This is a genomic window from Dietzia sp. UCD-THP (genome assembly GCF_000349585.1).
Classification (GTDB): Bacteria; Actinomycetota; Actinomycetes; order Mycobacteriales; family Mycobacteriaceae; genus Dietzia; species Dietzia natronolimnaea_A.
Genome location: NZ_AOSR01000032.1, coordinates 1 through 57,671 on the forward strand (window position 1 = coordinate 1; position 57,671 = coordinate 57,671).

A 57,671-nucleotide genomic window follows, 5' to 3' on the forward strand; every position below is an offset into this window, starting at 1 on the left:
CAGATGCGAAGAGCCACACTTTCCCCCTCGACGGGAGCTTCGAGTAGCGCGGCTTAGTTCATCTTCACCTTCTTGCGGTCCGGCTTGCCACCTCGGGGCAACTCGATCCGGCCTTGGCCCTTCAGGCGATCGAGGACGGCCTTGAGGGAATCTGTGACAGTTACGTCAAACTCATGGCCCGGCCCGCCTTTAAAGCCCTCGTAGTCACCGCCAAGCAGGCCGAGGATCCGAAGAGAGTCGCTGTCGTCGAGCTTGTCACCCATTCTCGCGAGCTGCCACAGTACGACCTCCGGATCAGAGGCATGAGGCGCGACTTTTTCGATCTGATGCAACTGAATTTGAAACTTGGACTTGTGGGCGAATGAAGCCGCTTCGCGCAGCACTTCACTTTCCCCGTCTGCCGCGTAGTCTCCGATATTTGCGACAACCTTCTCCTTGATGGCTCTCGGGACTGTTGGTTCGCGAAGCACTGTCAGGACGTTTCCTTTAATAAGTTCGGGGGTCAGAAAGTCCTTGGCAGCCCATGAGATCGCGAAAGCCGTTGATACCGAAGACCAGCCGGCGGTCAAGAAGTGTTCGAACGTCTCGGCGGAGTCCGGCACAAGTCCGGCGCTTAAGAGGTAGGCGAGGAGGTCGTCTTCGGACGGTTGGATCGCGGTCAGCTCTATCGGGGCTAGTCGCGATTTCGGATCAAGTTGTTGAGCGAGCCGTACTCGGTCCTTGGATTCGATCAACTGGTGGGCGTTGAGAATTCGTAACCGCAGCGCGATAATATGATCGGACTCTGCGTCCTCCAGGCCTTCTATTCGGACCGATGCCTCCGGTTCGACTAAGAGGACCTTGGCGAGGTTTGCTTCCACCCCAAATTCCGTCACATACTCGTGCAGATTTGCAGCGCAAGGTGCGATCAGTCGAGCCGCGGCAATCGCTGGCCAAGAGTCCGTGGCGACCGCAGTTATGTCGGGGAGCGCTGCCGCCGGGGAGGTCAATTCCAGTACCGCGGACAACTGGTCGCCGGTCCACGTCTCGTACTGCTCCTGGATCGTTGCGCTTAGGACATCGGCGCTGAGAACTATGTGATCAGTTGGTCCGTCCCCATTCACTGCCCCAAGGTAACCGTCGATATCCTCGAGGCATCGCCGCCAGATGTCCTCATCCTCGCTGATCCGGTCCAGCGTGACGGCTTCTTCGCTGCCGAGCCCGAGTGCGGCGCGGAGGTTCGCAGCCGTCAGTTCGTACATTCCTGCCTCTACTACTCGTCGGCGCACCGGGGCGGACAGAGGCTGAAGGGTGGGAACGATCATGCCTATGCGGCGGATGAACCCCATTGCGACATCGGTATTCTTCTCGCCGAGGTCAGCGGTGAAGGTCGTCAGCTTCCGGTAGCGGTCGGCGATCAACGCGCGCGCCTCATTGCCGAGCTCGTATTCGCTGGCATCGGCAGTGCTCAGCAGCGCAGCATCGACGAGCCCACTCAAGGTATTGTCGTCATCGATGGCGCCTTCACGCGCCAGATGGTCAAGTATGCCGCTCCAGGGGTGCGCTGCTAGCAGTCCGACCAAGTCTTGCTTTCGCGAGTTGGAGTCGTTGAGGTAGGCGTCTAGGAACGCCCTGCTGTCATCGCCGGGTTCTTCCGCCAGGAACCTCACGACCTCCGCAGCCTTTTGGGGCTCACTCTCAAGAAGGCTGTCGACTACTTCGATGTTCAGTGCACTTCGCGACCGGGTGAAGTCGTCCGGCGCCTGCTCAAGTATGTTTTGCACCGCGTTCTTAGTCTCGAAAGGGAGATGGATATCCATTTCATTCGGCCAGACGCAGTTCCGGAAGAAGTTTGCCACGTCGACGCCGAGGAAGTCACCGTAGAAGACTGTCGAGTACTCGGCGTAGTACCTGGTCAGGTGTCCGGTGAGCACCAAGTCACGAGCGAGCTGAGACGGCATAAGGGTGTTCACCCAGTGGATGAATGACGGTTCAACGTTTTCTCCGAATGTCCGCCCTGCCAGTGTGGAAAAATCCGCGCCTCGAAGCACGGCGATTTTGTGATCGAAATCCTCTCGTTTGGCGTCTAGTTCATTGTCGCACTGACCCCACCGCAGGGGATTCATCACCTCGGGGAATAAATCGGACAATTGGCCACTATTGATTACAGGTTTGGATTGTTGGCCCCCCAGAGTTGAGGTCAACTCTAATTGCATAGCGCCAGACTCCGCAACGGCCCTCCAGAGATCCGAGGTGTGGACGGTGTCTGCGGCAAAAGGTTGCCTACCAACTCTAATTTTTCTAATGGTCTGCCCCATAGTGGTCGCTAAAAAACTGAGTCGGGCGCCGAGAATCTGAGAAACCTCATCCTGCGCGCTTTGAAAATGGTGCCCTCGAAGGAGTTCGTACTTGCCCTTTCGAAAACTCTCGATGAGCTGATCTACTAGGTCCCGACGCTTGCGTTCGAGTTCGTCCAGTGCGCTGCCCCGGTGAGGCAGATTCTCAAAATCGGCCAGATGGAAATTCTTATAAACGACGAGAGCGAACAGGTTGTCTGCGGTCAGGCCCGGAGCACGGTCCTCGTCCTTAATCCACAACAGTCTCTGGGCAAAGACCACGAACTCATTTCGAATATTGAGTAACAGGCGCATGTCGGTTGCGTGGCGGGCGACAATATTGAGCAGCCCGCGGCTGATCTCCGTCCCCTGAGACAATTTTATCTTTTCCATCTCCGCGCTTAGCAAGTCGCGCGCGTTGCTGTGGGAGAGAAACGGCACTACGGGTATGACAACCTCAAAAAACTTCGTCCGATTCGCGCGCTCGACAGCCACCTCAGCGGCATCACGATGCTTCTTCTCGACCAGCTGTCTAGCCTCTGTGGGCTCATCCTCCACCGTCTGTTCCGGCGTCGACGACTTCGCTTGCTTTCGGCCCTTGTCCTGTGGTTCCTCGCCCAACTTGTCAAATAGACTGTCTTTGATCGCGTAAATGAAACGGAGTGGCTGTTTCCGGTGCTGCCATTGGGCAGACGCATTTATCAACGTATTGAGCTCGCGCAACGAGTCGAAAATCTGAGGGTCATCAAACCGGTCCAGGTCTTCGAAGGCAACTATGTCGGGTTCCGTGGCGTCGAAGAACGCAACAATTTCATCTAGATATTCGTCGAAGTAGGATTCCGGCTGCTTGTCAAAAGAGATTGATGTGCCCCCGGTTGAGAATTGTGAGACGAGCCGGTTTCCAATCGTCCAGCGAACTGCCCACGCGGCACCCACCACTAGAACGCAGAACGCAACGGCCGATAGGGCGGCATGACCACTTCCGAAAGATTCTGGATCCGGTCGGACTCCGAAGAGCCAGAGTAAGCCAAAGACCATGCCTCCGACTAGCGCGGCATCCCGCAAAGTTCGCCACCAGTTCGGATCTTGTTTTCGGGCGAATCGCGAGTGTCGGATCTCGCCGGGCTTGGCCCGATAGACCAGTTGCTTCACCAACTCCTTCTGGATTCTGTTGGTCAGGGCTTCGCTGTCGTCTGGGCCTAGCGTGTTGATACTGATTCGCAGCGTCTGCTTTTTTTCCTTGATCTGGCCACGGAGGAACTCGTCAAGGATGCTCGATTTTCCTGATCCGTAACGACCGGTCAGGGCGATGTTTCGGTTTCTCGGCTCTGCGACAGCGCGTTCGAGGTGGTAGACGTACGGGGCGTGCTGCTCTTTGATGTACTGGGGAGCGAGTGTCCTTAGCGTTACTGCGGCCCCTCCTGCTGGTCCGTTAGAGTGTGCAGGAGTGGGGTACGAGGAATCCGTGGCGGAGCCTGCACCTCTTCTGCTAGGTCGGTTGTTTAGCATGGTTCAAGTGTCCCTTATGGGTCGGACACTCCACATCAGGATGGCTTGGGAAATGCGCGAACGGTTAACGCTCTTGCGGCCCCGCACTGGGAGGCCATAGCATGTTTGAGCTGGATTGCAGGGCGAATCTAGAGCTTCGATGCGCTGGCTACTTCAAGGGCCATATAGCGCGTTCACCGGCGGGCGCCGTCGCCCTGTTGTGAACATCGGCGATCGAGTACTCCATCGGGACGATCGCAGTGGCGACGGGCAGCATCGCAGGTGCATGAAGGTCGAGTCAGGCAGAGTCGGTATCTAACTATTTGGATCCCCTCTCGCCTGACGCGGCCAGCTGCCCAACCACCTCAGTCAACAGCGCGATCGCGCCGGGTTTGGAGAGCGGGTCGTTGCCGTTCCCGCACTTGGGGGACTGGATGCAGGAGGGGCAGCCGGTCTCGCACTCGCACGAGCGGATGGCGTCCAGGGTCGCCCGGAGCCACGAGGTCGCGCGCCGGTATCCGCGTTCGGCGAAGCCCGCGCCGCCCGCGTAGCCGTCGTAGACGAACACCGTGGGCAGTCCCGTGTCCGGGTGCAGGGCCGTCGAGACGCCGCCGATGTCCCAGCGGTCGCAGGTCGCGACCAGAGGGAGCAGGCCGATGGCCGCGTGCTCGGCGGCGTGCAGCGCGCCCGGCCAGTCCGCTTCCTCCAGCCCGGCGACCCGCAGCAGCTGCGGGGTCAGGGTGTACACCACCGCCCGGGTGGCCAGGACGGTCTCGGGCAGGTCCAGCGGCGTCACGTCCAGGATCTCCCCGCCACGCAGGCGCCGCTGGTATCCGGTCACGCGTGCGGTCACCTCCACCTCGGCGTAGGACAGCGTCACCGGCCCGGCGGAGACCGATTCCAGCGTCTCGATCAGGTCGATCGACACCTGCTCCCGGGCCGAGGTGGTCCACTCGGGTTCCTCCGGCCGGCACAGCGCGAGCCCGTCGTCCAGGTTCAGCTCGTCCACCACGAAGGACTCTCCTTGGTGCAGGTACAGCGCCCCCGGGTGGACCTGGGACCGGGCCCGGACCGAGTCGATGGTCCCGAGCATCCGGCCGTCCACGGCGTCGACGATCACCACCTCGGCCCCGCCGGTCCCGCGGATGTCGACCTCCGTGTGCGGGGTGTGGTCGTCCGCTGCGGGGTACCACCCCACGGGTCGGCGCCGGACCAGCCCCCGCGCGGCCAGTTCCTCCAGGACCTCCGTGGCGCCCCAGGCGCGGGCCTCGTCGTGCGTCATTGGCCTCTCGCTCACCGCGCACCGCAGTTGCCCGGCCAGAAGGACGGGGTTGCGGGGATCGGTGACGGTGGCCTCGACCGGCCTGCCGAGCAGCGCCTCCGGGTGGTGGACGAGATAGGTGTCGAGCGGGTCGTCGCGGGCCACCAGGACCACCAGCGCACCCTGCCCCCGTCGACCCGCCCGGCCCGCCTGCTGCCAGAACGAGGCGATGGTCCCCGGGAACCCGGCGCTGACCACGGCGTCCAGTCCGGAGATGTCCACACCCAGTTCGAGCGCGGAGGTCGAGGCCACCCCCACCAGGTCCCCCTCGGCCAGGCCGCGTTCGAGTCGTCGTCGGTCCTCGGCCAGATACCCGGCGCGGTAGGCGGCGATCCGCCCGGCCAGCTCCCGGCCCCGCTCACCGTGATCGGAGACTAGGCGCTCGCGCGCCCGCAGCGCCGTGGACTCGGCCCCCGCCCGGGAGCGCACGAAGGTCAGCGTTCGCGCGCCCTCGGCCACCAGCCCGGCCATGAGGGTGGACGCCTCGACGGGCGCCGGCCGCCGCACGGGGGCCCCGTTCTCCCCGGAGAGCCCGTCCATGAGCGGGGGCTCCCACAGTGCGATGGTCCTGCCACCCTGGGGTGAGGCGTCGTCGGTCACCTCCACGCAGGGGCGGCCGACCAGGGTGCTGGCGGCCGCGCCGGCGTCCGAGGTGGTGGCGGAGGCCAGGATGAACGTCGGGTCGGCCCCCAGCGCCCGGGCGAGCCGGTCGAGCCGCCGCAGGATCAGGGCGACGTTGGAGCCGAACACGCCCCGGTAGGAGTGACATTCGTCGACGACGACAAAGCGGAGCCCCCGCAGGACACGCGTCCACTGGCGGGACCGGCCGAGCACCGACAGGTGGAGCATGTCCGGGTTGGTGACGATCCAGCGGGAGTTCTCGCGGATCCACGGGCGGGCGTCGGTCGGGGTGTCCCCGTCGTAGGACGCGGGTGTCACGTGGGCGAGCCCGGGCACGGCGTCCACCAGTGACACGACCGACGACAGCTGGTCCTGGCCCAGGGCCTTGGTGGGGGAGAGGTACAGCACGCAGGCCCCCCGGTCCGCGGCGAGCGCGCTGAGCGCGGGCAACTGGTAGCCGAGTGACTTGCCGGACGCGGTGCCGGTGGCCACCACGACGTTGCGACCCGCGTGCGCGTGCTCGGCGGTGGCCACCTGGTGGGCCCAGGGCCGGTCGACGCCCCGACCGCGTAGTTCGTCGACCAACCCCGGGTGGGCCCACGCCGGCCAGTCCGCATACCGGGCCTCGCGGGCGGGCAGGTCGACGGTGTGGGTGACTGGTGACGGCCCGGACGGCAGGTGCTCAAGCAGGTGGCCCAGGAGTTCGCGTCCGTACGTCGTCACCCCTCGACGGTAGAGGGCGACCCGGCCGGGTGAGGACCCGGCGGCGACCAGTTCACCCGGGCCGGGTCTCGTGGTGTACTTATCGCGGTCGTCGCTATCGCCCGCGGGCTCCTCACGGGCGATGGGTCTACCCGACCCACGTGGACGTCCCGGGGGTCGCACCAGGCAGTACGGAAAAGGAACGCATCACCATGGCACAGGGCACCGTCAAGTGGTTCAACGCGGAGAAGGGCTACGGGTTCATCGCCCCGGAGGACGGCTCCGCCGACCTCTTCGTCCACTACTCCTCCATCGAGGGCACGGGCTTCAAGACGCTCGAGGAGAACCAGCGCGTCGAGTTCGAACTCGGCGAGGGCCAGAAGGGCCCGCAGGCCCAGGAGGTCCGCGCCATCTGAGGCGCCACCGTCCCTGATCGACGAGGCCCCCGCCGCAAGCGCGTCGGGGGCCTCGCCGCGTGTCGGGGGCCGGCCGTAGGCTCGGGCCCGTGACGCAGCTGTCGTTCTTCGCCGCCGACGAGCACGTCCCCGAGCCGACCGACCTCGAGGGCGCGCTCGCCGCCCGTGGCCAATCCACCCTCGCGGGGGCCCTCGCGCAGGTCTCCGTGGCGCTCGACGCAGCGTGGCGCGCGGACGCCCTCGTCGCGTTACTCACGGAGGCCGGACTCGACCCCGTCCGCTCGGCGGCGGGCCCGGACGGCCGGTGCACCGTGTCGACCGCGCGGACCGCGGTCCTCGTCCCGTTGGTGCGACGCTGGCGGCGGGGTGCCGTGACCGCGGTGCCCGAGGGGTGGACCCCGTCGGCGGGAGCGCTGCGGGTCTGGTTCCTCACCGCCGGCCGCATCACCGCTGCCGGCGCGATCGACCTGGGACTCGACCCCGGGGTGGAGCATCACGCCCCTCGGCGGGCCGCACTCGCGGAAGCGCTGGCCAGGGCCGGGATCCGCGCCACCTACGTCGGCCCCCGGGGCGACGGGCCCCTGCTGCGGCTCGGGACGGCCCGCGCCCGCGCCAGGCTGGCCCAGACCCTCGGCGCCGCGCCCCCCGGGGTGCCGCCGGGGGCCTGGCCGGGCTGAGCAGACGGGCGCAGGAGTCGGGAGGCGGGGCCCCGGTGTTGCGCCCGGAAATCCGGTGGTGAAGTGTTCGATGCCATGTGCATGCTCGTCATCGCCCACCGGGTCCACCCCCGGTACCCGCTGGTGCTGGTGGCCAACCGGGACGAGGTCCACGACCGCCCCACCGAACCCCTGCACGAGTGGACCCCCGACAGGGAAGGGGTCGGCGGCATCCTCGCGGGCCGCGACGTCACGGCCGGCGGGACGTGGCTCTCGCTGGCCGCCGGGGCGCGGCTGGCGGCGGTAACCAACGTCCGGGAGGGTGGCCGCGAGCGCCCGGCGACCGCATCCCGGGGTGAGCTTCCGGTCGACGCGCTCACCGGGCCGGTCCCCGTGACCGGGTTCGCCCGGCACGTCGTCGACGATCTGGGCCGATACGGGCCGGTCAACCTCCTGGCCGGCGACCTCGAGGAGATGTGGTGGGCCTCCAACCGCTCAGGTCGGGGGCCGATCCAGTTGGGTACCGGGGTCCACGGGCTGTCCAACGCGGCGCTGGACACCCCGTGGCCCAAGGTCGTCGGGGCGGTGCGCGACGTCACGGCACTGATGGGGACCGAGGCACTCACGGGTCAGGACTGGTCGGGCCCGCTGCTGGACCTGCTCGCCGACCGGAGCAAGGCGCCGCTCCGGCACCTGCCGCGCACGGGGGTCCCGCTCTGGCACGAGTGGCGTCTGTCGTCGCGGTTCGTCCGGATCGGCCGGTGGTACGGGACCCGGTCGACGACGGCGGTGCGGATCGACCACCACGGCACGGCCGACGTGGTCGAGCGCACCTGGGACGCCCGGGGACGCGTCGCGGGGACGGTCACCACGAGGATCTGAGTGGATCGCAGATCCGTGTGGTGACCGTCCCCGGGAGACGATCGCGTCGGTGCGTGGGCTGCTGCCCGTGGTTGTTCTAACCCACGGTCCAGGTGTTGCTGCCGTCGAGCAGGGCCTGGAGGTCCGACGGTGCGGTCTCCTTGGCGGCGGCGACCTGGGCACGGGCCTGGTCGTCGTAGGTCTCGCGCTGGACCTGCCGGATGATACCGGTGACGGTGTACTCGAGGTCCTGGCTGGACAGGTTCGCCAGCGCGTGCGCGTAGGAGGGGTCCTCGGCATGGGCGTCGTGGACGATGATGTCGGCCTCGTCGACCTCGGCGGTCGTCGCGACCTTGAGCGAGAACCCGGAGCGGACCACGCAGTGCTGGCCCTCGTCGCCGAAGATGATCTTCTCGCCGTGGCGCACCGGGATGAGGTGGTTGCCGGCGTCCTCCTTGCGCAACAGGTCGAACGAGCCGTCGTTGAAGATCGGGCAGTCCTGCAGGATCTCCACGAAGCTGGTGCCGCGGTGACGAGCGGCGGCGTCGAGGACCTCGGTCAGGCCCTTGCGGTCCGAGTCCAGGGCGCGGGCCACGAAGCTCGCCTGGGCGCCGAGCACCAGGGACAGCGGGTTGAACGGGTGGTCCAACGAGCCCATGGGGCTGGACTTGGTGACCTTGCCCGCCTCCGAGGTGGGAGAGTACTGGCCCTTGGTCAGCCCGTAGATCCGGTTGTTGAACATCAGGATGTTGAGGTTGACGTTCCGGCGCAGGGTGTGGATCAGGTGGTTGCCGCCGATCGACATGGCGTCACCGTCACCGGTGACCACCCACACCGACTGGTCGGGGCGAGCGGTGGCGAGCCCGGTCGCGATCGCCGGGGCGCGCCCGTGGATCGAGTGCATGCCGTAGGTCTCGAGGTAGTACGGGAAGCGGCTGGAGCAGCCGATCCCGGAGATGAACGTGATGTTCTCCCGCTTCAGACCGAGCTTGGGCAGCAGGGCGCGGATGGTGGCCAGGATGACGTAGTCACCACACCCGGGGCACCACCTCACCTCTTGGTCCGAGGTGTAGTCCTTGGGCTTCTGCGGGGCGTCGCTCTTGGGTACGGAGGCCAACGCGTCCAGGGGCAGCGGGCTGCCGACGAGTCCGGTTTCGGTGGTGGTCATGGAAATCCTCTCCTCGCTCGCGGGTCAGCGGGTTCGGTTGGCGGTGGTGGTGCCGGTGGCGGTGTGGCCGATCCGCCGGTGACGCGCGGCGGGCTCGCCGGTCGTGGTGATGACCCCGTCGAGCGCCAGCCGGTACTTGTCGTGCTCGGTGTGGGTGAGCCGACCGGCGAACTCCGCCTCGATGGCGGTCTGCAGTTCCTCGGCCGAGAACGCCATGCCGTGCACCTTGGTGATGGGCTGGATCTGCGCCGGGAAGCGGGCCTTGAGCAGCATCGCGAGCTGGCCCAGGTTCATCTCCGGGACGAGCACCCGGTGGTACCTGGCCAGCACCTCGCCGATGTTGTCCGGCAGCGGGTTGAGGTGCCGGACGTGCGCACGGGCCACGCGGTGGCCGTTGGCGCGGGCGCGACGGACCGCCTCACCGATGGGGCCGTAGGACGATCCCCAGCCGACCACCAGGACCTCGGCCTCGCCGGACGGGTCGTCGACCTCGAGGTCGGGCACGTCGATGAGCGCGATCCGCAGGGCCCGGGTGCGGGTCATGAGGTCGTGGTTCTCCGCCGTGTAGGAGATGTTGCCGGTGCCGTTGGCCTTCTCCAGACCGCCGATGCGGTGCTCGAGACCCGCCTCGCCCGGGATCGCCCAGTCGCGCGCGAGCGTCTCCGGGTCGCGGGCGTACGGCAGGTAGTCGCCGGCGGCCTCGGTGTCACCGTCGGCGCTGGTCGCGGGCGCGGTGGCGAGGTTCTTCTCGATGGCCGGCAGGGCGGCCACCTCGGGCAGCAGCCACGGCTCGGAGCCGTTGGCGATCGCGCCGTCCGACAGCACGATGACGGGGGTGCGGTAGGTGACCGCGATCCGCGCCGCCTCGCGGGCGATCTCGAAGCAGTCCGAGGGCGACTGCGGGGCGATCACCGCGACGGGAGACTCGCCGTTGCGGCCGAACAGCGCCTGCAGCAAGTCCGACTGCTCGGTCTTGGTGGGCAGCCCGGTCGAGGGTCCGCCGCGCTGGACGTCAATGATCACCAGCGGCAGCTCGGTCATCACGGCCAGGCCGATGGCCTCGGACTTGAGCGCCAGACCGGGGCCGGAGGTCGAGGTGACCCCCAGCGCCCCACCGTAGGACGCACCGAGGGCGGCACCGATTCCGGCGATCTCGTCCTCCGCCTGGAAGGTGGTCACGTCGAACTGCTTGAGCTTGCTCAGCTCGTGCAGGATGTCCGAGGCCGGCGTGATGGGGTAGGTGCCCAGGAAGACCGGCATGTCCGCCGACTTGCCCGCGGTGACCAGGCCGTAGGCCATCGCCGTGTTACCGGTGATCTGGCGGTAGCGGCCCTTCGGGAGCTGGGCCGGCTGGATCTCGTACTCGGAGGCGAACGCCTCGGTGGTCTCGCCGTAGTTCCAGCCCGCCCGCAACGCCAGCAGGTTGGCCTGCAGGATCGTCGGCTTCTTCTTGAACTTCTCGCCGAGGAAGGACTCGATCGAGTCGACCGTGCGGCCGTACATCCAGGTGAGGAGGCCGAGCGCGAACATGTTCTTGCAGCGCTCGGCGTCCTTCTTGCCGACGTCCACGGACTCGACCGCACCGATGGTCAGCGTGCCCATGGCCACCTCGTGCACCTGGAACGCCTCGAAGGCGGGGGAGCCGAGCGGGTTGGACTCGTAGCCGACCTTGGTGAGGTTGCGCTTGGTGAACTCGTCGGAGTTGACGATGAGGATGCCACCGGAGGGCAGGTCGTCGATGTTCGCCTTGAGCGCGGCCGGGTTCATCGCCACCAGCACGTCGGGGCGGTCCCCGGCGGTGAGGATGTCGTAGTCCGCGATCTGGATCTGGAAGCTCGACACCCCGTGGATCGTGCCCTGGGGGGCGCGGATCTCGGCCGGGTAGTTGGGCTGGGTCGCCAGGTCGTTGCCGAAGGCGGCCGCCTCCGAGGTGAACTGGTCACCGGCGAGCTGCATGCCGTCACCGGAGTCGCCCGCGATGCGGATGACCACCTTGTCCAGCTTGGTCTTGGACGCATTGCCCACCGGTGCTGACCTCCGTTGTCGTTGAGATGATCGGGGCTGCTCATGACTCCCGTACGGCCACCGACGGTACGCGGGTTCGGGCACGACTCGCCGCCCCGACGGAATTGAAAAACAGTAACACGTTCCAGTTCGGTGTGGTTCCCGCTTGCGTTCACCATAGACCGGTCTGTCTATCGGTGCCAATCCGGCGACGTTCCGATCGCCGTCATGCTGCTCGTCCCGGGTGTCCGTAACCGGGGACGACGACGAGCCGACCCGGTGCGACGCGTGACAGATATATAAGGATGCGGCTGTGCGCCTCCCCGGGCCGGCGCGCCGCTCCCCGCGCCCCCCTCCGCGTCGCGCTCCGGGGCACCTCCGCATGGGGGAGGAGTCGATCGGGGCGGGTGCCCGTGCGCCGCTCGGGGGCGGGCCGGCGTCGAACGCGACTCTTCCGAAGCGCCCCTGGCCTGGTATGAATTCTCATAGACAGGCCCCGGCACGCGTACCGTATCCGGGACCGGAGGTCGGTGGCACACGTCGCCGACGGATCAGCGCAGGTTGGGAGCGGTTCAGTGGCGAGCAAGCAGACAGCATCGGGCGGAAAGCGGAGCCTGGTGATCGTCGAGTCCGCCACCAAGGCCCGCAAGATCCAGCCCTACCTGGGGTCCGACTACGTGGTCGAGGCGTCCGTCGGGCACATCCGAGACCTGCCCAAGGGGGCCGCCGACATCCCGGCCAAGTACAAGAAGGAGCCGTGGGCCCGGCTCGGCGTGGACCCGGAGCACAACTTCGAGCCGATCTACGTGGTGAGCGCGGACAAGAAGAAGAAGGTCTCGGAGCTCAAGAAGGAGCTGGCGGGCGTGGACCAGCTCCTGCTGGCCACCGACCCGGACCGCGAGGGCGAGGCGATCGCCTGGCATCTGCTCGAGGTGCTCAAGCCCAAGGTGCCGGTCAAGCGGATGGTGTTCCACGAGATCACCAAGCCGGCGATCCTCGCCGCCGCCGAGAACACCCGCGAGCTGGATACCGACCTGGTCGACGCTCAGGAGACCCGCCGGATCCTCGATCGTCTCTACGGCTACGAGGTCTCCCCCGTGCTGTGGAAGAAGGTCATGCCGCGGCTCTCCGCCGGGCGCGTGCAGTCCGTGGCCACCCGCGTGATCGTCGAGCGCGAGCGGGAGCGCATGGCGTTCGTGGCCGCCGACTACTGGGACATCACCGCGACCCTGACCACGCGCGAGGCCGCCGGCGGCGACGCCGGTGAGCCGCGCAGCTTCACCGCCCGCCTCGCCGCGGTGGACGGTGCCCGGGTGGCGCAGGGGCGCGACTTCGGCCAGGACGGTCGACTCAAGACCTCCGGCGCGGCCAAGGACGCGGTGGTGCTCGGCGAGTCCGCGGCCCGCGCGTTGTCGGACGCGCTGGACGGTGCGGACTTCGTCGTCGACTCCGTGGAGTCCAAGCCGTACACCCGCCGCCCTTACGCGCCGTTCATGACCTCGACGCTGCAGCAGGAGGCCGGTCGCAAACTGCGCTACACCTCCGAGCGCACCATGCGTATCGCGCAGCGTTTGTACGAGAACGGCTACATCACCTACATGCGCACCGACTCCACCACCCTGTCCGAGGGCGGCATCGCGGCCGCCCGCGCGCAGGCCACGGAGCTGTACGGCAGCGAGTACGTCTCGCCCACCCCGCGTCAGTACACCCGCAAGGTCAAGAACTCGCAGGAGGCGCACGAGGCCATCCGCCCGGCAGGGGAGTCCTTCGCCACCCCCGGGCAGCTGCACAGCGTCCTGGACGCCGAGGAGTACCGCCTGTACGAGCTCATCTGGCAACGCACGGTCGCCTCCCAGATGGCGGACGCCAAGGGCACGTCGGTGAGTATCCGCATCATGGGCGCCGCGGGACAGAACCCGTCCGGGTACGAGCGGGCGACCTTCGCGGCCTCGGGCCGCACCATCACGTTCCCCGGCTTCCTCAAGGCGTACGTGGAAGCGGCCGAGGAGTCCAGTGAGTCCTCGGACAAGCCGATGGCGGACGACGCCGAGCGGCGGCTGCCGCGCCTGAGCGAAGGGCAGGACCTCACGGGGTCGGACCTGTCCGCCGACGGCCACACCACCAGCCCGCCGGCCCGCTATACCGAGGCGAGCCTGGTCAAGGTCATGGAGGAGATGGGGATCGGCCGCCCCTCGACCTACGCCAGCATCATCCGCACCATCCAGGACCGCGGGTACGTGTACTCCCGGGGCAACGCGCTCGTGCCCAGCTGGGTGGCCTTCGCGGTGGTCGGACTGCTCGAGCAGAACTTCGGTCGACTGGTGGACTACGACTTCACCTCGCTCATGGAGGACGAACTCGACGAGATCGCCGAGGGGCGCGAGAACCGGGACGACTGGCTGCGTCGCTTCTACTTCGGGGACGGTGGGTCCGGGGACGCGGGCCACGCGGTCGGGCTCAAGAACCTCATCGACGTCAACCTCGAGGCCATCGACGCCCGCAGTATCAACTCCATCCGGGTCTTCGACGACGCCGAGGGCCGACCGGTCCACGTCCGTGTCGGGCGGTACGGCCCGTACCTGGAGCGCATGGTCGACGGGGAGAGCGGTGAGCGGGAGTCGCAGCGGGCCAACCTGCCGGAGGGGATGAGCCCGGACGAACTCACCCTCGAGGTCGCGGAGAAGCTCTTCGCCACCCCGCAGGACGGGCGTCCCCTCGGTGTGGATCCGGAGACCGGTCACGAGATCGTGGTCAAGGACGGTCGCTTCGGGCCCTACGTCACCGAGAAGCTGCCCGAGCCCACCGACGAGGAGAAGGCACGGTGGGCGAAGAAGGTGCTCGCCGACGCCGAGGCGGAGAAGAAGCAGATCGACGCCGAGCGCGACGCCGCGGTCGCCGCCGCGGAGAGCGACGAGGCCAAGGCCGAGGCCAAGAAGGCGGCGACGAAGGCCAAGTCCGCCGTGACCCGCAAAGCCAAGAAGGAGTCCGACAACCCCACGGGCCCCAAGCCGCGGACCGGATCGCTGATGCAGTCCATGGAGCCGGCCACGGTCACGCTGGAGGAGGCGCTCAAGCTGCTGTCCCTGCCGCGGGTCCTGGGCGTCGACCCCACGAGCGGCGAGGAGATCACCGCGCAGCTCGGTCGGTACGGTCCCTACCTGAGGAAGGGCACCGACTCGCGGACCCTGGACACCGAGGACGCCGTGTTCACCATCACTCTCGAGGAGGCCCTGAAGATCTACTCGGAGCCCAAGCGTCGGGGTCGGCAGGCCGCCGCGCCCAAGGCGCTGCGCGAGATGGGGGTCGACGAGGTCTCGGGCAAGCAGATGCTGGTCAAGGACGGGCGCTTCGGGCCGTACGTCACCGACGGCGAGTCGAACGCGTCGCTGCGTAAGGGCGACACCGTCGAGACGCTCACCGACGCGCGCGCCTCGGAACTGCTGTCCGAGAGGCGGGCCAAGTCGCCGCCGCCCAAGAAGACCGCGGCGAAAAAGGCCCCGGCCCGGAAGTCGCCGGCCAAGAAGGCCGCCGCCGGGCGCTGACCCGACCGTGCGGGGCGCCCCACGGCGTCACACCTCCGCGGTTGGCGGACCTCGCCACCAACTTGGCGGACAGAATCGGCGCTCAGGGCCCTCTGGTCGCGAACCGATGTCCGCCAACCGCGAACCGATGTCCGCCAACCGCGAACCGAAGTCCGCCAACCGCGGGGCGGCTCAGGCGCCGGCGGCCTCGACTCCCTCGACGGTGGGGCGCAGCGCGACCTTGCCCGACTGCCACCGGTCCGCGAGGGTCGGCCGCAGGGGTCTGGCCAGCTGCGTCATGATTCCGCGGCCCCGCAGCTCGACGCTGCGACCCAACACCCACCTCGCGGCTTCGGGCGCATCCGCGTTGCGGATCGCCGCCGCCGACGCCAGGACGTGCCCCTGCTCCGATTTGGCCAGGGTGGTCAACCGCGCGGCCTCGTTGACCGGGTCGCCGATCACGGTGTATTCGAAGCGCTTGGCGTGACCGATGTGGCCGGCGATCACCGTGCCGTAGGAGACCCCGATCCCCGCCGACAGCGGGGAGAGACCCGCGAGTTGGCTCTGTAGGGCGCGAGCGGCCCGCAGTGCCCGCCCCGCCTCGTTCTCCACCTCCAGGGGCGCGCCGAAGACGGCGAGAAGTGCATCACCCTGGAACTTGTTGATGTAGCCGCCGTTGGAGTCGACGGCCTCCACCGCGATGCGGAAGAACTCGTTGAGCACGGCGACGACCTCGGCCGGCTCGTGTGCGGCGGCGAACTCCGTCGAGCCGGTGAGGTCGACGAAGAGCACCGCGACCTGCTTCTCCTGGCCCCCGAGCTCCGTCCCGCGTTCGAGTGCGTGGCGTGCGACCTCCTCGCCGACATAGCGACCGAAGAGGTCCTGGATCGCCTCGCGCTCCTGGAGACCGGTCACCATCTCGTTGAAGCCCTGACCCAGTCGGCCGATCTCGGAACTGTCGTAGATCGTGACGCGGGCCTCCAGATCTCCCTTCTTGACCCGCCCGACGCCCGCCTGCATCTCGCGGACGGGATCCGCGATGGAGTCCGAGACCAGGCCCATGCCGATCGCGCCCGCGATCACGGCGACGCTGGCCATCACCGCGAGGGCGACGAGGATGTGTTCCGGCTCGTCGCCGAACAGCCCGACCCACTGCCCGGTGAGGATCAGCAGGATCCCGGCGACGGGGATGACGGTGGTGAGAGCCCAGCCCAGGAAGATCCGACGGCGCACCCCCGGCACGTGCCTGTTGGCGGGCACGCCCCGAGCGAGGGCGCGGACGGTGATCGGCCGCATGATCCGCTCGGCCTGGAGGTAGGAGATGAGGCAGGTCGTGGTCCCACCGAGGATGCTCGTCACGCCCACGACCAGGGCGAGCCGGGGGGAGTGGCCCACGTTGGCGACGACGAAGACGATTGTGCCGACCAGCCACATGGTGCCGGAGATGAGCGCCTGGTGGAACGGGAGTTTCAGGGCCCGTTTGCGGATCGCCCCGCCGAACTCCTCACCGGAGCGGTCGACCCGCAGGACCGGGAGCAGGAGCAATGTCGAGGCGATCACCCCGCCCACGAACGCGAGCACCAGATAGCCGATGAACAGGTACTGGTTGAGGAACCGGAACTGCTCCAGGTCGAGAAACCGGTCCATCGGCAGGACGAAACGCAGGAACGCGAAGACGAACACCGCGCCGATGATGTTGGCCTGCACCATGGTGAGGGCATAGACGGGCCAGGGAGTGGCCCACAGCCACCGGAACAGCCTGACCCATCGCTCCATTGGCCCAAGGGTAGTCCCAGCCCCCGTCACGGGACCGTAGGTGTGACGGACAGCGGCGATATGGTGGGGCCATGCCAGGGGTGTTCGATCGGTTGGCCGGACAGGCCGACGTGGTGGCGGAGCTGACCGCCGCGGCGTCGGCCGCGCGTGCGCGGGTCCCCGGCCAGGGGTGGGATGAGGCGGACGCGCGAATGGTCCACGCGTGGCTGTTCACCGGCCCGCCGGGCAGCGGCCGGAGCGTCGCCGCCATGTGTTTCGCCGCCGCGTTGCAGTGCGAGCACCCGGAGATCGTGGGCTGTGGGGAGTGCCGGTCCTGTCACACCGTCCTGGCGGGGACCCACGCCGATGTCCACCTCCTGGCTCCGCAGGGGGTCAACATCCTCCTCAAGGACGTCAAGGAGACCATCCACCGCGCCGCCAGCCGGCCCAGCACCGGGCGCCGGCAGATCGTCGTGGTGGAGGAGGCGGACCGGCTCACCGAGCAGTCCGGTAACGCCCTGCTCAAGGTGGTGGAGGAGCCGCCGAGCCGCACGGTCTTCCTGCTGTGCTCGCCCACGACCGACCCGATGGACATCATGGTCACGCTGCGGTCCCGCTCGAGGAACGTGGCCCTGCGCCAACCCGACGCGGCCGCCGTCGAGGCCGCGCTCCTCGCCGGCGGGGGGATCGATCCGGATCGGGCGAGGTGGGCGGCGGCCGTCTCCTCCGGTCACATCGGCCGCGCGAGGTGGTTGGCCACCGACGAGGCCACGCGTGAACGCCGGGACGTGGTGTTGGAGCTGCCCATGGTGATGCACAATCCCGGTCGGGCCTTCCCGCTGGCGGACCGGTTGGTCAGCGCGGCCGAACAGGAGGCGCTGGCCCGCAACACCCCGAACGATGAGCGTGAGGTGGAGGAACTGCGCACCGCGATGGGTGTGGGCGGGACCGGAAAGGGCGCCGTCGCGGCGGGTCGGGGCGCCGCGGGGGCCGTCAAGGAGTTGGAGAAGGCGCAGAAGTCGCGGCGGACCCGCTCCACCCGCGACTCGCTGGACCTCGCTTTGGTCGACCTCGCGGGCTTCTACCGGGATGCGCTCATGGCCGGACTCGGCGTCGCCGACATCGCCCCGGTGCACCCGGACAAGGCCGAGGAGTCGGCGCGCCTCGGGGGGCACTATCCGCCGGCGTCCGTGCTGGGGGCCATCGAGGCCATCCAGGAGTGCCGGGCCGCCATCGAGGTCAACGTCAAGCCGAAGTTCGCGGTCTCGGCGATGGTGGGGGCGATACGGGAGGCGTTGGGCTGAGGCGGCAGGGCAGGCGCGTGCCCCCGGGCGGGGCGTCCACCACAGGGTGCCAGGCGTTTTCCGACCGCGAGGGCCGGTCATATATAGTTGCCTCGCCCCACAAGGGCTCGCCGCGTTAGCTCAGTCGGTAGAGCATTTCACTCGTAATGAAAAGGTCGTCGGTTCGATTCCGACACGCGGCTCCATCAGAACCCTCTGACCCCCGTCCCCTCTGGCCGGGGGTTCTCACGTATCAGCCCCTCGATGAGAAGGATTCCCATGACCTCTCAGCCACTGGTGGTCGAGCGAGCCGACCACATCGAGACGTGGACGCTCAACCTGCCGGAGACCCGCAACGCCATCTCCGACCCGGCGATCGTCGACGCACTGTGCGCCCGGGTGGCGGTGGTCAACGCTGATCACGACGTCCGGGCCGTCGTGCTCACCGGCGCGGGGTCGGCGTTCTCCGCCGGCGGCAACGTCAAGAACATGGTCGACAGGACCGGGATGTTCGGCGGCAGCCCCTACGAACTCCGCGACGGGTACCGCACCGGCATCCAGCGGATTCCGCGCGCGCTGTACCACTGCGAGGTGCCGGTGATCGCGGCGGTGAACGGGCCCGCCGTCGGGGCGGGGTGCGACCTGGCGGTGATGTGCGATCTGCGGGTGGCCTCGACGAAGGCGTGGTTCGCCGAGAGTTTCGTGCAGCTCGGGATCATCCCGGGCGACGGCGGCGCGTGGCTGCTGACCAAGGCGATCGGCCCCGCGCGAGCGGCGGAGATGGCGCTCACCGGCGACCGGGTGAAGGCCGAGCAGGCCGCCGCGTGGGGCCTGGTCAACGAGGTCGTGGAGCCCGAGGAACTGCTCCCGGCAGCCCGAGCACTGGCCGGCCGGGTGGCCAAGAACCCGCCGCACGCGGTCCGGATGGCCAAGCGTCTGCTCCGCGAGTCACAGCACCAGTCGCTCGAGTCACTGCTCGAGCTCTCGGCGGCGATGCAGGCACTCGCACACCACACCGCCGACCACCGCGAGGCCCTCACCGCGTTCGGGGAGAAGCGCGCGGGGGAGTACGAGGGTCGCTGAGCCGCTGACCTACCATCACCACACGCCCTCCAAAAGGAGCACCGATGAGCTCTGCACTGGTTCCCCCGACCACCCTGGCGACGGCGGAGATGGACGCCCTGCGGGCAGAGGTGCGGTCGTTCCTGTCGGGGGAGATCGCCGCCGGTCGGCTCACGCCGTGGATCGATACGTGGCTGACGAGGTGGGATGAGGACTTCACTCGTCGGCTCGCCGAGCGGGGCTGGGTGGGGATGACGGTCCCGACCGAGTACGGCGGACGGGGACGCTCTCACCTGGAACGTTTTGTCGTCACCGAGGAACTCCTGGCCGTGGGGGCACCGGTCGCCGCGCAGTGGGTCGCGGATCGGCAGATCGCGCCGTCGTTGCTGCGATACGGGACTCAGGAGCAGAAGCGTGAGTTCCTGCCCCGGATCGCGGCGGGCGAGTGTTGCTTCGCGATCGGCATGAGTGAGCCGGACTCCGGGTCGGACCTGGCCAGTGTGCGGACGAAGGGTGTCCGTGTCGACGGCGGCTGGTCGATCACCGGGACCAAGGTGTGGACGTCCGGTGCGCAGCACGCCGAGGCATTCATCGCGCTGGCGCGCACCGAGCCCCTGGACACCTCACACCGTCATGCGGGGCTGAGTCAGTTCATCGTCGACCTGCGCAGCGAGGGTGTGACGATCCGCCCGATCGTGTCCCTGTCGGGTGACCATCACTTCAACGAGGTGGTGCTGGACGAGGTGTTCGTCCCCGATTCCCGCGTCTTCGGCGCCCTGGGCAACGGGTGGGAGCAGGTCAATTCCGAGTTGGCGTTCGAGCGCAGTGGTCCCGAGCGGTTCCTGTCCTCCTTCCGCCTGCTGGCCGCGGAGATCGGGGCCATCGCCGAGGGGCGCCTGCCCGCCCGGACGGACCTGGGTCGTTCGGTCGCGCGGATGGCGGGGCTGCACGCCCTGAGTCAGAACATCGCCGGAGCGCTCCAGCGCGGGGAGCCGGCGGACACCGCGGCGGCCCTGGTCAAGTTGCTCGGCACCACCACCGAGGGGGACATCGTCGAGGCGGTCTCCGCCCGGTTCGGGGACGAATTCACCCCCCGTGCCAGTGACAGTGACGGTGCCGGTGACGGAGAGGGTGACGGTGACGGTGGGGCGGCGGCCGCGTCCGAGCTCGCCGATCTGCTCCGTGCCGGGCTGCACCAGCGGCCCGGCTTCACTCTGCGGGGTGGCACCAACGAGATTCTGCGCGGCGTGATCGCGCGGGGACTGGGGATGCGATGAACACGGCGAACGCAGCGAACGCAGCGAACGGGGCGACCGGTGAGGCCGCGGAGACCGCCGAGAGCGCGGGCCTTGAGATCGACGAGGACCTCGAGTCGATGATGGCCGGCGTGCTGGCCCAGTTCTCGGGCCCCACCGTGGAGCCCGATCCGTCTGCCGTGTGGCGGTCCCTGTCCGAGGTGGGGGTCGGCCGACTGACCGCGCCCGAGGACGGCGGGGGCAGCGGTGCGGGCTGGGCCGAGGCCGCCACGTTGCTGCGGTTGTCCGCCGCCGCCGGAGTCGCGGTCCCGTATGCGGAGACCGACCTCGTCGTCGGTCCCGTGCGCCGCGCCGCGGGCCTCGATGACTCCTGCGCCGGTACGGCGACCCTCGCCGTTCTCGGTCCCGACGGCCGCGCCCGTCGGGTGGCATGGGCGGGGGCGACCGACACCATCCTCTTTGTCCGCAGGTCGCCGGCCACCGGCGGCGACGGGCCGGGGTTCGAGGTCGCCGACGTCGAGACCGTCAGCGCGCAGATCACGCCGCGCGACGGCATCTCCGCGGTGCCGCTCGGGGACGTCGTCCCGCCCGAGGACGCGGGCTGGACCGCGGTCGAGTCCGCCGCGGTGGAGTCGGCGGTGTTGCGCGGCGCGCTCGCCCGGGCCGTGCAGTGTGTGGGGGCCGCGGAGGGGATGCTCGAGTCGGCGATCGCACACTCGTCCGAGCGGAATCAGTTCGGTAGGGCGTTGGCGAAGTTCCAGTCCGTGCAGAACCTCGTCGTCGACATTGCCGCGGAGACCGTCCTGGCCCGCGCCGCGGTCGACCAGGCCGTCGCCGACGCGATGGTCACCGGCCTCACCGGGCCGCTGTCGGGGTTCCGGGTGGCGGTGGCCCGCAGTGTGGCCTCGCAGGCCGTCGCGGTCGCGGTGCGCAACGCCCACCAGGTGCACGGGGCGATCGGCACCACGCGCGAGCACACCCTGCATCGCCTGACCCTGCCCGCGGTGCAGTGGCGCGGTGAGTTCGGGTCGGCGGCTTTCTGGGACGCCGTGCTCACCGACGCCGCGCTCGCCGGCGGGATGGACGGCGCCTGGCCGATGGTCACCGAGGGCACCACCGTCGAGGGCGCCGCCGCGGCGTGGCTCGACCGGGTCACCCTCGGCGAATAGGGAGTGGGACGGACCCCGGCCGCCCGGTCCCCCGACCCCGGCGGCCACTGACCGGCGGGACACATTCTCGGTACGCTCGGTCAGTAGTACCGAGAAAGGTCGACCCGTGGAATTCCTCCTCATCGCCGCAGTGATCGCGGTGGCCGTCGCGGTGGTCTCCCGCAGCCAGAACAACGGTCAGACGCAGCTCCAGGCGCACGACAACCGCCACCTCGAGGACCATCGGGCCGAGGCCTCGCGATGGGTCGAGCGCCTCGGAGGTCAGGTGTTCAACCTCGACGGCACCGACGAGGCCTCCAAGCAGGCCATGGCCGACGCGTCCGAGCGCTACACCGCGGCCGTGACCGAGCTCGAGAACGCCCGCACGCCCGTCCAGGCGCGGTTGGCCAAGGACACTGCGATCGAGGGCCTCTACTACGTGCGTGCCGCCCGGTCGGCGATGGGCCTGGACCCGGGCCCGGAGCTGCCCACGACCGACGGCCAGGAACGCGCCGGCCGGGTGACCGAGGACCGGACCGTCGAGGTCGAGGGTCGCACGATGACCGCCGCGACCGAGCCGAGCGACAAGACCCCGCACTACTACCCCGGCGGTGTGGTCGCCGGACGGCCGGTCCCGGCCGGGTGGTACTCCGAGCCGTGGTGGGCCTCCGCCCTGGCGACTGGCGTGTGGATGATGGGCTCGATGATGATGTTCAACATGATGTTCGCCGGTATGGCGGGTGTCGGGTACTCCGGAGAGGACTTCGCCGCCGGAGTCGGCGAGGGCGGCGCGGACGTCAGTGACATGGGGGGCGGCGACGGCGGCGAGGGCTTCTTCGACGGCGGGCTCATGGGCGGCGACGGCGGCGACGCAGGCGGCGACGGGGGAGGGTTCTTCGACGGAGGATTGTTCGGCGGCGACGGCGGTGGAGACGGCGGCGGTGGCGGGTTCTTCGACGGCGGCCTGTTCGGCGGCGACGGCGGCGGGTTCTTCGACTTCTGACCAGGGCGACCAGGGTGACCAGGCCCGCCGGCCGGGTCAGGGGCAGCCGGCCAGGACGCGCTCCATGGCCTCGTGCTCGGCGTGGGTCACCCACAGGCCGTAGCGCTCCTTGACCAGGATCTGCCGCGCGATCATGGGGCAACGGAACTCGCGACGCGGGGGCAGCCAGGTGGCCGCGTCACCGTCGCCCTTGCTCTGGTTGGCGTGACCCGCCACCGCCAGCAGATTGAGCGGATCGTTGGCCAAATCCCGACGCTGCTCGAGGGTGAGTTGCTGGGCGCCCTTCTGCCACGCGTCCGACAGGGCCACCACGTGATCGATCTGCACCGCCGACGAGGTGTCCTGCCCCCGCACGAACTCGATCCGCTCCCCGGTGTAGGGCCCGTACAGGACCCCGGTGAGCACAACGCAGTCCCGGGTCCCCGGACGCACGGTGATGTCCTGCAGATCGCGCCGCAGGATGTCGTTGCGCGTATCGCACCCGTTGCGGCCGAACTCCACGGAGACGTCGTCCGACCACGCCTGGCCGAACAGGGCACGGTCGTACCCGGTCTTGGGGGCGCGCCCCTTGATCTCCAGCTGGGGCAGGGCCATCCGGGCGGACGCGACAAGCGGATCCCCCGACGGGGCGGCCTCGGGTGGCGCGGGCTCGAACGGGATGGGCTCGGGCGCCCCCGGTTCGGGGCCGGGCGGGGCCGCCGGGTCCGACACCGGCGGAGGGGGCGGTGGGGCCAGTGACGACGACGAGACGGGCATTCCGACCCCGCCGCCCGTGACCTGCTCGAGATCCGCGCACCGACCCAGCCCCGCCAGAACGAGGACGGCCATCACCGATACCACCGTGACGCGAGTGGTTCGGGTGGCCCTTGAGGTCCGTGATGCCATGCACGCACTGTAGCGACACCGTCCGACACCGCCCCGCACCGTCCGACACCGCCCCGCACCGTCCGGCACCGCGCCCGCCCGCCCGGTTACGCTGACGCCGATGCCGCCCGAGACCGACACCAAGCCGACCGCCCACGCCCCGGCGCGGGGCCTGGTCGCGGCGTGCGCGGTCGTCGTCGTGGCCTTCACCGCGCTCCGGACCTGGGTGGCGGCCGCGGGCTGGTTCTACTGGGACGACCTGATCCTCCACGGCAAGGCCGCCGCGCACCGTCTCCCCGACCCCGGCCTGCTCTTCGCCGACCACGACGGCCACCTGATGCCCGGGGGGATGGCGCTGGCCTGGGTCGCGGCACACGTGGCCCCGCTCGACTTCCGTCTCCCGCTGGTGCAGATCGCGGTGCTCCAGCTCCTCGCCGGCGCGGCGCTCGCCCGGATGCTGTGGGTGCTGCTGCGGGGGCGGCCGGTGCTGCTGGTCCCGCTCGTCGCGACCCTCGCGATCCCCCTCGGGCTCCCGGCCGCCACCTGGTGGGCGGCAGCACTCAACGCACTGCCGCTCTCGGCCGCGATGGCGTGGGCCGTGGCGTCGACGATCCGGCTGGCCGAGACGGGGCACCGCAGGCACGCGGTGGGCGCGGTCCTGGCCACCGCGGTGGGCCTGCTGTTCGTGGAGAAGGCCGTCCTCATCCCCGTGGTGTCGGCGGCCGTCCTGGTGGGCTGGTGGTGGGTCGGCCGGAGCGGGTCGGCGTCACCCCGTGCGATCTGGCGGCGGACGCGGACGGCCTGGGCCGCACAGGGAGCCGTGCTCGTGGTGTGGGCGGCGGTCTTCGTCGTCGTCGTCGGCCGTCTCGGTGGCCGGGGCACGTTCGGCGAGGTCGAGGGCACGCGACCGGGGTTTCCGGCCCTGGTGGACCACACCTACCGCCTGGCGGTCATCCCGACCCTGGGGGGCGGGCCGTGGCGGTGGGACCGGTGGCACCCCGGGCCGCCCATGGCGGACCCTCCGCTGGCCGCCGTCCTCCTCGGCGCCCTGGCGTGTGCCGGCGTGTTGGCGTGGTCTCTGGCCACCCGCAGCCGCACCGGGCCCGTCTGGCTCGCGGTCGCGCTCTACCCGCTCCTGTCGGTGGTCCTGGTGGCGGTGGGGCGGGCGGGGCCGGACACGGCAGCGGAGATCGTCCAGACCCTGCGGTACCACGCCGAGATGCCGCTGGTTCTGGCGGCGGCCGCCGCGCTGGCGTTGTCGGCGCCCCGGCGGGGGAGCGCGGCGACCGTCCGCCTGGTCACGCCCGCCGGAGCGGTGGCCCTCGTCGCGCTGCTCGTCTCCTCGGCGGTCTCGACCCACACCTACCGGCAGACCTGGGCCGACCAACCGTCCCGCGACTACGCCCTCCCGCTGCTCGAGGCCCTCCGGGAGCGCAGCGCCCCCCTGTTCGACCAGGACCTGCCGCTCGAGGTGCTCCTCCCCGTCACCTCACCGGCCCACCGGCTGTCGTCGGTCCTCGCGGGTGTCCCCGGGATCCCCCCGGTCGCCGCGTGGACGACCGACCCGGTCCTCATCGACGCCCTGGGCGCCCTGCATCCGGCCGAGGTCGCGGCCCTGCGGACGATCCCGCAGGGGCCCGAGCCCGGGTGTGGGTACAGGGTGGGCAGCGACGGGGCTCGGATCCCCGTCGACGGGCCCCTGATCGACCGGGACTGGATCGTCCAGCTCAACCTCTTCGCCGACTCGGACGGTGAGGTGGGCGTCCGGCTCGACGAGGGATCCGAGGTGACGGCCCCGGTGTCGGCGGGCCTGGGAACGGTCTTCGTCCGCGTCGAGGGAGGGGGGACGGGGCTGACCGTCTCCCCGCGCGGGGGCGTCTCGGAGCTGTGCATCGGCAGCGGACCGGTCGGAGTCCTCGTGCCGCGCTGAGGGCGGCGGGGTGGGTGGCCCATAATGGGTCGGACCGGATGAGGACGACAGGGACGGAGGCAGGTCATCGACATCGCGATGGTCATGCTGACCCTGACGTCACTCCTCGTGGTTCCCGGGTTGATCGTGGGACTGGCCGCTCGACTTTCTCTCCGGATGGCCGTGGGCACGTCGATACCCGTGTCCGCGGGGATCGTCACGATCGCCACCTATGTCTACGGCCGGTCCGGGGTGCCGTGGTCCCTCGCCGGGTACGCGGTCGCCACGGCCGTCACCGCGGCGATCGTGGGGCTGATGGGGCTGCTCATCTCCGGATCGCTGTGGCTCCGGCGTCGACGCCGTGCCCGGGCGGGCGGCCGGCCCGGCGAGCCGGCCGACGACACCCGGCGCCCCCGCAGCCCGGTCGCGACCCCGAGCCCCCGACGCGCGTGGTGGTGGCTGCTGCCGGCCGCGTCGATCCTGGTGAGCGCATGGCTGATCGGCCAGATGATCATCACGGAACTCGCCGCCACCCCGGGCGGCACCGCGAACATCTTCCAGGGCTGGGACGCCCACTGGCACGCCAACTACCTCCGCTTCATCCACGACACGGGCCTGGCGTCCCCCGACCAGGCGGGCCTGCTGCGGTATCCGGAGAACGGGGCCACCCTCTACTACCCGAGCACCTGGCACGCGATCGCCGCCCTGGTGATGGGGCTGCGCGGCATCGGGGCGGTCGAGACCTACAACCTCGTCCAGATCGGCTCCATGGCGCTGGTGTTCCCGCTCGGCGTGGCCGCGCTCGCCTGGCTCATCACCCACCGCTCGTTCTCCCGCCCGGCTGCCGCCACCTCCGCGGCCGTCGCCGCGATGGCGACCCCGCTGTTCCCGGGGCTGCCGTTCGTCGAGGTGATGGTGGCCGCGACGCCGTCCGGGGTGGCCAACGGACTGGCGGGACTCGTGGCCGCGGTCGTGGTGGCCTCGTTGTCCGACCGCCGCCTCGTCCCCGCCGCGGCGCTCGGGCTGGTCGGCGTCGGGGGCATCCACCCGTCGGCCATGGTCACCGCCGCGGTGATCGTGCTGTTCTGGTGGTTGTTCGAGGGCCTGTGGCGCCCGGTCAGGGGACGGGTGCGGGACTTCCTCGTCCTGGCCGGGGTCGGGCTGGCCGGGGTCCTCACCCTGCTGCCCCAGGTGCTCACCGTCTCCGAGGACGCGGACGAGATCTCGGCCTTCCAGTTCGAGATCAACGCCGACCGGGCCGCCGTCTGGGGGCGCGCCGTGGCACTGCAGGTCCGGCACGTGCAGGACTGGGGAGTGCGCTGGGTGCTGCTCTCACTCGCGGCGCTGGGCGTGATCGTCATGCTCCGGCGCCTCGTACTGTGGCCGATCCTGCTCTGGGGCGGGGTGCTGGTGGTGTGCGTCAACTCCATGAGCATGTTCGGCAACTGGACCGGTGGCGCCCTGCGCGGGATCGGGAGCATCTACTACAACGACCCGCGCCGGATCGGGGTGCTCCTGGCGGTCCTCGTGGCGGCCGCCGTCGGCGTGGGCGTGGGCGTGACCGTCCAGGCGCTGGCGGGGTGGGCGGCCCGCCTGATCGACCCGATCACCGACCCGCGCGGGACCGGTGCGGCGGGCCTGCGGGTCGCCGTGGCGCTGGCCGCGTTGGTGGCCACCGGGTCGTGGGTCGTGCAGGCCTCGCCCGAGTACGCCTCGGCGGCGGGCGCGAACCAGCGCGCGGGTCGGATGGTCGACGGTCACGATCTGCGCGCCTTCGAGTGGCTCTCCGAGCAACCGCAGGCCTACTCGGGCCTCGTCTACACCAACCCCGACGAGGGGTCGGGGTGGATGTACGCGACCCACGGTCTGCCCTCGACCGCACGGCATTATCTCCAGCCCGGCTCCACCGCTCCGCTCACGACCGCCCTGTTCTTCAGCATGGACCGGGCCGGTACCGACCCTCGCGTCGACTCCGCGCTCGACGAGCTCGGCGTGACCTACGTCTACGTCAGCCCGCCCAATTACTGGGGGTTCCAGAAGCCCAACGAGCACCTGCTCCGGCTCGATCAGGCCCCGGGCCTGGTCAAGGTCTACTCGGACTCCCAGGTGCGGATCTTCGCCGTCCGTGCGGCCTTCACGCAGGGGGAGATCGACCGGATCCTGGCCGACTCGCCGTTCCCGCCGGACAGACGCACCCCCCTCACCCGCGCCACCGAGCTGTACGGCGGGGAGTGAGCGGCCCGAGTCGATCCGGGTCGTATCCTCGGAGCTGTCGTCCGACAGGACGCCGCGGCCGCGTCGCCGCGCTTCGGGAGGGGTTTGTCAATGAAGGCACTCGTGACGGGTGGGGCCGGGTTCATCGGGTCGACCCTGGTGGACCGCTTGCTCTCCGAGGGGCACGAGGTGACCGTCGTGGACGACCTCTCGCGGGGTCGCCTCGAGAACCTCGCGGGTGCCCGGGAGGCCGGATCGCGGTTCGACTTCCACCGGATGACCCTGACAGACCCCGGGATCGTGGACCTGGTGGCGGAGGTCGCGCCCGAGGTCGTGTTCCACCTGGCCGCGCAGATCGACGTCCGCCTGTCCGTGGAGGACCCGGTGCACGACGCCGAGGTCAACGTGGTGGGAACGGTCCGGCTCGCCGAGGCCGCCCGGCGAGCCGGGGTGCGGCGGATCGTCTTCACCTCCTCGGGAGGATCGATCTACGGTCCCGTCACCGATCTGCCGGTGGCCGAGTCGCGGGCGGTGGATCCGATGAGCCCGTACGCGGCGGGCAAGGTCGCCGGCGAGGTGTACCTCGAGATGTTCGCCAAGCTGTACGGCATCGAGTGGGCGGGCGTGGCGCCGGCCAACGTGTACGGCCCGCGCCAGGACCCGCACGGCGAGGCCGGGGTGGTGGCGATCTTCGCGCAGCGACTGCTCGCGGGACAGCCGACCCGGGTGTTCGGGGACGGTGGCAACACCCGCGACTATGTGTTCGTCGACGACGTGGTGGACGCGTTCGTGCGCGCGGCGACGGTTCCGGCGGCCGCCGGCCAGCGGTTCAACGTGGGCACCGGGGTCGAGACCAGCGACCGCGACCTGCACACCCTGGTGGCCGCGGCGGCGGGGTCGGGGGACGACCCCGAGTACGCGCCCGCCCGCCTCGGGGACGTGGCCCGGTCCGCGCTGGACGCCGGCCGGGCCGCCGACGTCCTCGGCTGGGTCCCGCGGGTGTCGATCGCCGACGGCGTCGAGCGGACCGTGGACTACTTCAGGGCGTGAGCCCCGGCCCCTCGTCGGCCGCTCCGGTGCCCACCTGGGCCTCGGGCGCCTGCTGTACCGCGGGCGCCTGCTGCACCGCGTTCGGCTGCGGCAGGAACGGGCGGACCAGGTCCATCAGACCGGGCAGGACACCACCCGGCGCGGGGGCGGGGTCGACCGGCTGGGTGATCTGCTGTTCCGTGGGTTCCGAGGTGGCGCCTCCGGTGGCGGTCTCGGTGGCGCCGCCGCCGGTGGACGGGGTCGCCCGATCGGCTACCGGGGCCGGCGGGGACGCCTGAGCAGAACGCTGCGGGGCAGCGCCCCCCGCGGCCGCCACGGCCGCCGCGGGCGTGGGCACCGATGCCCGCGCGGTCGCCACCGCCGAGGGCTCGGTCTGCGCGGCCCCGGCGTCCGTCGAGGGATCACCGCCGACAGGGGCGTCGGGGCTCCCTGCGGGAGTCTCGGTGGAGTCGGCGGGATCGCCCTCCTCGGCCGGCTCGGAGGTGGTCACCGCGACGGGCTCCGGAGAGGCGTCCGCGGTCTGGGCGGTGGACACCTGCTCGCGCGCCCGCTCGACCGCCTGGGCGTTGCGGTGCGAGTCGTACCAGAGCCCGGTGGAGATCAGGCCGGCGGAGACCACGCCGAGGGCGCCCACCCCCAGAGCGGTGGCCGAGGGGCGTGGGAAGCGGGAGTCCAGCGGAGCCATGGACCCCAGTATCAGTCACCCCCGGTGCCGGGGACAACCCCGTGCCCCGCCGCGCGTGTCGACACCGGAACGGCGACAAGACGTTCCGGAGCCTCCCACAGGATCTCGGCGTCGCCGTACGGGTCGTCGGCCCGGCGGAGCCACAGCCCCGTGGCATGACGCCACACCGTGGGCAGGACCCGGCCGTCGTCCCCCGGGTCGACGCGCGTGTGCCGGGCCCGGATCCGGCGGTCGCGCCAGAGCGGCGCCCGGCCGCCGAGCATCACGGCGAGCATCGCCTCGAACGCACCGCACCCGCGGTCGAACACCCCGCCGTGGCCGCGCGTGCCGTAGACGGGGGCGCCGTCGGCGAAGTACCCGGTGTCGAGGCGGGTGGCGCCGTCGGAGAGGTCGGAGGTGGACCAGGCCCGCCTCAGCCCCCATCTGACCTGCAGCAGTTCGACCGGGTCCCCGGGAGAGGTGAACGAGAACCTGCGGACGGGGCCGGGTGACCGCCAGTCGGCCGGCCCCGAGACCCCCACCCCGAGGTCCGGGGACTCGGCGTAGATCACGCGGTCGGCACGCATGCCCAGCCGCTCCGCCGTCCCGACGATCCGCCCGCCGTAGGAGTGGCCCACCACGGTCAACGCGGCGCCCGGGCACTCGATCTCGATCACCCGGTCCACCTCCCGGCAGAACCGGACCAGGCGGGGCGCCATCGCCTCGGCGTAGCGCGGGTCGCCGGCATCGGCCATGATGTCCTGCGGGAACTCGCCGTCGAGGAACGCCACCACGACCAGCCGGCCACCACCGGCCTCCACCAGGTCCACCGCGACGTCGGTGTTGACGTGGGACATGTCGAGGTTGGTGCCCGTGCCGGGGACGTAGACCGCGACCGCCTCGGTGCGCGGACCGACGTCCCCCACCACCTCGATCATCCGTCCACCCCGCAGCGGGGAGAACCCCACGAAGGAGCGACGACGACGACCCGGACCCCGTCGCGTCATGGTTTCCAGTCGCCCGATTCGCGGACTCCACGGTGTCCCGGCCAGCTGTTCGCGGTGCAGCGCGCGGCGCACCAGGACGGAGTTCGCCCGCGCGCGCACCGCCCACGGGACGCCGTAGGTCCCGCCGACGGCCTCGGGCTCGGCCAGCGCGAGCAGGCGTCGGTCGGCGGGGCTCAGGTGTTCGACGCTCGAGTACACCTCGTCGGGCGTGGCCTCTGTCCAGGCCTCGACGGTGGCCCGGGTGTCGAGGGGCTCGGCGCCCGTCCGACCGGGTCCGGCGACCTCGCCCGCACCGGCCAACCGCGCCAGATCGGTCAGCGCGTTGTCGACCGCCCGGTCCAGCGACGCGCGCAGCCGATCGCGGCCTGAGGCCGGCACCGGGTGCGGGCCGTCGAGGTCGGCCCAGATGTCCTCGGCGAGCTCGACCAGCCGGTAGAGACCCGCCAGGAACTCGTCGACCCCGCGGGCCTCGGCGTCGATCGCCCCGGCCAGGGCCGTCAGCGCGGGAGAGCGCGTGGGGGAGGAGGCCAGGGCGTCCCGCGCGATCGTGAGCGCGTCCCTGGCCGCCACCATCCGGGCCGCCGCCTCGAGGAGTGAGCGCACCTGCTCGGGTGGCGGGTCCTCTCGCAGGGCTCCGGTCACCGGGGTCGCCGCGTCGGGTGGGCGTCGGTCAGGTCCCGTGCGGCCTGCGCGGCCTCCGCGTCGGAGGCCGCGCCCTCCGCCAGCGACCGTGCGATGTCGTGCAGTCGGGTGACCCGGGTGAGGGCGGGCGCCAGGAGGTCGCGCACCTCGTCGTCGTCGAGCCGCTCCCTCGCCGCCTCGAGCCGCGACGCGAGCCGGCCCGCCTCGGCGCGGACCTCCGCCTCACCGACCTGCGCGCCTCCGGTACCAGCGCCGCCAGCCGGCCGGGTGCTCACCGCCGCAGGCGGTCGTCGTCGTCCGCGACGGGCATCACCGCGGTCGCGTCGGGCTCGTCTTCCGGCCGCACCGCGTTCTGCAGCGCGATCGACCGGGCCAACCGGGCGTAGCGCAGTTCCTGTTCGCGGAATCGCACGTAGGTGGAGACGGTGACAAAGGCGAAGCCCATGACCAGCGCGTAAAGAACCAGGTCCGTGCCCCGCTGGACGCCCAACGCATTGGCCACCACGGTGAGGTCGTCCGGGCGCAGGACCGCATAGACCATGAACACCACGAACAGCACGAAGCCGATCTTGACGCCGGCCTTCGCCCGTGCCTTGCGCCGGTTGGCGACGAAGAACGCCACCAACGCGGCGCCGGCGAGCAACAGCAGTGCCTTGATCATCGCGGCAACCTCTTTCCCACGAACCCGTCGGAGAGGATGTTGATCCCGTTGAGCAGCGACTGCCCCTTCGACATGGAGTACTCGGTGTAGAGGATGTCGACGGGCTGCTCGGCCACGCGCCACCCACGGCTGTCCATCAGTTCCACGAACTCGCTGGCGTGGCTCATGCCGTTCATCCGCAGGTTGAGGTCGTCCGCGACCCGCGTGTTGAACACCCGGAGCCCGTTGTGGGCGTCGGTCAGGCCCAGCCGGCGGGTACGTGGGCTCAGCATGACGACGGTCCTCAGGACGATCCGCTTGATCAGCGGGACCTGATCGCCCTCCCGACGTGGGCGGCCGAAGCGGGTTCCCACCACGATGTCGACCGGTTCGGCGCGGACCCTCTCCACCATCGCGAGCACGTCCTTGACCTGGTGCTGGCCGTCGGCGTCGAAGGTGACGAAGTAGCGGGCGCCGGGTTGGGTGCGGGCGTACTCGACACCGGTCTGGATTGCGGCCCCCTGCCCGAGGTTGACCGGGTGGCGGACCAGGTGCGCCCCCGCCCGGTGGATCGCGGCGGCGGATTCGTCGGACGACCCGTCGTCGACCGCCACGATGTTCGGGAACGTCTCTCGCGCACTGCTGAGCACGTCCTCGATGACGGTGCCCTCGTTGAAGCACGGCACGATCAGCCAGACGTCGCGGTTGCCCGCGGGGTCGTTTGAAAGACCGCCGCCGGGGCCGCCGCCGGCCGTGTCGCCGTGCCCTGGGAGTCGCTCACTGTCACTGCTCATCGCCGGTCGATACTATGCGATCGGACGGATAACCCGGTGACGAGAAGGACGGCGGTTCCCCGATGGCCATCGATGTGATGCTCCCCTACTACGGGGATGTCGGCCACTTCAAAAGGGCTGTGGACAGCGTTCTCTCCCAGAGCTATTCGGACTTCCGACTGGTCGTGGTGGACGACGGCTACCCGGACCCGGAGCCCGCCCGCTACATGGGGGAGATCACCGCACGCGACGAGCGGGTGACGTACGAGAAGAACGAGGCCAACCTCGGCGCCAACGGCAACTACCGCAAGTGCCTGGAGATGGTCACCGCGCCGATCGTCGTGGTGATGGGCGCCGACGACATCATGCTGCCCAACTACCTTCAGGTGGTGGCCGACGGGTTCGCGGCCGTGCCTGACGCCGCCGTGATGGAGGTGGGCGTCAGCGTGATCGACGAGCACGGTGCGCCGGTCCGGCCGCTGTCGGACACCGTCAAGTCGTTCACCCAGCCCAGGACTGACGGGCGCACGGTCCTGCACGGCGAGAAGCTGATGACCTCGCTGATGCACGGCAATTGGACCTATTTCCCGTCCCTGGCGTGGAGTTCCGAGTGGATCCGCCGTATCGGGTTCCGCGAGGGGCTCGACGTGGTCCAGGACCTGGCGCTGCTCGTCGACGTGATCACCGCCGGCGGCCACATGGTCTACGACCCGACGCTGGCGTTCCTCTACCGCCGCCACTCGGCGTCCGACTCCTCGGTGCGCGCGCTCGACGGCCGCCGCTTCGACGAGGAGGCCCGCTTCTTCGCCGCCGAGGCCGACGCGTTCGCCGCCCGGGGCTGGAAGAAGGCCGAGCGGGCCGCGCGTCTGCACGTGACCTCCCGGCTCAACTCCCTGTCGTTGCTGCCTACCGCGGCCCGGGCCGGCAAGCTCGCCGAGGGCGGCAAGCGGCTCCTCGGCCACAGCTTCAGGAAGTTCTGACCCCGGGGCGGGCGCAGTGTCCGCTGGGCGTCATGTCGGCGCAGGCGGAGGCGGTGTCGGTCTGGTCGTCGCTGCTGCGGCGGAACGGCGCCGGCCCCCGTGCCGCACTGGGCACGACCAGAATTCGCGGCTGGTGAATAGCCGGAGTGGCTGGAGGGAGGTCAGGTGGTTCCCGAGCAGTGGATCCCGCACCGCCGCGAGGACGGCGAAACGATCGGCTGGATCGACATGATTGTCGCCGAGCCCCAGGTCGTGCCGATAGACCGCCTCGGCCGTCCGCTGGACCCGGTCGACGAGTGGTACGACGCGGAGGGCGTGCTCGACGAGATCGGCCTGCGGTTCCTGATGGATCGCTACGTCGTCGAGGAGGAAGGCCGCGACACCGTGGTCCGCATCGCCCACGTCTATGATGACCGCATTGTTCTCTCCACAGCGTTGACTGACGCCGTAGAGGATGTGGGCCGCGAGATCGTCGTGCCCTTCCCCGCGCCGAGCACGCTGCGCCCCGCCTGATCCGCTGCCCGCCTGAAGTACGGCCCGGCCGGTCAGCGTCGCACGATCACCACTCTCGAGCCCACCTCGCGGACGTCGAAGAGCTCGGGGTCCGCGAACTGCGCCGGGGAGAACCGGATCGTCTCCCGGCTGTTGTTCCTGGCCAGGGGCATTTCGTTGATCGCCACCGGCAGCCCCCAGGTCCGGATGCCCTCCCGCGCGAGCACCATCACGTCCGGGCCGCGGAAGGGCCCGGACTCCAGCGCGTCGGCCAGCTCGCGCGGGGAGGTGGCGGTGGCCCACCGGCGGATCTCGTCCGTCCGCTCGGTGTAGCGGCCGGCCGGGGTGGCGTACGCCTGCGCGGGCGCCTGGAAGGTGAAGTAGGGGCGGTAGGCGTAGACGGTCGGGACCGCGGTGAGCACCACCAGATCGGACGGCTCCCGGCCGGGCGTCATCTCGTCGATCGCCTCCATCACCGCTGAGGGCGCGGGGACGGTGTCACGGGCGGCGGCGGCGAAGGCCGAATCCTCCTCCGAGACGTGCTGCACCATCTGGATCGCGGCCAGGCCGGCCACCACCACGGCCACCGCGGCGACCCGCCCGCGGGAGTGCGGGGGCGACGTGGACACCGCCCACCGGGCCAGGGCGAGCGAGCCCACCACACCGGCGAGCGCGAGAGCCAACGTGATCGCCGGGATCAACCGGAACGGCAGCAGCGTGGACCCGGTGGCCGCCCTCAGCCCCGAGAGCGCGAACCACCCGAAGACCGTGAGGATCATCAGCCCCAGCGCTCGCGCCAGCACGAGTGCGCGCGCCGGGGTGGGCAGGGGCCAGTCCGGCCGGGAGAACGCGGCCTCGTCGTCGGCTTCGTCGTCGTCCTCGTCGTCGTCCTCGGGACGCGCGCCGATCCGGGCGCCGATCCTGGAACCCAGGGCCGCCGCACCGCGGTCTGTCAGGCGGCCGGCGCCGCCCGGCCACACGGTCGCCACCACCCACACGACCCCGATCAGGCACAGCAGCCCCGCGGCGGACACCTCGAACATCGGCAGTGGCCAGCGGGATCCGATCTCCGGGGCGAAGTCGTTGGCCACGGACGGCTCGGTCTCCGCGCCGCCCAGTACGGCCAGGAGGAAGCGGTGCCAGAACAGCAGCGCGACCAGTGCGGAGATGCCGGCCATCGCCGCCAGTCGGGCGAGAAGAGTGACGACGACGTGTCGGTCGGCGCGGTGGCGCCAGGTGGTGATGACGACGACGAGGGCCACCAGCAACGCCGCGACACCCGCGATGAGCGTGTAGTCCAGGGCGGCCCATCCGAGGTAGACGCCGATCGTCACGACCAGCGGCCACGTGGGTCGGCGGCCGTCGGTGCCCCGCGACCGCGCGGCGGCGCGTGCGCAGAGCAGGAAGGTCGCCACCACGACCTGCGGGAGGAGGCAGATGAGGATCCACGAGTAGGGCTCGTAGGCGTTGGTGTGTCCACCCACGACCGCGGTGACCAGACCGAACAGCACCGCGAGCCGGGTCGGCACCAGCCAGCGCCAGGCGACGAAGGCGATCGCGCCCGCGATCGCCATGGTGACGATCGCGTAGGGCTTGTAGAACTCCCAGCCCTCGATCCCGGTCAGGGCGGCCAGTCGCCCGCCCACCCAGAACCACTGCGGCGGGTAGAAAGGCGCGGCGTCGGCGTAGAAGGGGTCGGCGAGCGCGGGGGAGTCGGCGAAGCGGGTCAGGTACGCGACGCGGTTGAGCTGGTCGCCGCCGAGGCCGTAGAGGTAGTGCGGCGTCCCGGCCAGCAGCAGGCCGAGGTGGGAGGAGGCGAGGAACGCGGGGCCGGCGGTCCCGAGGAGCCACAGTCCGCGCCCGCCGGTATCGCGGCCGCTGTCTCGGCCCCGGCGCGCGCCGCGCAGCAGGAGCCAGCCGGCCAGCACCACCAGTCCCGCGGCGACGGTGGCGCCCAGGGCCTCCGGCAGCCAGCTGGGCTCCGGCAGGGACAGCGCATCGACGGCCGTGAGGGTCAGTGTGGCCACCAGTGCGGCGACGACGAGCCCCGCCAGCAGTTCACCCGCGCGCCGCGCGAGCACCCGGGCTTCGCTCATCCGGAGGGCTCCCGATCGAGCCGGGCGATCACCGCGAGGCCGGCGACGTGCACCGCCACCCCGATGCCGGGCCCGGCGAGAAGGGCGATGGCCGAGCGCACGTCGAGCGGGCCGGGCACCGAGACCAGGAGGATCAGCGCGGCCCCCACCGCCACCCACCAGCCGGCGTTGTAGAGCGTGTGTCGGTCGAAGGCCAGCGCGGCGTTGCCCGTGACCATGAGCGCGGCGGTACCGACGGAGGCCGCGGTGAGAGCGGCCAGCACCGCTCCGGGGAGTTCGAACTCGGCGCCGAACAGCACGCGGATGAGCCACGGGCCCACGAGCCAGGCCGCGCCCGCGCCCACGAGGCCGACCGCGGCGACCAGGGTGAGCGGGCCGGCCAGCGCGCGCGGGCCGAGCTCGCGGCGCTGGACGAAGTGGACGATGATCGCGCTCTGGAAACTGGTCAACGGCACCAGCAGCGGCGCCCGGGTGAGGGTGATGGCCAGGATCACCGCGCCGACCAGCGGCGCGGGGTCCGACTCGCGGACGGTGGCGGTGACGAACACGGGAAAGCCCACCACCAGTGCGGCGGTCCCCGCCGAGGCCAGCATCGCCGAGGCGGTGTTGCGCCAGAACCGTCGACGGCCCACGTCGAGCGCATGGCTCAGCGCGTCGCGGGTGGCCGGGGACAGGGCGATCATCAGCGCCCAGGTGACGGTGCCGGCGACGGTGGCGAGTGCGAATCCGAGCCCGGGGTCACCGGCCCACCACGCCACGCCAGCGACCATCAGACGCAGCGCGGCGTCCACGGTGAGCAGCACCGCGTACAGGCCCCAGAGCTCGGTTCCCGAGAGCGCCCCCGCCGTGGCGGCCTGGAGGCTGAAGCCGAGGATCCCCACCGCCATCACCGCCACGCCCAGCCCGGAGAACGTGGGGAGCCCCAGGTGTGGCCAGGCGGGAGCGCTCACCGCGACGACCGCGGCCAGCGCGAGGCCCAGCATCAGTCCGGCGGGCAGCAGTCTGACCCGGCCTCCCGTGCCCGGTGCCGGGACATCCGGCGCGGGACCCACCCGCGCCGACCTCACGGCCCGGGTCGCCTCCTGCATGAGTCCGTTGGCCACGCCGCCCAGGGCGAAGAAGGCGCCCCAGTAGGTGGCGAAGAGCGGGTAGTCCGACGGTCCGAGCGTTCGGCCGGCGACCAGCATCACCAGGTAGCCGGAGGCGGCGGCGAACGCCGTCGCCAGCGTCAGCGCCCGCATCCCACCCGCGGCGCGGCGGCCGTTCGTGGGGGTCGGGTCAGCGGCGGCCGGCGTGGTCATCGGGCATGCCGAGGGTGGGTGGCAACGGTTCGGAGAACAACCACGCTGACCACAGGGGTCGCAGATCCACGGGGGAGTGGTCCGCGGCCATGTGCAGGAAGTCGTCGGTGGTCGCGGTCTTGCCGGAGTACTTGGTCACCCAGTCACGGAGCAACTGGAAGAACCGCTCATCGCCGATCGTCAGGCGCAGGGCGTGCAGGGTGAGCGCACCGCGTTTGTAGACGCGGTCGTCGAACATGTCCTTGGGGCCCGGGTCGGACAGCAGCAGATCCTGCGGGGAGTTCTGCAGCTTGGAGTAGTAGCGCAGCGCGTGGCTGCCCGCGTCCGCGCCGCCGGAGAACTCGGTCCACAGCCACTCGGCGTAGCAGGCGAAGCCCTCGTGGAGCCAGATGTGCTTCCATTCGGCGGCGGTGACGGCGTTGCCGAACCACTGGTGCGCGAGTTCGTGGGCGATCAGCCGCTCGTCCTCCGTGCCCGCCTCGGCGGTGTTGCGGCCGAACGTGGACATGCCCATCGCTTCGAGGGGGATCTCCAGCTCGTCGTCGGTCACCACCACCTTGTACTCACCGAACGGGTACGGGCCGAACAGGTCGGTGAAGACCTCGATCATCTCGAGCTGGCGGGCGAACGCCACCCGGAAGTCCCGCTTGAGGTCCGCGGGAAGGTAGGCGTGGACCGGCACCGAGCCGCCGGTCACCTCCAGATGCTCGTACTGCCCCAGGTTGATGGTGACGAGGTAGGTGGAGGTGGGCTGCGGGAGGTCGAACTCCCAGGTGGTGGTGCTGCCGCTGCGCTTCTTGGCCACCAGCGAACCGGTCACGACCGCGCGGTACGGGGAGTCGGTGGTGAGCCGGATCCGGAACGGGGCCTTGGACGACGGGTGGTCGTCGCACGGGAACCAACTGGCGGCCCCGTTGGGCTGATTGGCCACCAGGACGCCGTCGGTCAGTTCCTCCCAGCCGACCTCCCCCCAGGCGCCGCGGATGGGGCGCGGGTTGCCCGAGTACCGGATGGTGAGGGTGAACGCCGCGCCCACGGGGATCGGGTCGGTCGGAGTGACGGTGAGCTTGCCCCGCGGCCGGCTGTACCGGGCGACCCGGCCGCGGTCTAGCGAGACCTTGGCGACGTCGAGGTGAGGGGACAGGTCGAGCTGGACGGATTCGAGCGGTTCGGTGGCCGTGGCGGTGATCACGGCCTGGCCGCGCAGGTTGTTGGAGCTCATCTTGTAGGTGAGGTCCAGTTCGTACCGGGTCACCCGGTAGCCGTGGTTTCCGGCGCTGGGCAGGTAGGGGTCCACCGGATCGGCGCGCGATGAGTCGCGGGGGGCGGCGATCTTGGCGATGAGGTCCTTCTTGACTGCCTTCAATTCCATGACCTGCGCGAGTGTAGTGGACCCGGGGGGATCGCCACGGTCGACGGCATCGTTGCGATGCGATCGGAGGAAACTACTTGCCAAACTTGAAAGTAGTTTCCTAGTATCGAGTCATCAGCCGGGCGGGGCCCCGGGGAAGTCAGGAGAAGGGTGAAGCCATGACCACGGACAACCACACCACCGGCGCGGTCGGACGCGCCGAGGCCGCCAGGCTCCTCGCGGAGGTCGAGGGGCGCCCGCCGGTCTCTTCCACGCGCGATGCCCGGATATTCGCCTGGTTCACCGCGCTCATCGCGGTGGTGATGGGCGCCGGGACCATCGCGATCATGTTCACCGACTGGGCGATGGTGCCGTACGCGGTGCTTCTGTTCGCCGTGATGGCCTGGCAGCGGCGGGCGATCGGCGCCAGCCCCCGTGGCTCGGCCCGGACGTCCTTCCGGGGGGTCGCGGGTTCCGGGGTGATGGTGCTCGTCGTCGTCACCGGGCTGCACGTCATCCGCACCACGATCGGCCTCACCGCCTGGTGGTATCTCCTCGGCGTGGGGCTGGTGGCGATGCCCGGACTGATCGCCGCCGCGCGCATCGCACGGCGGGGTGCCGCGCGGTGAGCGGTTCGACAGGCGACGCCGCCGGGACCGACACCGCTGGCGGTCACGCCGCTGCCCCCGACGTCCCAGACGGCCCCGACGACTCCGACGGCCGGGCGGAAGGGCACGCGCGTCACCGGCTCGACGAGGTCATCCACGCACCGGTGAGGTTCTCCATCGTCGCCGCCCTTGCGGGGGTCGACGACGCCGAGTTCGCCACGATCCGCGACGCCGTGGAGGTCTCCGACTCGACGCTGTCCAAGCAGGTCGCGGTGCTGGAGAAGGCCGGGTACCTCAAAGTGCGCAAGGGGTACGTGGGAAAGCGACCCCGGACCTGGCTGGCGCTGAGCCGCGAGGGTCGCAGGGCCTACGGGTCGCACCTGGAGGCGCTCCGGGCGATCGCTGGCGGCTGACCGGCAAGTCCCGCCCGGGTGCGCGGGGTCTTTGCACGGAACCCACGGGGGTGCGCGGCGAGTCCGGTCCAAACCCGCCGCGCATCCCCGGCGGCGGCGAACAGACCCGCCGCGTACCCGCGCCCCGCTCAGCCCCGCTCAGCCCCGCTCAGCCCCGCTCAGCCCCTCCAGGGGGCGATCGGGTTGCCCTGCCAGCGGGTGCCCGGGGGGATGCGGTCGCCGCGCATGACCAGTGAGGCCGGGCCCACGGTGGAGCCGTCGCCGATCGAGGACGCCGGGAGGGTCACGCAATGGCAGCCCAGGGTCGCTCCGTCGGCCAGCGTCACCCGGTCGATCTGCATGATGCGGTCGTGGAACAGATGGGTCTGGACCACGCAGCCGCGGTTGACGGTGGCGCCGTCACCGACCGAGATCAGGTCGGCCTCGGGCAGCCAGTAGGACTCGCACCACACGCCCCGGCCGATGTGCGACCCGAGCAGCCGCAGCATCGCGGTGAGGATCGGGGTCCCGGTGGCGGGCCGGGCCATCCAGGGCGCCGCGAGGAGTTCGACAAAGGAGTCGGCCACCTCGTTGCGCCACACGAAGGAGGACCACAGTGGCTGGTCGCCCGCGCGGATCCGGCCCACGAGGATCCACTTGGCCAGGACCGCGAGCAGCAGCGCCACCAATCCGGCATACGCCAGGGTGACGCCGGAGGTCAGCGCCGCGAGGCCGAAACCCCATTCCCGAAGGATCTGCTGCATCACCAGCAGAGTGCTCACCAACAGGAGGAACGAGAGCCACACCGGGACCAGGCGCAGGGTCTCCCACGCGGCACGGGCGACCTTCAGGCGCCGCGGCGGTTGGTAGGTGCGCGCGTCGCTCTCCCCGTCGGCCACCGCCCTGGGCAGCTTCTGCGGCGGCGACCCGAGCCACGACGTGCCCTTCTTGGCCTTCTGTGGCGCGGACGACAGCACGGCGACCAGCCCGCGCGCGGGGACCTTACGACCTGCGGACGCGATGCCCGAGTTGCCCAGGAACGCACGCTTGCCGACCTGCGCCTGCTCCAACCGCATCCACCCCGACCCCAGCTCGTACGGCGCGACCATCGTGTCGTCGGCGAGGAACGCCCCGTCGCGGACGGTGGTGAGCGAGGGGATGAGCAGGACGGTCGAGGCCTCCACGTCCTTGCCGATCGTCGCGCCCAGCGCCCTCAGCCACATCGGCGTGAGCATCGAGGCGTAGAGCGGGTACAGCCAGTTGCGGGCGGCGTCCATGATGCGTTCGCTGCACCAGGCCTGCCAGGCGATGCGGGAGTGCACCGGATGGAAGCCCTCCCGCAGCCCGACCGACAGCACCCGCACCGACACCAGGGTGAGCGCGGCGAACAGCACGATCGCGACCAGTGTCCCGGGCACGGACCACAGGGCCGCGCGCAGAAACAGCTGGCCGGGGGTCGTGGCATCCCGCGCCCCCGCGGCCACCACCGCGAGCCCGGCGGCGAGAGCGATCAACGGCATCGCTCCGAGCGCCACCGCGGAGAGCTGGTAGACGAGGCTCCAGATGCGGTTGTGGGGCGCGGGCTCGGCGGGCCAGCTCGAGCCCCGCTTCCCCCGTTTGCGGGCCGGCGACCCGGCGTAGCGCTTCCCGGCCTTAACGGTGCCCACCACGGCGGATCCGATCTCCACGTGCGCGCCCCGGCCCACCACGGCGCCCGGCAGCAGCGTGGACCGGGCTCCCACCACCGCGTTCTCGCCGATCTCCACGGTCCCGATGTGCACCACGTCGCCGTCGACCCAGTACCCGGCCAGGTCGACCTCCGGCTCGATGGAGGCCCCGTCGCCCACGGTCAGCAGTCCGGTGACGGGCGGCAGGGTGTGCATGTCCACCCCGTGGCCGATCGTCGCGCCGAGCAGCCGCGCGAACGGTGTGAGCCATCCGGCGCCCTCGAGGTTGGCGACCCCGGAGACCTCGACCAGCCGCTCGGCCGCCCAGAGGCGCAGGTGGACCGAGCCGCCCCGCGGATAGGTACCGGGAGTGATCCCGGCCGTGAGGGCGCGGCACAGCAGGCCCGTGACCACCGTGCGGCCCGCGGGCAACAGCAGCAACACCGCGAGGATCCCGAGCACCCACCACGAGACCGGACGCGCCCAGGGGACGCCCACCGAGGCGGCGACGTTGTTGGCGATCCCCAACCAGGTGAGCCACTGCAGTCCGGTGACCGTCAGCAGCGGGAGGGTGGCCAGGACCTGGACCAGCTGCGTTCCGCGGCCGACGGGCCGCACGTGCCGTGGCTCCACGGCGGCCACCGGCTCGAGTTCGTCGAGGTAGCCCGCGAAGTCACCGAGCCGCGGGCGGTCGTAGATGTCCCCCACGGTCACGGAGGGGAAGCGCTCGCGGACCGCCACCACCACGTGCGCCGCGGCGAGGGAGCCCCCGCCGAGGGCGAAGAAGTCCTCGTCGACCCCGGAGACGTCGGCGCCGAGGGCCGAGGACCACAGTTCGGCCACCCACGCGTCGGTGCCCTCGAGCTCGGTCTCCGCGGCCGAGGTCTGGGCCAGGGGCCACGGCAGGGCCGCGCGGTCGACCTTCCCCGACGTCCGGGTGGGCAACTCGTCGACCAGCGTCAGCCGGGGCACCACCCCCGCCGGCAGACGGTCGCGCAGGATCCCGGCGGCGTCGGCGAGATCGAAGCCCGCGGGATCGTCCGCCACGAGGTAGGCCACGAGGACGGGCTGGCCCGCGTCGGACTTCTTGACCGCGGCGGCCCCGGCGCTCACGCCGGGTAGGGCGGAGACCGCGGTGTCGACCTCGCCCAGCTCGAGCCTGCGTCCACCGATCTTGACCTGGTCGTCGACGCGCCCGGCGAAATACAGTCCGTCTGCCTCGAGGCGCACGACGTCGCCGGACCGGTAGGCGCGCTCCCAGCCGAGGGAGTCCATGGGCGCGTACTTCTCGGCGTCCTTGTCCGGGTCGAGGTATCGGGCCAGTCCCACCCCGCCGATCACCAGCTCGCCGGACTCGCCGTACCCGACCGGCAGGCCCGCCGGGTCGACCACGGACAGATCCCACCCGTCCAGCGGAAGGCCGATCGAGACCTCCCCTCTGCCGTCCAGCTGCGCCGCGCACGCCACCACGGTGGCCTCGGTGGGCCCGTAGGTGTTCCAGACCTCCCGGCCCTCACCGGCGAGTCGCGCTGCGAGCTCGGGCGGGCAGGCCTCGCCGCCGAGGATCACCAGCCGGATGTCGGCGAGCATCTCCTCCGGCCATATGGAGGCCAGGGTCGGGACAGTGGAGATCACCGTGATCCCGCGGTCACGCAGCCACGGGCCCAGGTCGAGCCCGGATTTGACGATCGACCGGGGCGCGGGCACCAGGCACGCCCCGTGCGCCCAGGCCAGCCACATCTCCTCGCACGAGGCGTCGAACGCCACGGACAGACCCGCCAGCACCCGATCGCCCGGGCCGAGCGGGGCCCCGGTGAGGAAGACCCGCGACTCGGCGTCCACGAACGCGGCCGCGCTGCGGTGGGTCACGGCCACGCCTTTGGGTAGGCCGGTGGTGCCGGAGGTGAAGATGATCCAGCAGTCGTCGTCGACGCCGGGGCCCCGGTTCCTCGACGGGTCGGCCGGGCGGTGCGGGTCGGTGACCCGCATCCCCTCCGCGGTGTACACGGCCGCGACCTGCGCCTGGCCGAAGACCAAGTCGGCCCGGTCGGCCGGATCGTCCACGTCCACGGGGACATACGCCGCTCCGGCGGCGAGCGTCGACAGGATGGCCAGATACAAATCGACGCCGCCCGAGGGCATGTGGATGCCCACCCGGTCGCCCGCCCCCACGCCCTGCTCCTGCATCCAGCGCGCCGAGGTGTGGATCTCCTTCCACACCTCGCGGTAGCTCAGGACACGCGACCCGTCGTCGAGGCACGGCGCGTCCGGGTGGCGCTGCGTCGCGGCGTCGAGAACGTCCAGCAGTGTCCGGGGGCTCGGGGCCTGTGAGCTGCGAAGATACTGCTCAGGGATGGTGTGCACGTGCGGATGGTATCCCGGTCGGGTGAACTCTCTCCCCCAGCGCCGGTAGAACTGGTTCTATTAGCTCATGCCAGGATCTCTTGAGAACAAGACCATCGTGATCGTGGGAGCGGGGCCCGGTTTCGGCCGGACCCTCGCCCTTCGCGCCGCAGACCAGGGTGCGACCGTCGTCGTGGCCGCCCGGACCGCCTCCCGTCTCGACGGGATCGTCGACGAGGTCCGCGCCGCCGGCGGCACCGCGATCGCCGCCGCGGTGGACGCCACCGAACCCGACTCCGTGCGGGCGTTGCGGGAGACCGTCGCGCAACACACCGACGCCGTCCACGGCCTGGTCTACAGCGCGTTCGCGGTGCCCAGCATGAAGCCGCTGGCGCAGACCGACCACGACCAGATCTCGCGGGGCATCGACCTGTCGGTCCTCGGCGCGCTCCGTACGACCCAGGAGTTCACCCCGCTCCTCGAGGCCGGCGCGGGGGCGGGCGAGGCCGACGCGACCGCAGCGCCGGCGAGCAGTTCCGCGCCCGCGAGCAGCTCCGTGGTGATGATGGCCTCGGCCGTCATCCACCACTCCCGCGAGCGCTACGCCGGTTACAAGATCGCCAAGACCGCCCTCGTCGCGCTGGGCCATTCCCTGGCCACCGAACTCGGGCCGCGCGGCATCCGTGTCAACACCGTGGCGCCCGGCTACATCTACGGCGAGACGCTCAAGGGGTGCTTCGAGCACCTGGCGGGCAAGTACGGCGGGACCGTGGAGGACGTCTACGCCCACACCGCCGAGAAGATTGACCTGCGTCGACTGCCCAGCGAGCGTGAGATCGTCGACCCGGTGCTGTTCCTCCTGTCGGACGCCGCCTCGGCGGTCACCGGCCAGACCCTGACCGTGGACTGCGGCGAGTTCCACACCTGAGCCGCCGCAACGTCGGGCGAGCCCACCCCGAGGCCCCGCCCGCGTCCCCACCCCGAGTCGCGGATCAGGGTGGGGATCGGGGTCGAACCCGGATGTGTCGTGCGCCGTGGGGGAGGAGACTGGAGGTCATCGGGGAGAGGTCCCCGGCCACCATTGACGACGACGAGGTGACACGTCATGACCTACCCTTCAGACTCCCAGCCCAAGCGACTGACCCGCTCCGAGGACCGCTGGATCGGGGGCGTGTGCGGCGGGCTCGCCGATTATTTCGGGATCGACCCGGTATTGGTCCGCGTCCTGTTCGTGGCCTCGCTTCTGCTGCCCGGGCCGCAGGTGCTCCTGTACGTGATCCTGTGGTTCGTGATGCCTGACGCCCGCGCCTGAGGTCGTCATGGCAGGCTGAGCGCATGAGCACTTCAGACACCTCGGCCGCGCCCGGTCAGTACTCCTCCGTCCGCATCGAGAAGGCGGTCCGGCATCCGCACGTCGCGCAGGTGACGCTGATCGGCCCCGGCCCCCACAACGGCATGGGGCCGGACTTCTGGGCGGAGATGCCCCGCGTCATGGCGGAGCTCGACGCCGATCCCGAGGTCCGCGCAGCCGTCATCGCCGGTGAGGGCCGCAACTTCTCCTACGGGCTCGACCTCATGGCGATGATGCCGCAGTTCATGGAGTTCCTTCCCCAGGACACGACCCCGGACGCCTCCCGCAGTGAGCGGATCCTCGACCACGTCGAGGACATGCGTCGCGCCATCGACTCGGTGGCATCGGCCAAAACCCCCACCGTCGCGGCGGTCCAGGGCCGCTGCATCGGCGGCGCGGTGGACCTGATCTCTGCTTGCGACGTCCGCCACGGCGCCGCCGACTCGACCTACTCGATCCGCGAGGTCAAGGTGGGGATCGTGGCCGACATGGGCTCGCTCGCGCGGCTTCCCCACATCATCGGCTCCGGGCTGACCCGAGAACTCGCCCTGACCGGGCGGGACATCGACGCCCAGACCGCCCTGCGCTACGGGCTGGTCACCCATGTGGCCGAGGACGCCGCCGGTGTGCTGGACTCGGCCCACGCCACCGCCGCCGAGATCGCCGGCAACCCCCCGCTCGTGGTCCGCGGGACCCGCGAGGTGCTCAACCGCGGCATCGAGGGGCAGATCCACGAGAACAACCGCTACGTGGCCACGTGGAACGCCGGGTTCCTCGCCTCCGCCGACATGATGGAGGCCATCTCGGCCACGCTCGAGAAGCGCGAGGCGAAGTTCACCGGCCGCTGAGTTCCTGCGCCGACAGGCCCCGCCCAGGCCCGCCCCGCCGCGCCGCGCCCACCCAGGCGCGCCCCGCCCGGCCCGGCGCGGGCCCCCGGCCCGGCACATCGAAAAGAGCGTTCCGCACACCGCCTCTCGGGCGATGTGTGCGGAACGCTCTTCGCGTGGGCCTCGGAATGACTGTCGCGTGGCCGCGGGACGAAGTCGGCCCGGTCCCGGTCCCGGCCCCCCGGCCGCGCGGAGTCAGCCGCGGTTGGGCTCGGCCTTCTCCTCGGGGTGCTTGGCGAAGTTCTCGATGCCCTCGGCGATGAGCTTCTCGCCGAGGTCCTTACCCTTCCACTCACCGGGCGTCACGTGCTTGCCGGGCTCGAGGTCCTTGTAGTGGAGGAAGAAGTGCTCGATCGCCTTGAGTTCGAAGTCCGGGACGTCCTCGATGTCCTGGATGTGCTCCCACCGCGGGTCCGTGGCCGGGACGCACAGCAGCTTGTCATCGCCGCCGGCCTCGTCGGACATGGTGTAGACACCCACGACGCGGGCGTTGACGATAACGCCGGGGTGCACCGACTCGTCCAGCAGGACCAGCGCATCGCACGGGTCGCCGTCGTCGGCGAGCGTGTTGTCGATGAACCCGTAGTCGGCCGGGTAGCCCATCGAGGTGAACAGGAACCGGTCGAGGTAGATCTTCCCGGTCTCGTGATGGATCTCGTACTTGTTGCGCGAGCCCTTGGGGATCTCGATGGTCACTTCGACGGACACTGGCGTACCTCGCTGATCGGCGTTCTCGGGACCCCGGACGCGCGCCCGGGAATTCGCAACGATTCTAGTAGGCAGGTTCGGCACCGGGGGCGGTCGCCGTCAGGTCGCCCGCTAGCGTGGGTGATTGATGGCCGCTGCCCGGTCGGGGGCGAGGGCTCGAGAGTGCGGGAGGGCGGGGGTCGGTGACCGAGCGGGGCGTGTGGCGTGGGCGGGGCCCGGTGTGGCGGATCGGAGTAGTCCTGGTCACCGTCGCGCTGCTGGTGGCGGGCCTCGTGGCGGCGGCGCTCCTCACTGACGTCGAGCGGGAGCTGGGCGTCGGCCGCGGCGGGTCCGCCTCCGCCGGGCCCCCGCCGTCCCCGGGTCTGCTGGCGGCCGGGGATGACTCGCCGACCCCCGACCCGGGAGCCCTCGAGCAGATCCTGGGGCCGCTTGCCTCGGAGCCGGCGGTCGGGGACCTGACCGCGAGCGTGGTGGACGATGCCACCGGGCAGGTCCTGTGGGAGCGACGCCCCCGCGACGCCCGCGTCCCGGCCTCGACGGTCAAGCTGCTCACGGCCGTCGCCGCGCTCACTCGTCTGCCCGCCGACGCCCGTGTCGACACCGTTCTGGCGCGCGGCACCCGGCCGGACACCCTCGTCGTGATCCCGGGCGGCGACCCCACCATGTCCGGATCCGCCGAACCCGGCCCGCTGTTCCCCGGTGCCGCCACCATCGCGCAGGCCGCGGGAGTCGTCCGCACCGCCGGTCAGACCCCCGCGCGCATCGTGGTGGCCCCGGGCCCGTACACCGGCCCGCGCCTCGGGCCCGGCTGGTCCCCGGTCGACATCGCGGGGGGCAACATCGCCCCGGTCCAGGCGTGGATGCTCGACGCGGGTCGCCTGGATCCGGCGGACGAGTACTCGCCCCGCACCTCCGAGCCCACGCTGGAGGCCGGCCGGTCCCTGGCCCGTGAGCTGGGCGTCGATCTCGCCGAGGTCAGCGTCTCGGAGGAGCCGGTGGAGACGACGGAGGAGTTCGGGCGCGTGTCGTCCGCTCCGCTCACCGAGCGGGTGCGCTCGATGCTCGTCCACTCGGACAACGTGCTGGCGGAGACGATCTGCCGCGAGGTCGCGCTCTCCCGGAATCCGGACCAGGCGGCCGGATTCTCGGCCGGGACCGCGGCCGTGGTGGACACCCTCGCCGAGCGGGGGCTCGACATGTCCGGGGTCCGCCTCGACGACTGTTCGGGCATGAGCGCCGGCAACCGGATCTCGGCGGCCGCCCTCACCGACGTCCTGCGCACCGCCGCCGCCCCCGACGCCACCCGGGAAATGCGGGATCTGCTCGACGCCCTGCCCATCGCAGCCGGGTCGGGAACCCTCGTCGACCGCTTCGACGGCCCGTCGGCGGCGGGTGCGGGGTGGGTGCGGGCCAAAACCGGGACCCTGAGGGAGACCAGCGCGCTCGCCGGCACAGTCACCAGCGCCGACGGCCGGACGATGAGCTTCGCGCTCCTCGCCTCCGGCACCGACGCCGCCTTAGCCCGCCCGGTCCTCGACCGGATCGCCGCGGAGTTGCGCAGCTGTGGCTGCCGCTGACGGACCGGACCGGGCCGACGCCCAGCCCGCCCACACGCAGCCCGCCGCAGCCCAGCCCGACGACGCCCAGCGCGCCCGACCCCGGCCTGCCCAGGCCAGGCCCACTGACGGGGAGTGGACCGGCGCGGCGTGGACCGTTCGCTCGGCCGTGCGGGCGTTCCGACGCGCCCACCCGGAGGTGGGCGACGAGGTGTGCGTGGCGCTGTCCGGGGGAGCGGACTCGCTCGCGCTCACGGCCGCCGCGGTGACCGAGTTCGCCGAGGTGACCGCGCTGGTGGTGGACCACGGCCTGCAAGCCGGCTCCGACGAGGTCGCGCGGGAGGCGTGCCGGGCGGCGGGCCGACTGGGGGCGCGGTCGCGGGAGCTCGTCGTCGTCGTCGACCCGGACGGCTCCGGCCCCGAGGCCGCCGCGCGCACCGCGCGGTACGCCGCGCTCGACGCCGCGCGGGAGGGGCGCCCGGTGCTGCTCGCCCACACTCTCGACGACCAGGCCGAGACGGTCCTGCTGGGTCTCGGCCGGGGTTCCGGCGCCCGGTCCCTGCGCGCGATGGCCACCTGGGACGCGCCGTGGGGCCGCCCGCTGCTCGGTGTGCGCGCGACCGACACCCGCGCCGCCTGCCATGGGTTGGGCCTGGACTGGTGGGACGACCCGCACAACACCGACCCGGCGTTCACCCGGGTGCGCGTGCGCCGCGAGGTGCTGCCCCTCCTCGAGGACGTGTTCGGGGGCGGGGTGGCGGAGGGGTTGGCGCGGACCGCGGAGCTGCTCCGGACCGACGACGACGAGCTGGACCGTCTCGCCGCCGCCGTGCCCGTCTCCGGAGACGGCGGACTGGACATCTCCGTCCTCGAGCCGTTGCCGACCGCCGTACTCACCCGGGTCCTGCGGCGATGGCTGCTGGCCCACGGCTGCCCGTCGCCCACGTACGCGCACCTGTCGGCGGTGGCCGCCCTCGTCACCGACTGGCACGGACAGGGGGGAGTCGCTGTGGGGGGCACGGGCCCGGGAACAGGCGCGGGCCGTGACACGAGTGCGGGCGCGGGCCCGGGTGTCTCGGGTGTGATGGCGGGCCGGGGCAGGTTGGTCGCTCGGCGGCGGCATGGAAAGCTGGTCCTGGACATCGACCGGGCGAGCGGAGCGGGGACGTAGATGAGCACGGACAAGTACGCCGACGAGATCGAGTCGGTGCTCATCGACACCGATGCGATCCGCGACCGGATCGCCGAGATGGGCGCGAAGATCGGGGAGCGTTACCGGGATTCCGAGCAGGAGGTCGTGCTGGTCGCCGTGCTCAAGGGCGCGGCGATCTTCGTCTCCGACTTCGCCCGCGCGCTGACCATCCCCTCCGAGCTGGAGTTCATGGCGGTCAGCTCCTACGGCTCCTCCACCAGCTCCTCGGGTGTGGTGCGGATCCTCAAGGACCTCGACCGCGACATCGCGGACCGCGACGTGATCATCGTCGAGGACATCATCGACTCGGGTCTGACCCTGTCGTGGCTGATGCGCAACCTCCGGACCCGAAACCCGCGGTCGCTGGAGATCGTCACGCTGCTGCGCAAGCCCGACGCGGTCAAGGCCGACCTCGACATTCTGGAGATCGGGTTCGACATCCCCAACGAGTTCGTGGTGGGCTACGGCCTGGACTTCGCCGAGCGCTACCGCGACCTGCCGTACATCGGCCGGCTGCACCCGCGCATGTACTCCTGAGGGGTGCTCCTGCCCGGTTGAAGCGCCGATTCTCGCCAACCTGCTCGGTCTACCGCCGTTTCGAGGCTTGCGGTCAAAGGTACAGGGGGAGCGCGCGCATCTCACCTGCACTCTTCATGTGGCCTTGTCAATGGGGCGCAGGTGTCCGGCAAGGGGAAACCCTCTTCTGCGCCTGCTGTTAGCTGCCATCCGGCCTCAGCGACTCTGGCACTGACCTAAGCCCCCCTGCGAGATTGATGACGTTGGAGAACCCAATCTGCTGGAGCGCGTCAGCTGCGAGAGCGCCTCGATTGCCGCCATTGCAGTAGCAGACCACCAGGGCCCCCTTGTCTGGTAGTTCGCCCTTGATGCGCTCCGCGAGCTGGTCCAGCGGTAGGTTCACTGCCCCGGCAATATGTCCTTGGGCGTATTCATCTTCTCCGCGGACGTCGATCAGGGTGAGTTTCTCACGGCTGAACTGGAGTACTCGCTCGGCTGGCGCCTCAGAAATTCGGCTTCGGGCTTCCGCTGCCCGACGGGAGCAAATCATCATCATGGGTCTCAGCCATCTCAGCACTCGTCCTTCCATTCACGAAGATTCCCCAGGTTGAGGGGCACCTAGATTGATGCGCTTAGTTGAGCAGAGGCCCGGTCTGAAACACATGCGACCACGGTGACTGAAACGAAGCACCGCGCTTCGCGCACGTCCGAAACTGCCCAGTGAAAGTCAGCTACAGGGTTCATCTCGAGCACCCCCGGGTTGGAGAGTGCATGCCGTTACAGCTTGGTTTGCCCCTGATCTGCGCGCGCTCCGAGGCCCTCGCGCCAGCCGGGCGCAGGCGGTGAGAACCGCCAGCGCCCGGCCGGGGAGGCTCGTAGGGGATAGGGGACTTTCCGCTGTTTCCGGGGACTTCCCGGTGGAGCTCGGGCGAGCTTCTCGCCCCCAGGGCTGACTTACCGCGAGACCAGGCCTCGGTTGCGGGCCTCCTCCAGCAATCCGGTCCGGGACCACTGTTCCACGAGGTTCGTCTCGTCGAACTCCTGGGAGCCGCCGAGGGTGTCGCCAATCGCCTGGTAGTTGGCGCCCTCCTCCAGCAGTACGACGAACTTCGCGAGGGCGATCAGTCCGGAGCGGCCGATAACGTGGGAGCCGCCGTTGGCCTCGAAGATCGCCACCAGATCCGGGTCGATCTGGAGCTTCTCGAGGATGAAGTCGCCCGCATTCACCGAGCGGTCCAGGTGGGGGTAGATCTGCCGGGAGAGGGTAAGTCTCTGCGAGGCCGCGTAGCGGATGGGTAGGGGCTGGTGGGTCTGTGCCCAGCCGCCGAGCCATGGGGAGTGCACGTGCACCGCGGAAGTGATCTCGGGGCGCTCGCGGAAGACTCGGCCGAAGGTCGGGACGAATGCGGCGTGGCCGCGACCGGAGAGGATCTGCCCGTCGAAGGTCGCGATGACCGGTTCGATGGCTGTCTCGGTGGACCAGGGGCCCGGGGGGTTGAGCTGGACGGCGAGGTCCTGGCCGGGCACGCGCTCGACAAAGTTCACTGTGCCGCTACCGCGCACGGTGCCGGTCTCGTGGAACACGCGGTAGGCGGTCTCCGCATCGCGGGCCGCGGTGGCGGCGAACTCGAGGACTTCGGTGGAGAGATGGGGTTCGACGGTGGTCATGACGGGATCCTTCCGGTGGTCGTGAGGTGGTGCTCGGTATGGACGTGTTCGGTACCGGACTCTCGCCCGGCTTTGTTGAGCCGGCCGGGGAGTCCGGCATGTGCATGGGGTGAGTCGGGTGGGGTGAGGCGGTGCCGACCGAGAAGGGGCAGGACCTCCTCACCCACGCGGTAGGCCTCCTCGAGGTGGGGGTTGCCGGCGAGGATGAAGGCATCGACGCCCAGGGCGACGAGCTCGTCCAGCCGTTCGGCGACCTGCTCGTAGCTGCCGACCAGCCCGAACGCCGGCCCGCCGCGGATGAGGTTGAAGCCGGCCCACACGTTTGGTTGAACCTCGAGGTCCCGGTAACCGTTGATGGTCTCCGGAACCCAGCCTGCGATGCGGGCGGCGCCCACCGAGTCACCCTGGGCAGCCGAGCGCGCGGCCTCGCGGTCGACGAAGGCCCAGCCCTTCTCGATCTCCGCCCAGGCGGCCTCCTCGGTGTGGCGGGCGACGATGTCGATCCGTACCGCGAACCGGGGCCGTCGCCCGATCCTCTCCGAGTGGGCCCTGACGCCGTCGAATTTGGCGGTGAGGTCGGCGAACGGCTCCAGCCACGAGAGGTAGTAGTCGCTGTGCCGGCCCGCCGCGTCCACGGCCGCGCCGGAGGACCCGGAGAAGAACAATTCCGGGAACGCCTGGCCGGCGAGGCCGGGCGGGAGCGCGGCGCCACGAGTGCGGTAGAAGCGGCCGTCGTAGTCGAAGGGCTCGCCGTTCCACACCCCTTTGAGAACGTCGAGGAACTCGCTCGTTCGAGCGTAGCGGTCGTCGTGGTCGACTTTGTCGCCCCACCACAGTTGGGCGGGACCACCGCCTCCGCTGATGACGTTGTAGAGCAACCTGCCACCGGTGGCGCGCTGCATACTCGCCGTCATCCGCGCGGCCTGGACCGGGTGCAGGAAGCCCGGTTGGAAGGCGACCATGAACCGATACGTGCTGGTCTCGCGGGCAAGGGCAGCTGCCGTGGCCCAGGGGTCGTCTGTGACGGGGAATGACGGGAGCAGGCCGCCGAGGAACCCGGCCGATTCGCTGGCCCGGGCCACCGCGGCCACGTGATCGATGTAGCTGTAGGAGTCCACCCGGCCCTGTCGGATGGCGGGCGCGATGTTGCCGGCCGCGTACCCGCCGGCGTTACCGCGGTTGTAGCGCCGAGGGGTACGGAGCGACGCGTGGTCTCCCTCCATCCCGATGCGCCAGTAGAAATCGAGCGTCATGCGCTGGCCTCCTCGGCGGTGAGCGTGCGTCCGGCCGGGTCGGCGAGGTGCAGCCAGTGCTCCCCGCCCCGATGGAGCTCGTCAATGTGGGGATGCCCGCTCACCACGAAGTAGTCGATCCCGGTGTGCGACCACTCGGCGAATCGTCGGGCTACCCGGTCGTACGAACCGACGAGGCCGCGGGCGGTCGGGTAGCCGAAGGCGTCGAAGCCAGCCCACTCGTCCGGGCGTGCGTCCGGGTCCGGACCCGCGGCGGGGGCGTCCGGGTGGACCTGGTGGAGTAGCCGGTCGATCCGGAACCAGGCTTCGTCGTCGGTCTCCCGTGCGACCACCGGCAGCTCCAGACCCAGCCGCACGGTCCGGCCGTGGTCGGCCGCTCGGCGCTGTACTTCGGCACCGAGTGCCGGGTCATCGTCAAGGGTGAGCAGGTGGATGTCTGCGTGCGCCGAGGACAGCTCCAATGCCGCTTCCGAGGACCCGGAGAGCAGGATCCGGGGGAATGGGCGGCCCGAGAGGATGCCGCGGAAACCGCCATCGAGGACATGGAAGTACTCGCCGGAGTGGGCGGCGCCGGTGCCGCGGAACCCGGCGCCGGGCACAGGGGCCGCGTTCCATACGCTGCGGGCGACGGTGAGGAACTCATCCGCCCGTCGGTAGCGCTCCTCTCCGGTGACGTCGTCGCCGAGTGCCCGGGCCTGGTCAGGGTCGACGTCCACGTGGATTCGCCAGTCGAGCCGCCCGGAGGAGATGGTCTGGAGGGTGGCGGACATCTTTGCTGCGTAGACCGGGGTGCCGAAGGTCGGGGTGAACTCCACCACGCCACGGAGGTAGCGGGTGGCGCGCAGCGCGGAGGCGGTGACCACCCAGGACTCCTCACCGAGGGGGTCGAACGGTGCGAGGACCCCGTCCCATCCGGTGAGTTCGGCGGCGTCGATGACCTGGTCGAGATTGTCGAACGGACTGGTTCGCCGGATGTCGGTGGCGATGGTGGGGGCGGGCTCGCCAAAGCCGCCGCGGGTACGTTCGGCGGCCCGAGCGCTGCGACCGTCCCCGCGGGAGGGCAACTGCCAGACGAACTCGCTCATACGACCACTCCCGCGGGGAGGGCGGTCCGGCGGGCGGTGGCGGTGGCACGTTCGAGCGGTGCCGGGTCGGCCCAGGCCGCGACGTCGACACGCCCGGCGAGGAAGCCGTGGGTGTAGAGGAACTGCTCCTGCACTGCGAGCAGGTCGAGCCGTTCGGCGTCCAGGGTGGGAGCCAGACCGACGTGGAGAGTCTCGCCGTAGGCGTCGGCCACCCCGGGGCCCTCGGCGAAAGTCTCGCGGGCGAGCAGGCCGCGGACGCCCTCAAGGTCGGTGGCCGCCCAGGCCGCGGCGTCGAGGCTGCGGACAAGGAAATCCTCCACGACCTCGGGATGATCGTCCAGGAGTTGCTGGTGGACGGTGATCGGGCGAGGAGTGCCGTTGTTGACTCGGCCATGCGGGGTGGTGGCGCTGTCGAGGTCCACGGCGACCCGCAGCCCGTGCTCGCGGGCCGCGTCGCGGCCACGGGCCCCCTTAGCGTAGATGGCGTCCACCTCCCCCGCCCGCAGTTCGGCGACCCCGGCGGTGGTGATGGATCGACCCGGGTCCGATCTGTCGAGATCGGCGCTGTCGCGGACCTCGGGAGTGCGCTCCACGTCCACCTCGACGACCACGACGTCGGCCAGCGTGAGCCCGGCCAGGGCAAGCGTCGAGGAGAAGCCGTGCAGGGCCATGGCCCGCGGGAAGCTCCGGGCTCCGTCAGCGGCCCACGCGGGGATGGCGATGCGGCGACCGGCCAGGTCAGCAGCGGAAGTGATGTCGGAGGTGGGGGCCACGAGGATCTGTTGGGCCTCGTCGACCCAGGTCAGTCCTATGAGACGGGTGGGGGCGCCGGCCGCGCGGGCGGCCAGGGCGGGAACGTTGCCGCCCTCGCGGATCAACCCGGGCAACTGGTGGTCGAAGTGATGCAGGGCGGTCGCGGCGTCCGCGTCCTGGAGGATCCGGAAGTCCAGGCCCGCGCCCGCGGCGGCGTGGGCGAGCGTGCCGAGTCCGTGGGCGATGCCGCTAGCCGTGGGCACCGGGCAGCGGGTGTACCAGAGGGTGTCGATGGTCATTGGTGGTTCCTGTCGGTGGAAAGACGCCCCACGCCGAGACGGGCGAGGAACTGGGTGCGGTAGGTGAGTGCGCCGGGGTCGCTCCGGTCGCGGGGGCGGGCCAGGTCGATGTCGACGTCGAGTGCGATCCGTCCGTCGTCGAGGACGAGCACCCGGTCGGCCAACCGAACGGCTTCGTCGACGTCATGGGTCACCATGAGCACGGCGGGGCTGTGGGTGGCCACGAGGTCGCCCACGAGGTCCTGCATCTGGAGCCGTGTAAGCGCGTCCAGCGCGGCGAAGGGCTCGTCGAGCAGGAGTAGGTCCGGCTCCCTGACCAGGGCCCGGGCCAGTGCGACGCGCTGCGCCTCGCCGCCGGAGAGCGTGGCGGGCCACTGGCCGGCTCGGTCGGCCAGGCCCACCTCCCCGAGAGCCCGTATTGCGGCCTCGCGGTGGGCGGCCGAGCGACGCTGACCGAGGGTGACGTTCCCGAGCACCCTCTTGGATGGGATGAGCCGCGGTTCCTGATAGACGGTGGTTCGGGCGCGGGGGACGCGGATCTCGCCGGAGTCCGGGCTCTCGAGCCCGTCGAGTAGACGGAGCAAAGTCGTCTTTCCGGTGCCGCTGGGACCCAGCAGCACCACGAACTCCCCGCTGTGGATGTCCAGGTCGATGTCCTGCAATACGACCTTGGGGCCGAAGCTCTTACTCAGGCCCCGCAGGGACACGGCGACGGGGCGCCCTTGGCGCCGTTCCCGCGCGCTGTCCGCGGTGGGGGTGCGGTCGCGCAGCGGCGGCAGTTCGGTTCCTCCGCCAGAACTGACGCTGCCCGCGTTGACGTCGACCGGGATGAGGCTCATCGGTTTGCCACCTGTCCCCGCCACGGCATGGCGGTCTTCTCGATGACGCGGACGACTGCATCGAAGGCCAGCCCCAGCAGCGCGTACAGGGCCACACACAGGACCATGTAGTCGGTGCGGTTGTACTCCTGCGCCATGGTGGCGAGGTAGCCGATGCCCTCCCGGGTGCCGATCTGCTCGGCGGCGATGAGGCCCGTGATGCTGATGGAGAGGCAGATCCGCAAAGCCATGAGGATGCTCGGCAGCGCCGAGGGGAGTATGGCGCCGAAGATCAGCGCCGGTCCGGTGAGCCCGTAGCTGCGGGCGGCCTCGACCATCTTGCGGTCGACGTTGCGTACGCCTAGATAGGTGTAGGCGTACATCGGGCTCACGGTCGCCACGGCGATGAGGACGATCTTGAACCCCTCGTCGATCCCGAACCACGCGATGAACAGCGGCACCAGGGCCAAGAACGGGATCGCCCGATTAATCTGCATAGTGGCGTCGATGAGTTCCTCGCCCAGGGCGTACAGTCCTGCCAGAGCGCCGCACACCAGCCCGATCAGGACACCCAGGGTGACGCCGATCGCGGCGCGCTGGAAGGACGCGGCGGCGAAGGCGGCGAGTTCACCGGACTGGGTGAGCTCCACGCCGGCGGTCCACACCGAGGGCGGACCGGCGAGGATCTCTGGTGGGATGAACCCGGCGGCCGAACCGATCCACCACGCAGCGACGATCGCGGCCGGTACGGAGACCCGAAGGGTGAGCGAGAGCCACCACGGGCGGGGCGAGCTCGTCCGCACTTTGGGGGTCTCGACGGGGACCACGGACCGAGCCCGGCCTGTGTCCGCGTCTTCCGTCGACGCGGCGCCGGCCGGGCCGCTCGAGGTTGCAGTGCTGGTCACTGTCCCTCACCACGATCTATCCGGGCGGCCTGCTCGGGGGAGATGAGCGGACGCAGGTCGAGGAAGACGTCCTGCGCGGAGAGCTGATCGGGTGTGACGCCGTACTCGGTGAACACGCGGGAAACCTCCTCGAGCGCGGCGGCATCGTCCTCACCCGGCGGGACCGGGGGCAGTGCCTGGCGGCCAACAGCGATCGCATCCTCCAGTCGGGTGCCGGTCAGCGCGGTCGGGCCGGTGGTGGTGAAGACGTTCTGGAAGTCCTCCGGCTCAGAAACCTGCCGGATCACCAGGTCCTGCAGAGTCTCGAGGAACGCGGCCACCACATCGGGGCGCTCCTCGGCCACCGACCCCCGAACGAGGAGGACCTTGCGATCCTGCGAACCGAGGTCGCCTTCGCTAACCAGTTCTACGGCGCCGTTCGCCTTGGCCTCCTGGTAGGGGGCGTTGAACGAGGCCCAGGCGTCGACCTGACCGGTCGAGAACGCCGAGGCACCGTCCTTGATCTGCAGCGGCACCCGATCGACAGAGTCGACCGAGACGCCGGCCTGCTCCAGCGCGAGCAGCGTGAGGTACTCGCCCTTGGCGGCAGGATTCACGGCCACTCGCTTGCCCTCCAGATCCTCGACCGAGTCGATGCCGGAATCCGGCCGGGCGATGATGCCGCTCTGATCCTGACCCCCCTGCTCGGCGGCCGCCACGATCCGGAGGTCGACGTCTTTGGACAGGGCGCCGACGACAGGGCTGAATGCGCCCTCGGAGACGTCGAGCTCACCGGTGCTGAAGAGCTTCAGGTTGGCGCTCACACTGGGAGCCGCCTCGACCCACTCCACACGCGCCCCGAGCGGCGCGAGCGCCTCGTCGAAACTGCCGTCTCGCTTGCCCACAGCCAAGGGGCCCGCGTTGGCGCCGTCGGTGACCTTCAAGACGAAGGTCTGGCCCCCGGAAGCGTCGCCCTCCGCATCGCCGCCACAGGCCGCCGCCATCATCAGCATCGGGGCAACAGCGAGAACGGCGAGGCGGCGGACGGGTTCGGCGAACCGGGTCATGACGTAACTCCTGAATGAGTGGGTAGTCGAGTGGGCCGAACGCTAGCGACGATCAGCGGAA

General features: G+C 70.6%; 46 protein-coding genes and 1 tRNA gene. 23 read left to right on the forward strand and 24 right to left on the reverse strand.

The features are described 5' to 3' along the window. Positions 1-53 precede the first annotated feature (53 nt). Together H483_RS39095 and H483_RS24385 are read right to left on the reverse strand one after the other, a co-directional pair. Complete coding sequence (locus H483_RS39095; RefSeq protein WP_152427869.1) at positions 54-3,824, reverse strand: hypothetical protein; 3,771 nt, start codon at positions 3,822-3,824, stop codon at positions 54-56. 298 nt (positions 3,825-4,122) lie between these two features. Then, positions 4,123-6,468 (reverse strand): DEAD/DEAH box helicase, encoded by a 2,346-nt coding sequence (locus tag H483_RS24385; protein ID WP_017835894.1) that lies wholly within the window; start codon positions 6,466-6,468, stop codon positions 4,123-4,125. Between the two features lie 191 nt (positions 6,469-6,659). Here H483_RS24385 and H483_RS24390 point away from each other — a divergent pair, with 191 nt between their 5' ends. From H483_RS24390 to H483_RS24400, 3 genes are all read left to right on the forward strand, one after another. Next, the gene (locus H483_RS24390; protein ID WP_017835895.1) at positions 6,660-6,863 is read left to right on the forward strand and encodes a cold-shock protein; all 204 of its coding nucleotides are present in this window, start codon (positions 6,660-6,662) and stop codon (positions 6,861-6,863) included. Positions 6,864-6,952: 89 nt separating this feature from the next. Beyond that, positions 6,953-7,540, forward strand: a complete 588-nt coding sequence (locus tag H483_RS24395) for a hypothetical protein (protein WP_031264588.1) — start codon at positions 6,953-6,955, stop codon at positions 7,538-7,540. Positions 7,541-7,603: 63 nt separating this feature from the next. After that, entirely contained in the window at positions 7,604-8,401 is a 798-nt protein-coding gene (locus H483_RS24400) for an NRDE family protein (RefSeq protein WP_017835897.1), read from the forward strand. 76 nt (positions 8,402-8,477) lie between these two features. Here the strand turns inward: H483_RS24400 and H483_RS24405 are convergent, their stop codons facing one another. Both H483_RS24405 and H483_RS24410 read right to left on the reverse strand, forming a co-directional pair. Then, a complete protein-coding gene (locus H483_RS24405) occupies positions 8,478-9,548 on the reverse strand; it encodes a 2-oxoacid:ferredoxin oxidoreductase subunit beta (RefSeq protein ID WP_017835898.1) in 1,071 nt (356 codons plus the stop codon). Between the two features lie 24 nt (positions 9,549-9,572). After that, positions 9,573-11,504 (reverse strand): 2-oxoacid:acceptor oxidoreductase subunit alpha, encoded by a 1,932-nt coding sequence (locus H483_RS24410; RefSeq protein ID WP_371204010.1) that lies wholly within the window; start codon positions 11,502-11,504, stop codon positions 9,573-9,575. Positions 11,505-12,127: 623 nt separating this feature from the next. On the opposite strand from H483_RS24410, the gene topA reads away from it, so the two are divergent. Further along, the gene (topA, locus tag H483_RS24415; protein ID WP_042329021.1) at positions 12,128-15,094 is read left to right on the forward strand and encodes a type I DNA topoisomerase; all 2,967 of its coding nucleotides are present in this window, start codon (positions 12,128-12,130) and stop codon (positions 15,092-15,094) included. 171 nt (positions 15,095-15,265) lie between these two features. On the opposite strand, the gene H483_RS24420 is transcribed toward topA, so the two are convergent. Then, positions 15,266-16,849, reverse strand: a complete 1,584-nt coding sequence (locus tag H483_RS24420) for an adenylate/guanylate cyclase domain-containing protein (protein WP_017835901.1) — start codon at positions 16,847-16,849, stop codon at positions 15,266-15,268. Positions 16,850-16,920: 71 nt separating this feature from the next. Between H483_RS24420 and H483_RS24425 the strand changes: the two genes are divergently transcribed. The 6 genes from H483_RS24425 (at position 16,921) to H483_RS24450 (ending at position 22,580) form a co-directional block, all read left to right on the forward strand. Continuing rightward, positions 16,921-18,132, forward strand: a complete 1,212-nt coding sequence (locus H483_RS24425; RefSeq protein WP_031264592.1) for a DNA polymerase III subunit delta' — start codon at positions 16,921-16,923, stop codon at positions 18,130-18,132. A 109-nt stretch (positions 18,133-18,241) separates the two neighbouring features. Then, positions 18,242-18,317 (forward strand) — tRNA-Thr (locus H483_RS24430). A 73-nt stretch (positions 18,318-18,390) separates the two neighbouring features. Further along, positions 18,391-19,194, forward strand: coding sequence for a crotonase/enoyl-CoA hydratase family protein (locus H483_RS24435; protein WP_017835903.1), 804 nt, complete (start codon positions 18,391-18,393; stop codon positions 19,192-19,194). A gap of 44 nt (positions 19,195-19,238) precedes the next feature. Continuing rightward, on the forward strand, positions 19,239-20,450 hold the full coding sequence (locus H483_RS24440; RefSeq protein WP_017835904.1) for an acyl-CoA dehydrogenase family protein: 1,212 nt from the start codon (positions 19,239-19,241) through the stop codon (positions 20,448-20,450). Then, positions 20,447-21,598: an acyl-CoA dehydrogenase family protein gene (locus H483_RS24445; protein ID WP_017835905.1), complete on the forward strand. Its 1,152-nt coding sequence runs from the start codon at positions 20,447-20,449 to the stop codon at positions 21,596-21,598. Before H483_RS24440 ends, H483_RS24445 begins: the two co-directional genes overlap by 4 nt. Positions 21,599-21,704: 106 nt before the next feature. Then, a complete protein-coding gene (locus tag H483_RS24450) occupies positions 21,705-22,580 on the forward strand; it encodes a hypothetical protein (RefSeq protein WP_017835906.1) in 876 nt (291 codons plus the stop codon). A gap of 36 nt (positions 22,581-22,616) precedes the next feature. Here the strand turns inward: H483_RS24450 and H483_RS24455 are convergent, their stop codons facing one another. Continuing rightward, positions 22,617-23,465, reverse strand: coding sequence for an HNH endonuclease family protein (locus H483_RS24455; protein WP_371204008.1), 849 nt, complete (start codon positions 23,463-23,465; stop codon positions 22,617-22,619). A 100-nt stretch (positions 23,466-23,565) separates the two neighbouring features. Here H483_RS24455 and H483_RS24460 point away from each other — a divergent pair, with 100 nt between their 5' ends. The 3 genes from H483_RS24460 to H483_RS24470 all read left to right on the forward strand — a co-directional run bounded on the left by H483_RS24460 (position 23,566) and on the right by H483_RS24470 (position 28,617). Further along, a complete protein-coding gene (locus H483_RS24460; protein ID WP_017835908.1) occupies positions 23,566-25,374 on the forward strand; it encodes a hypothetical protein in 1,809 nt (602 codons plus the stop codon). Between the two features lie 84 nt (positions 25,375-25,458). Beyond that, the gene (locus tag H483_RS24465) at positions 25,459-27,588 is read left to right on the forward strand and encodes a DUF6541 family protein (protein ID WP_193746847.1); all 2,130 of its coding nucleotides are present in this window, start codon (positions 25,459-25,461) and stop codon (positions 27,586-27,588) included. 90 nt (positions 27,589-27,678) lie between these two features. After that, a complete protein-coding gene (locus H483_RS24470) occupies positions 27,679-28,617 on the forward strand; it encodes an NAD-dependent epimerase/dehydratase family protein (RefSeq protein ID WP_017835910.1) in 939 nt (312 codons plus the stop codon). Here the strand turns inward: H483_RS24470 and H483_RS24475 are convergent. From H483_RS24475 to H483_RS24495, 5 genes are read right to left on the reverse strand one after another with little or no spacing between them, the layout of a single operon-like run. Then, positions 28,607-29,302, reverse strand: a complete 696-nt coding sequence (locus tag H483_RS24475) for a hypothetical protein (protein WP_031264595.1) — start codon at positions 29,300-29,302, stop codon at positions 28,607-28,609. The genes H483_RS24470 and H483_RS24475 overlap by 11 nt on opposite strands. An 11-nt stretch (positions 29,303-29,313) precedes the next feature. Then, a complete protein-coding gene (locus H483_RS24480; RefSeq protein WP_017835911.1) occupies positions 29,314-30,930 on the reverse strand; it encodes an alpha/beta hydrolase in 1,617 nt (538 codons plus the stop codon). After that, a complete protein-coding gene (locus tag H483_RS24485; RefSeq protein ID WP_017835912.1) occupies positions 30,927-31,205 on the reverse strand; it encodes a hypothetical protein in 279 nt (92 codons plus the stop codon). Before H483_RS24485 ends, H483_RS24480 begins: the two co-directional genes overlap by 4 nt. Continuing rightward, positions 31,202-31,591 carry a DUF2304 domain-containing protein gene (locus tag H483_RS24490; RefSeq protein ID WP_017835913.1) on the reverse strand — a complete coding sequence of 130 codons (390 nt, stop codon included), beginning with the start codon at positions 31,589-31,591 and terminating at the stop codon, positions 31,202-31,204. Before H483_RS24490 ends, H483_RS24485 begins: the two co-directional genes overlap by 4 nt. Further along, positions 31,588-32,364 (reverse strand): glycosyltransferase family 2 protein, encoded by a 777-nt coding sequence (locus H483_RS24495; protein ID WP_017835914.1) that lies wholly within the window; start codon positions 32,362-32,364, stop codon positions 31,588-31,590. The genes H483_RS24490 and H483_RS24495 overlap by 4 nt, the downstream gene beginning before the upstream one ends. A gap of 62 nt (positions 32,365-32,426) precedes the next feature. Between H483_RS24495 and H483_RS24500 the strand changes: the two genes are divergently transcribed. Together H483_RS24500 and H483_RS24505 are read left to right on the forward strand one after the other, a co-directional pair. Next, positions 32,427-33,323, forward strand: a complete 897-nt coding sequence (locus H483_RS24500) for a glycosyltransferase family 2 protein (protein ID WP_017835915.1) — start codon at positions 32,427-32,429, stop codon at positions 33,321-33,323. A 165-nt stretch (positions 33,324-33,488) separates the two neighbouring features. Next, on the forward strand, positions 33,489-33,836 hold the full coding sequence (locus H483_RS24505) for a hypothetical protein (protein ID WP_017835916.1): 348 nt from the start codon (positions 33,489-33,491) through the stop codon (positions 33,834-33,836). Positions 33,837-33,868: 32 nt separating this feature from the next. Here H483_RS24505 and H483_RS24510 read toward each other — a convergent pair whose 3' ends face one another. The 3 genes from H483_RS24510 to H483_RS24520 are packed head-to-tail and all read right to left on the reverse strand — an operon-like array spanning position 33,869 to position 38,578. Further along, on the reverse strand, positions 33,869-35,911 hold the full coding sequence (locus H483_RS24510; RefSeq protein WP_017835917.1) for an arabinofuranosyltransferase: 2,043 nt from the start codon (positions 35,909-35,911) through the stop codon (positions 33,869-33,871). Further along, positions 35,908-37,212, reverse strand: a complete 1,305-nt coding sequence (locus H483_RS24515; protein WP_017835918.1) for a hypothetical protein — start codon at positions 37,210-37,212, stop codon at positions 35,908-35,910. Before H483_RS24515 ends, H483_RS24510 begins: the two co-directional genes overlap by 4 nt. After that, entirely contained in the window at positions 37,190-38,578 is a 1,389-nt protein-coding gene (locus tag H483_RS24520; protein ID WP_017835919.1) for a M1 family metallopeptidase, read from the reverse strand. The genes H483_RS24515 and H483_RS24520 overlap by 23 nt, the downstream gene beginning before the upstream one ends. 164 nt (positions 38,579-38,742) lie before the next feature. On the opposite strand from H483_RS24520, the gene H483_RS24525 reads away from it, so the two are divergent. After that, a complete protein-coding gene (locus tag H483_RS24525) occupies positions 38,743-39,192 on the forward strand; it encodes a hypothetical protein (protein WP_017835920.1) in 450 nt (149 codons plus the stop codon). Then, entirely contained in the window at positions 39,189-39,584 is a 396-nt protein-coding gene (locus tag H483_RS24530; protein ID WP_017835921.1) for a transcriptional regulator, read from the forward strand. The genes H483_RS24525 and H483_RS24530 overlap by 4 nt, the downstream gene beginning before the upstream one ends. A gap of 158 nt (positions 39,585-39,742) precedes the next feature. Here the strand turns inward: H483_RS24530 and H483_RS24535 are convergent, their stop codons facing one another. Beyond that, entirely contained in the window at positions 39,743-43,594 is a 3,852-nt protein-coding gene (locus H483_RS24535) for a Pls/PosA family non-ribosomal peptide synthetase (protein WP_017835922.1), read from the reverse strand. Positions 43,595-43,661: 67 nt separating this feature from the next. Here H483_RS24535 and H483_RS24540 point away from each other — a divergent pair, with 67 nt between their 5' ends. The 3 genes from H483_RS24540 (at position 43,662) to H483_RS24550 (ending at position 45,772) form a co-directional block, all read left to right on the forward strand. Then, positions 43,662-44,501 (forward strand): SDR family oxidoreductase, encoded by an 840-nt coding sequence (locus H483_RS24540; RefSeq protein ID WP_017835923.1) that lies wholly within the window; start codon positions 43,662-43,664, stop codon positions 44,499-44,501. 177 nt (positions 44,502-44,678) lie between these two features. Further along, complete coding sequence (locus H483_RS24545) at positions 44,679-44,885, forward strand: PspC domain-containing protein (RefSeq protein WP_017835924.1); 207 nt, start codon at positions 44,679-44,681, stop codon at positions 44,883-44,885. Positions 44,886-44,908: 23 nt separating this feature from the next. Further along, positions 44,909-45,772, forward strand: a complete 864-nt coding sequence (locus H483_RS24550; RefSeq protein WP_017835925.1) for a crotonase/enoyl-CoA hydratase family protein — start codon at positions 44,909-44,911, stop codon at positions 45,770-45,772. 234 nt (positions 45,773-46,006) lie between these two features. On the opposite strand, the gene H483_RS24555 is transcribed toward H483_RS24550, so the two are convergent. Next, entirely contained in the window at positions 46,007-46,519 is a 513-nt protein-coding gene (locus H483_RS24555) for an inorganic diphosphatase (protein WP_017835926.1), read from the reverse strand. Positions 46,520-46,701: 182 nt separating this feature from the next. On the opposite strand from H483_RS24555, the gene dacB reads away from it, so the two are divergent. The 3 genes from dacB to hpt all read left to right on the forward strand — a co-directional run bounded on the left by dacB (position 46,702) and on the right by hpt (position 49,804). Further along, the gene (gene dacB / locus H483_RS24560) at positions 46,702-48,096 is read left to right on the forward strand and encodes a D-alanyl-D-alanine carboxypeptidase/D-alanyl-D-alanine-endopeptidase (RefSeq protein WP_042329027.1); all 1,395 of its coding nucleotides are present in this window, start codon (positions 46,702-46,704) and stop codon (positions 48,094-48,096) included. 148 nt (positions 48,097-48,244) lie between these two features. Beyond that, on the forward strand, positions 48,245-49,246 hold the full coding sequence (tilS, locus tag H483_RS24565; RefSeq protein ID WP_152427874.1) for a tRNA lysidine(34) synthetase TilS: 1,002 nt from the start codon (positions 48,245-48,247) through the stop codon (positions 49,244-49,246). Continuing rightward, positions 49,247-49,804: a hypoxanthine phosphoribosyltransferase gene (gene hpt, locus H483_RS24570; RefSeq protein ID WP_017835929.1), complete on the forward strand. Its 558-nt coding sequence runs from the start codon at positions 49,247-49,249 to the stop codon at positions 49,802-49,804. Between the two features lie 178 nt (positions 49,805-49,982). Here the strand turns inward: hpt and H483_RS40505 are convergent, their stop codons facing one another. From H483_RS40505 to H483_RS24605, 8 genes are all read right to left on the reverse strand, one after another. After that, entirely contained in the window at positions 49,983-50,372 is a 390-nt protein-coding gene (locus tag H483_RS40505; protein WP_371204009.1) for a rhodanese-like domain-containing protein, read from the reverse strand. A gap of 365 nt (positions 50,373-50,737) precedes the next feature. After that, positions 50,738-51,451: a class II aldolase/adducin family protein gene (locus H483_RS24575; protein WP_017835930.1), complete on the reverse strand. Its 714-nt coding sequence runs from the start codon at positions 51,449-51,451 to the stop codon at positions 50,738-50,740. Beyond that, the gene (locus H483_RS24580) at positions 51,448-52,704 is read right to left on the reverse strand and encodes an LLM class flavin-dependent oxidoreductase (RefSeq protein WP_017835931.1); all 1,257 of its coding nucleotides are present in this window, start codon (positions 52,702-52,704) and stop codon (positions 51,448-51,450) included. Before H483_RS24580 ends, H483_RS24575 begins: the two co-directional genes overlap by 4 nt. After that, positions 52,701-53,789 (reverse strand): LLM class flavin-dependent oxidoreductase, encoded by a 1,089-nt coding sequence (locus H483_RS24585; protein ID WP_017835932.1) that lies wholly within the window; start codon positions 53,787-53,789, stop codon positions 52,701-52,703. The genes H483_RS24580 and H483_RS24585 overlap by 4 nt, the downstream gene beginning before the upstream one ends. Further along, on the reverse strand, positions 53,786-54,841 hold the full coding sequence (locus H483_RS24590) for a hypothetical protein (protein ID WP_017835933.1): 1,056 nt from the start codon (positions 54,839-54,841) through the stop codon (positions 53,786-53,788). The genes H483_RS24585 and H483_RS24590 overlap by 4 nt, the downstream gene beginning before the upstream one ends. Next, the gene (locus H483_RS24595) at positions 54,838-55,680 is read right to left on the reverse strand and encodes an ABC transporter ATP-binding protein (RefSeq protein WP_017835934.1); all 843 of its coding nucleotides are present in this window, start codon (positions 55,678-55,680) and stop codon (positions 54,838-54,840) included. Before H483_RS24595 ends, H483_RS24590 begins: the two co-directional genes overlap by 4 nt. Further along, a complete protein-coding gene (locus tag H483_RS24600) occupies positions 55,677-56,486 on the reverse strand; it encodes an ABC transporter permease (RefSeq protein WP_017835935.1) in 810 nt (269 codons plus the stop codon). Before H483_RS24600 ends, H483_RS24595 begins: the two co-directional genes overlap by 4 nt. A gap of 74 nt (positions 56,487-56,560) precedes the next feature. After that, on the reverse strand, positions 56,561-57,610 hold the full coding sequence (locus tag H483_RS24605) for an NrtA/SsuA/CpmA family ABC transporter substrate-binding protein (protein ID WP_017835936.1): 1,050 nt from the start codon (positions 57,608-57,610) through the stop codon (positions 56,561-56,563). Positions 57,611-57,671: the final 61 nt, after the last annotated feature.

Bases quoted from the DNA above. Each gene is read 5' to 3' on its own strand.
- H483_RS39095 (WP_152427869.1), bottom strand. From the start codon at position 3,824: ATGCTAAACAACCGACCTAGCAGAAGAGGTGCAGGCTCCGCCACGGAT.
- H483_RS24390 (WP_017835895.1), top strand. From the start codon at position 6,660: ATGGCACAGGGCACCGTCAAGTGGTTCAACGCGGAGAAGGGCTACGGG.
- H483_RS24405 (WP_017835898.1), bottom strand. From the start codon at position 9,548: ATGACCACCACCGAAACCGGACTCGTCGGCAGCCCGCTGCCCCTGGAC.
- H483_RS24410 (WP_371204010.1), bottom strand. From the start codon at position 11,504: ATGCAGCTCGCCGGTGACCAGTTCACCTCGGAGGCGGCCGCCTTCGGC.
- H483_RS24420 (WP_017835901.1), bottom strand. From the start codon at position 16,849: ATGGAGCGATGGGTCAGGCTGTTCCGGTGGCTGTGGGCCACTCCCTGG.
- H483_RS24425 (WP_031264592.1), top strand. From the start codon at position 16,921: ATGCCAGGGGTGTTCGATCGGTTGGCCGGACAGGCCGACGTGGTGGCG.
- H483_RS24435 (WP_017835903.1), top strand. From the start codon at position 18,391: ATGACCTCTCAGCCACTGGTGGTCGAGCGAGCCGACCACATCGAGACG.
- H483_RS24440 (WP_017835904.1), top strand. From the start codon at position 19,239: ATGAGCTCTGCACTGGTTCCCCCGACCACCCTGGCGACGGCGGAGATG.
- H483_RS24445 (WP_017835905.1), top strand. From the start codon at position 20,447: ATGAACACGGCGAACGCAGCGAACGCAGCGAACGGGGCGACCGGTGAG.
- H483_RS24455 (WP_371204008.1), bottom strand. From the start codon at position 23,465: ATGGCATCACGGACCTCAAGGGCCACCCGAACCACTCGCGTCACGGTG.
- H483_RS24460 (WP_017835908.1), top strand. From the start codon at position 23,566: ATGCCGCCCGAGACCGACACCAAGCCGACCGCCCACGCCCCGGCGCGG.
- H483_RS24465 (WP_193746847.1), top strand. From the start codon at position 25,459: ATGCTGACCCTGACGTCACTCCTCGTGGTTCCCGGGTTGATCGTGGGA.
- H483_RS24470 (WP_017835910.1), top strand. From the start codon at position 27,679: ATGAAGGCACTCGTGACGGGTGGGGCCGGGTTCATCGGGTCGACCCTG.
- H483_RS24475 (WP_031264595.1), bottom strand. From the start codon at position 29,302: ATGGCTCCGCTGGACTCCCGCTTCCCACGCCCCTCGGCCACCGCTCTG.
- H483_RS24490 (WP_017835913.1), bottom strand. From the start codon at position 31,591: ATGATCAAGGCACTGCTGTTGCTCGCCGGCGCCGCGTTGGTGGCGTTC.
- H483_RS24495 (WP_017835914.1), bottom strand. From the start codon at position 32,364: ATGAGCAGTGACAGTGAGCGACTCCCAGGGCACGGCGACACGGCCGGC.
- H483_RS24500 (WP_017835915.1), top strand. From the start codon at position 32,427: ATGGCCATCGATGTGATGCTCCCCTACTACGGGGATGTCGGCCACTTC.
- H483_RS24510 (WP_017835917.1), bottom strand. From the start codon at position 35,911: ATGAGCGAAGCCCGGGTGCTCGCGCGGCGCGCGGGTGAACTGCTGGCG.
- H483_RS24515 (WP_017835918.1), bottom strand. From the start codon at position 37,212: ATGACCACGCCGGCCGCCGCTGACCCGACCCCCACGAACGGCCGCCGC.
- H483_RS24525 (WP_017835920.1), top strand. From the start codon at position 38,743: ATGACCACGGACAACCACACCACCGGCGCGGTCGGACGCGCCGAGGCC.
- H483_RS24540 (WP_017835923.1), top strand. From the start codon at position 43,662: ATGCCAGGATCTCTTGAGAACAAGACCATCGTGATCGTGGGAGCGGGG.
- H483_RS24545 (WP_017835924.1), top strand. From the start codon at position 44,679: ATGACCTACCCTTCAGACTCCCAGCCCAAGCGACTGACCCGCTCCGAG.
- H483_RS24550 (WP_017835925.1), top strand. From the start codon at position 44,909: ATGAGCACTTCAGACACCTCGGCCGCGCCCGGTCAGTACTCCTCCGTC.
- hpt (WP_017835929.1), top strand. From the start codon at position 49,247: ATGAGCACGGACAAGTACGCCGACGAGATCGAGTCGGTGCTCATCGAC.
- H483_RS40505 (WP_371204009.1), bottom strand. From the start codon at position 50,372: ATGGAAGGACGAGTGCTGAGATGGCTGAGACCCATGATGATGATTTGC.
- H483_RS24575 (WP_017835930.1), bottom strand. From the start codon at position 51,451: ATGACCACCGTCGAACCCCATCTCTCCACCGAAGTCCTCGAGTTCGCC.
- H483_RS24580 (WP_017835931.1), bottom strand. From the start codon at position 52,704: ATGACGCTCGATTTCTACTGGCGCATCGGGATGGAGGGAGACCACGCG.
- H483_RS24585 (WP_017835932.1), bottom strand. From the start codon at position 53,789: ATGAGCGAGTTCGTCTGGCAGTTGCCCTCCCGCGGGGACGGTCGCAGC.
- H483_RS24590 (WP_017835933.1), bottom strand. From the start codon at position 54,841: ATGACCATCGACACCCTCTGGTACACCCGCTGCCCGGTGCCCACGGCT.
- H483_RS24595 (WP_017835934.1), bottom strand. From the start codon at position 55,680: ATGAGCCTCATCCCGGTCGACGTCAACGCGGGCAGCGTCAGTTCTGGC.
- H483_RS24605 (WP_017835936.1), bottom strand. From the start codon at position 57,610: ATGACCCGGTTCGCCGAACCCGTCCGCCGCCTCGCCGTTCTCGCTGTT.